Here is a 55897-nt window from a genome sequence, read left to right on the forward strand (position 1 = left end):
ACTCTCAATACTAGAGTGCCAACCGCTTGTTTAGCACTCTCCCCCTGAGAGTGCAAGCGGAGTCGACCCTCACCAGGGTGAACATCTCGCCAATGCGGCTTCACCCGTATAGGCCGAGGCGAGAAGGCGTGTGGTCGTACGGGGAGGACGCACGCCGGACGAGGGGTGAAGGGACGATCCCGGCGGCCGGCGAGCCAGGGTGCGATCCAGGCGGCGCGGGTGTGCGCCCGAAGGCCCGGGGCGGGGCGGCGGTCGCCGGAGCGTGCTCCACGGCCGGAGGCCCGGCGCCGAAGCGCCGGGCCTCCGTCAGGCTATGGGACTTAGAGCGCCCGAACCGCGTCCGCCTGCGGTCCGCGGTCGCTCTGCGTGATCTCGAACTCGACCCGCTGCCCCTGCTCGAGGCTGCGGTAGCCATCCGCGACGATGGCCGAGTAGTGCACGAACACATCCCTGCCACCGTCGACCGCGATGAAGCCGTAGCCTTTGTCCGCGTTGAACCATTTGACGGTGCCTTGCGCCATTCCAAACAACTCCCACCAGGGCAATTCCCGCAACCATTGGTCACGGTTACTGATTCGAGCCCGCGGACCACTGCGGAACCCGTCGATCGCCCGCCGACTCGGCTGCGGCGGCCATCGCCGACCCTACACACGGCTACCGTCCGTGGAACAGCCTTTACCCCAGAAGTGCGGGCGGCCGATGCTGGTCAAAAGTCGGGATCCCCGAACCGGAACTAACCGCCGATGTCCAAAAATCCGGATAAGGAAAACGCAATTCCCGCTCAGGAGCGTGGAGCAGAGCACCTCGAGTCCGACATTTCGGCGGCCCAACGCACGATCCCCGGTGCTCACCGAGTCGATGGACTCGGTGAGCACCGGGGATCGCGGGGACTCTCGCTCACGGGGTGTCACCCGTGAGCGCCGTCGCCGCCCGGGACGACGGCCGCGGGTTCCGCAGCTCAGCCGCAGGTTCGACGGATCAGCAGATCGGCCGCGAACTCCGCGGTTCAACCGCAGGTTCAGCGGCTCAGCCGCCGGCGACGGCCGGGATGATGGAGATCTGGGCGCCGTCGGGCGTGGGCGTGTCGAGGCCGTCGGCGAACCGCACGTCCTCCTCGCCCACGTACACGTTGACGAACCGCCGGATCCTGCCGTTGTCGTCGAGGATGCGGGCGGCGATGCCGGAGTAGTTGGCCTCCAGGTCGGCGACGACCTCGCGCACGGTCGATCCCGTCGCCTTCACCTCGGCCTCGCCGCCCGTGTAGCTGCGCAGGATCGTCGGGATGCGGACACTGATCGAGCTCACGCCAGACCTGCCTTTCGGAATGCCTCGAGGGTCGGGGCGATGTTCGCGGACGGCTTGGCGACCGGGGCCACCGCGTCCAGAGTCTTGAGACCGTCGCCGGAGTTGATGAACACGGTCTCGGCGTCGGGGTCGAGCACACCGGTCGACAGGAGCTTGCGCAGCGCGCCCAGCGTCACACCGCCCGCCGTCTCACCGAAGATGCCCTCGGTGCGGGCGAGCAGTCCGATGCTGTCGACGACCTCTTCGTCCGAGACGTCCTCGACGGCCCCTCCGGTGCGGCGCACGGCGTCGAGGACGTACGGCCCGTCGGCCGGGTTGCCGATCGCGAGGGACTTGGCGATGGTCGAGGGCTTGACGGGCTGCACGACGTCGTGGCCGGCCTTGAACGCGGCCGAGACGGGCGAGCAGCCGGTCGCCTGGGCGCCGAAGATCTTGTACGGCCGGTCCTCGACCAGGCCGAGCTTGATGAACTCCTGGAACGCCTTGTCGATCTTCGTGAGCTGCGAGCCGGACGCGACCGGGACCACGATCTGCTCGGGCAGCCGCCAGCCGAGCTGCTCGGCGATCTCGTACCCGATGGTCTTGGAACCCTCGGCGTAGTACGGCCGCACGTTCACGTTGACGAACGCCCAGTCCTCCTGCTCACCGGCGAGCTCGGAGGCCAGCCGGTTGACGTCGTCGTAGTTGCCGTCGACGGTGACGAACGTCCCGCCGTACACCGCCGTCGTGATGATCTTCTGGCTCTCGAGGTCGGAGGGCACGAAGACGGCGCTGCGGATGCCGGCGCGCGCCGCCGCGGCCGCGACCGCGTTGGCGAGGTTGCCGGTGGACGGGCAGGCCAGCACCTTGAAACCCAGCTCACGGGCGGCGGCGAGCGCGACCGCCACCACGCGGTCCTTGAAGGAGTGGGTGGGGTTCCCGCTGTCGTCCTTGACCCACAGCGACCGCAGGCCCAGCGACTCGGCGAGGTTGTCGGCGCGTACGAGGCGGGTGAAGCCGGGCTCGGTGTTCGGCGTGTCGATGACGTTCGTCGGAACCGGCAGCAGGCCCCGGTAACGCCAGATGTTGCGCGGCCCGGACTCGATCTGCTCCCGGGTCACGCCGGTGTGGTCGTAGGAGACCTCAAGGGGACCGAAACACAGCTCACAGGCGTAGCGAGGGCCCAGATCGTAGGACTGTCCGCATTCACGGCACGTCAATGCGGTCGCGGGGCCGAGGTTTCGGGCGGCGGTCTGCGACATGAAGCGAGGCCTTTCTCCTCATCTTTCCCGTGCCACCTTGGTCACGAGCCGGAGTTGGCACCTGTCCCGGGCGGCCTCGCTGGGGCGAGTCGGCGACGCGTCGTCGCACGCTGTGAACCGCATGTCCGGGAGGGTTGCCGGGGCTTCAACGGGCCGGTCCCTCCACCCCTCTGGATGAGCGTTATTAAGTTGTCGTCTGACGACTTGTATACGTGACTGACCGGTTCTCCGCCAAGCGCGTCTCAGGTCGCGAGACGCCGGCACGGCCGGTTCCGGCCCGCTCCCGTCCGGGGGCGCGTCGTCGCCAGGCCCTGCCCACGTGCGGATTCAGCGGGGTGACATGCCCGGCCGGTCCGGAGTGAGACCTGTGTGGAATGTCATCCCGAAGTGTCCGACCACTGGACCTTCCTCGCCCCCCGTTCACGTCCTCCGGTTACGCTCCCCACATGGATGACTCGCAGGTCCTGGTCGCGTCCAACCGCGGACCGGTCTCCTTCAAGCTCGCCGATGACGGCACGCTCTCGGTCCGGCGCGGCGGCGGCGGTCTGGTCTCGGCCATGGCCGGCCTGGACGGGGACATCCTGTGGATCTGCGCGGCGCTGTCGGACGCCGACCGCGCCGCGGTCCGCCGGGCGGAGGACGGGCGGCTGGACGAGTACGGCGCCGGCGCGGTCCGCATGCTGGACATCCCGGTCGGCACCTTCCACCGCGCGTACAACGCCGTCGCCAACTCGACGCTGTGGTTCGTCCATCACATGCTGTACGACACCCCGAACAGCCCGCACTTCGACGCGCGCTCCCGGCGGGACTGGCAGTCGTACGAGGCGTACAACGCGGCGTTCGCCGACGCGCTCGCCCGGGACGCCCGGCCCGGCGCGAAGGTGGCGATCCAGGACTACCACCTGACGCTCGCCCCGGGCATGCTGCGGGAGCGCCGCCCCGACCTGAAGATCGCGCACTTCTCGCACACGCCGTGGGCGCCACCGGAGTACTACCGCCTGATGCCCGACGACATCGGCCGCCAGGTGCTCGAAGGCGTTCTCGGCGCCGACCACGCCGGTTTCCACGCCGAGCACTGGGCCGACGCGTTCATCGACTGCTGCGCCTCCGTGCTGCAGGCGAAGGTCGACCGCGTCGCCCGTACGGTCGTCCACGCCGGGCGCGTCACCCGGGTCGGCGTGCACGGGCTCGGCGTCGACGGCGTGTCGCTGCGCGCCCGCGCCGCCGAACCCGACGTGCGGGCCCGCAGACAGGCGCTGCGCGAGCAGGTCGGCGATCGCAAGCTGATCGTGCGGATCGACCGCACCGAGCTGTCCAAGAACATCGTGCGGGGGCTCGCGGCCTACCGGGAACTGCTGGCCAAGCATCCGGAGTGGCACGGCCGGGTCGTGCACCTGGCCTTCGCCTACCCCTCGCGGCACGACCTGCCGGAGTACCGCGAGTACACCGCCGCCGTGCAGCGGATGGCGGCCGAGATCTCCGACGAGTTCGGCGACGCGGGCTGGGAGCCGCTGATCCTCCAGGTCAACGACGACTATCCGCGCTCGCTCGCGGCGTACGGCCTGGCGGACGTCCTGCTCGTGAACCCGATCCGGGACGGCATGAACCTCGTCGCCAAGGAGGGGCCGGTGCTGTCCGAGGACGGCTGTGCCCTGGTGCTGTCCCGCGAGGCGGGCGCCGCCGCCGAACTCGACGAGGACGCGTTGATGATCAACCCGTTCGACGTGTCACAGACGGCGGAGGCCCTGAACCAGGCACTGCTCATGCCGCGCGCCGAGCGCGCCGAGCGCTGCGCCCGGCTGACCGCCGCCGCGACGGCCCTGCCGCCGCAGCGCTGGTTCGCCGCGCAGCTCGACGCCCTGGACCACCGACCGTAGCCCGCACGCGCCGCCGGTCCGCCGGACAGCACGACACGCTGGACCGCCGACCGTAGTCCTCGCGTTCGCCGCGCCGGGCGGACGCCGGGACCACCGGCGTCGGCCGTCAAGAGCGCCGGTCCGCCGCGCCGGGCCCGAGCCTCGTGCTCGGCGCCGGCGCCGGAGCCCGGAGGCCCGTCACACGGTCGCGCTCGTGAGCCGGGCGGCCACCTCGGACGGCTCGTCCCGGCGCCGCAAAAGGTCCTTCGCCTCGCGCTTGCGGGCGGCGAGCCTGCGATGCGCGGCCACGCGCAGGTAGCGCGTGTAGTCCGGCAGCGGCGGCCGGCCCGCGCCGTCCGGTTCGTACCCGTGTGCCCGCAGCCGGTCGGCCGCCACCGTCTCGCACAGGGCGAGTTCGGCCGGTGTCAGCCGCTCCCGCCAGGTGCCCGACCGCGCCGTACTGACCGCGCCGTGGGTCCGCGCGTGCCAGGTCTTGCGGCCGGGGACGGCGACGGCCGCCACCTTTTCCGGCTCGCACATCGCCGGGTCGAAGTCCTCGCCGAGGAACGCGCACAGGGCGGCGAGCTCGGCCTGCGGGTCGGCGATCAGCCGCTCGTAGTACATCCGGTGGTAGGCGCCGGGACCGAGCGTCCGCGCCGCGCGTTCGCCCGCGTCGATCGACTCCATCCAGGTGGCGAGGGCGTGCTGGACGTCCAGCTTGTACCAGGCCATCTCCTTCAGCGACGCCACGCAGTCGCGCGCGTCGCGGACCAGGTGCACGATCTGCGCGTCGGGGAACATTCGCCGCAGCGCCGGGATGCGCTGGAAGTAGCCGGGCCGTTTGTCACCCCAGCGGGGTTTGCCGAACCTCGCGGCGTAGGCGCGCAGGACGATGCCCAGCGCGGAGCCGAGGGTCGGCGGTCCGGCGACGATCTCCTCGATCACGGCCCGGCCGTCCAGTCCGAGGTCCGCGAAGCGCGTCTGTTTCCGCTCGACGATCCAGCGCGCCAGGGCGCGCCGGTTCTCGGGGTCGTTCAGGTCTCCGAACCGATGGCGCTCGTCGTACGCGGCCATCACGAAGCGGTTCTCGGGCGGGATGGCGATCCGCGGATGGGCGTGCAGCATCAGCTGCAGCATCGTGGTCCCCGACCTCGGGCAGCCGACGACGAAGACGGGGCGTTCCGGCTTGGTCATGCGCCGGAACGCTAAAAAAGGTTAATGAAACGTAAGTGAGAATTAACCTAAGATCGACTTTTCGTTATTTCAGGTCGAATAAGTGGATAAGGGATAGCCGGAAAGACCCCGACGCCGCAGGGGGTACTTCCCGGAAAGTTCGGGCGAGGCCTCAGGACCGGAGCCGGCGGCTCCGGTCGTCCTCGTCGTTCAGGACTGGGCGGCCGATCCGTAGTCGTTGCCGAGCGCCTGCCGGAACTGCTTGCGGGCCTCGTGGATGCGCGACTTCACCGTGCCGAGCGGCAGGTTGAGCTGCTGGGCGATCTCGCTGTACTCCAGCTGGGACACGTCGCGCAGCACCAGGGCCTCGATCAGGTCGGGCTTGCGCCGCTCCAGGTCCTCCATCGCGTCGAGGATGTCGACGCGCGATCCGGCGATGACGCTCGTACGATGCGGGTCCGGGCGCTGCTGGGGCAGTTCCCCCGCCTGCTCGACCGAGCGGCGCTTGAGCGACCGGTACGTCGAGCGCGCGGAGTTGGCCACGACCACGTGCAGCCACGTGCTGAACCGCGACCGCCCTTCGAACCGGCCGATGTTGCGGGCGACCTGCATGAGGGCGTCCTGGCAGGCCTCCTCGGCATCCTGGCGGCAGGGCAGGAACCGGGAGCAGTGCCGCAGAACGTCCGGCTCGATCACGCGGAGCAGTTCGTTCAACGCGTTCCGGTCACCTCCCGCAGCACGCGTCGCCAGTTCCTCGGTCCGCTCGTCGTACGCCATGACCCCGCCTCGCCCTCGATATCGCCCGGCTTTGGGCATGATACGGGGGTGTCCATGCCTTCAGCCGTCGGTCGTTACCGAATCGATCGTGTCCTCGGATCCGGGGCATTCGCCTCCGTGTGGCTCGCCCACGACGAGCTGCTCGACGCCCCGGTGGCCATCAAAGTGCTGGCCGGAGGGCTCATCGACGACCTTGACGTACGCAACCGGTTCCTGGAAGAAGCCCGGATCCTGCGCCGCGCCGACTCCGAACGCCTGGTGCGGGTCCATGACATCGGCGAGCTCGAGGACCGCCGGCCGTACTTCGTCATGTCGTACGCCGACCGGGGGACGCTCGCCGACCGGATGCGGGAGCGGGAGCTCTCGGTCGCCGAGACGCTGCGGCTCGCCATCGAGATCGCCCACGGCGTCGAGGTGATCAACCGGCTCGGTGTCATCCACCGTGACCTGAAACCGTCGAACATCCTGTTCCAGTCGACGACCGACGGTGGTGAACGCCTGCTCATCGCCGACCTCGGGCTCGCCAAGGCGCTCGCGCACGCCTCCGGCGCGTTCACGATGCCGGTCGGCACGCCGGGGTACATGTCCCCGGAGCAGGCGCGGTTCGGCGGCGGCCTCGACGTCCGCGCCGACGTGTACGGTCTGGGCGCGCTGACGTATCACCTGCTCACCGGGGACCCGCCGGGCCCTGCGCCGGTGCAGTCACCGCCCAGCGCGGCGCGGCGCGGCCTGCCCCCGACCCTCGACGAGATCGTGATGCGGGCGCTCGAAGGCGACCGGGAGCGTCGCTGGCCGTCCGCGGAGGCGTTCGCGGCCGCGCTGAGCGTTCCGCTGATGTCCGTCGCCGACGACGCGACCCTGCGGGACGCTCCCGCCAGGGCGGACGAGGCGACGATGGCGGACCCCGGGTCGGGCGCGTGGCCCTCGGGCGGCCCGCAGGACGCGGGACCGGCGGACCGGACCGGTGACGAGGGCTCCGGCCGGACCCTGCGGGTCTCCCCGATCCCCGACGATCCGGCAGGGCCGGGCGGTCCGACGGAGCCGGGCGGTCCGGCAGGGCCGGGCGGTCCGGCGGGATCAGGCGGCCCCGACGACGGGCCGTCGAGCCGTACGCTCCGGGTCCCCTCGCTCGGCGACGATCCGGGCTCGGCGCCGCCGTACGACGCCCGCGACGCGACGATCCGGACACCGCCTCCCCCGGTGGGCGGCAACGAGACCGTGGTGGACCTGCGCGTCGAGCGACCGAGCGGCCGGCGCGACGCCGGAGACCACCGTCCCCCGGATCCGTCCGGATCCGGGCCGCGCCGACCCGGTGATACGGGCGGCGGCTCGTCCGGGGAACCGAACCGCAAGCGGCTGCTGATCGTGGCCGGCCTGGCCGCGGTGCTGGTCGTGGGGGGCGGCGGCGCCTTCGCCATCAGCAAACTGACCGGCTCCTCGCCGGATCCCAAGCCCGGGGACGGCCTCGTCACCGTGACCGACGTGACGGGCCGGCTGAGCATCCGCGTACCCGCGGCCTGGAAGCTGCAGACCGAGCACACCACCTGGCCGGTCACCGTCTCGGACCGCGCGAAGGCGCCCGCGCTGCGCGCGACGCCCGACTACGCCCAGTTCGTCAAGGACGACGTCCCGACGCCGGGCGTCTTCGCCGGGCTCACCCACGACCTGAACGTCACCCTGCCGCCGCGCGCCCTGGGCAACCATCGGGCCAAGTGCACGCCGGGCGCCGCACAGCCGTACAAGCACGGCACGCTGGTCGGCCAGATCAACCCGTGGCGGTGCGGCTCGATCACCATCAACGAGGTCGGCCTGAAGGACAAGAACGGACGGTACGCGATGTGGGTCCGGGTGAAGCTGGCCGGCTCGCCGGACATCACCCGGAAGATCCTGGACAGCATCCAGGCCAAGGGCTGACCGGCCGTACGATATATCGTTCGACATATCGGCGGAGAGAGGCCATGCGCAGAGGATCAACACACCGGGAGGAGCGCGCGGCGTTCGGCGACTGGGGGCCGGCGTTCGGCCCGCGCGGCCGTGGTGGGCGCGGCGGGCGCCGTACGAAGCGCGGCAACGTACGGGCCGCCATCCTCGCGCTGCTGGCCGAACGCCCGATGCACGGCTACGAGATGATCCAGGAGCTGGAGAGCCGGACCGGCGGGATCTGGCGGCCCAGCCCCGGCTCGGTGTACCCGACGCTGCAGCTCCTGGAGGACGAAGGGCTCATCTCCGGACAGGAGTCGTCCGGCAAGCGGCTGTTCGCGCTGACGGACGCCGGCCGTGCCGAGACCGCGGCCGCCGCCGGGCGGACGCCGCCGTGGGCGGAGATCACCGAGGACGCCGGCGCGGCCGCCACCCACGTCCACTCCGCGACGGGCCAGCTGATGATGGCGCTCCGGCAGGTCATGCACGCGGGCAACGAGGAGCAGCGCGAGCGCGCCCTCGACGTCATCAACGACGCCCGGCGCCGCCTGTACGGCATCCTCGCCGACGACGACTGACCCGCCGCCGGGAGGCCCGCGTCAGGCCAGCTCGGCGGCGAGGCTCTCGACCAGCCCGACCACGCCGGCCGGGCCGTCGACGATGACGTCCGCGCGCTCGGCCAGCGCGGTCACCTCGTCGGAGGAGCTGCACACCTTCACGCCGGGAGTGCCCTCCTTGCGCAGTGCGTCGATCGCGTCGTACGCCGCGAGGTCGCCGAGGTCGTCGCCGGCGAACAGCACCGCCGACGCGCCGCGCTCGGCGGCCAGCCCGCGCAGCGCCGCGCCCTTGTCCATGCCCGGCGGCCGCAGCTCGAGCACGAAGCGGCCCGGCTCGACGACGAGGCCGGTGCGCTCGGCGAGCGCCTCGAGAAGGCTTCGCAGGCGTTCGAGGGCGACCTGCGGCTCGGCGGCGCGCCGGGTGTGCACGGCCAGCGCGAGCCCCTTGTCCTCGATGGCGACGCCCTCGGGGGCGTTCGCCAGGATCCGGGGAAGCTTGGCGCGGACCTCCGCGACCCCCGGCGGCGGCTCCGGAGCCTCCAGGACGCCGTTCTCCCACCGCTCCCGGCCGTACTGGCCGAGGACGACCAGGCCCTGGAGGTCGGCGAACCCGCCGACCTCGACAGCGGTCGCGGCGGGACGGCCGGTGATGACCGCGACCGTACCGACGAGCGGCGCCAGCCGGCGCAGCGCCGGCACGACGCCCGGATGGGCCCGCGCGGCGGCGGGGTCGTCGACGATCGGCGACAGCGTCCCGTCGAAGTCGAAACCGATCAGGGCCTCCCGCGGGCGGGCGCGGATCGCGCCCAGCCCATCGGCTCCGGCATCCGTCTGCGACTCCACCGCCACGGTCATGCGGCCTCCTTCGTCGGCGGAGTGACCAGAGGCACTGTGCTCATCGGCTCACTCGCTGCGCTCCTCACGGGGCCTCCTGAGTAGGCGTCAGGTTCGGATACCGAGCCTACGCGCCGCCCGCTGGCGCTGGCGGGCGGACCGCTGACGACGCAGCCGCTTCACCAGCATCGGGTCGTGCTCCAGCGCCTCGGGGCGGTCGATCAGCCGGCCCAGGATCTGGTAGTAGCGGGTCGACGACACGTCGAACAGCTCCCGGATCGCCTGCTCCTTGGCACCGGGGTGCTTCCACCACTGTCGTTCGAAGTCGAGGATGTTGCGGTCGCGCTCGTCCAGGCGGCCGTCGTCTTCCTTGTCAGGGCCATCGCCCCGGGCGTTCGCCGGTTGCATCAGGTCCCCTCTTTACGGGTCGGGGGGCTGTCATGCTACGCGTGATCGGCGACTTGTTCGCGGTGTTCGCCGGGACGGGCCTCGACGTAGTCTGCAAGCGTGGCGCCCACCAAATGCGTATCGCTGCTGACCGACTACGGGCTGGAGGACGGGTTCGTGGCGGCCTGTCACGGGGTGATCGCGCGGATCGCCCCGGCCGCCCGCGTCATCGACATCAGCCACCTGGTCCCGCCCGCCGACGTGCGACGCGGGGCCGCCATCCTCGCCCAGACGGTGCCGTACCTCCCCGAGGGCGTGCACGTCGCGGTCGTCGATCCCGGTGTCGGCACGACGCGGCGAGCCGTGGCGGTGGCCGGCGGCGGCCGGATCTTCGTGGGGCCGGACAACGGCGTGTTGTCCTGGTGCGTCCCCGACAGCGACGCGCGCGCCTTCGAGCTGACCAACCGCACGCTGTGGCTGGAGCCCCTGTCGGCGACGTTCCACGGCCGCGACGTGTTCGCGCCGGTGGCGGCGCACCTGGCGGCGGGCCTGGACATCGCGGCCGTCGGAGAGGAGTTCGACGTCTCCGACCTCGTGACGCTGCCCCGGCCGACCCGCCGCGTCCAGGAGGGCACGGTCGACGGCGAGGTGCTGACCGTGGACCGGTTCGGCAACGTGCAGCTCTCCGTGACCGCCGATGACCTGCGCCGGATCGGCGCGGTCATCGGGGTGCCGCTGGGCATCGTGCTCGGGCGCCGGACGCTCACGGTGCCGTACCGCGAGACGTTCGGCGCCGTGCCTCCCGGGGAGCTGGTCGCCTACGTCGACTCGGCGGGCTGCCTGGCGCTCGCGGTGAACTCCGGAAACGCGGCGCAGCGCCTGGGTCTGCCACCGGGAGCGCACGTCCGCGTCGCCGCCGCGCTCGCGTCGACGTACTGAACCCAAAGGAAACGTCAAGTCCGCAGGTCCGAATGCGGCATGATCTCCGCCATGGGATTTTCGCGTTCCGACTGGCGCCTGATCGCCATCACCGTGGTGGCGACCGCGGCGGCCGGTGTCACGCACTTCGGCAAGATCGGCGGTACGGTCGTCCCGTTCGTCGTCGCGGCGATCGCCCTGGCGCTGCTGGCGAGCCTGGTCGGGCGCAGCGTCGAGAACCTGGCCGACCGGCTGGGCGCGGGGGCGACCGGCGTCGTCCAGAGCGCGCTCGGCAACCTCCCCGAGCTGTTCGTCGTCCTGTTCGCCCTGCAGAAGAAGCTGTACGACGTGGCGACGGCCACGATCGTCGGCAGCATCCTCGCCAACGTCCTGCTCGTCCTGGGACTGGCGTTCCTGCTCGGCGGGATCAAGAACGGGCCGCAGAAGTTCGGCAGTGAGGCCGCCCGCACCCTGTCCACGCTGCTGGTCCTGTCGGTCGCGGCGCTGCTGGTGCCCTCCCTCACCGCGGCGCTCGGCTCGCACGCGACCAAGGCGGCGCTGCACGAGCGCAACCTCTCGGTCGTGGTGTCCATCCTGCTGCTCTGCCTGTTCGCCGTGTCGCTGCCCAGCTCGATCAAGCGGCAGAAGGCCGACGAGGCGCACGCCCCGGCGGAGCTGCCCGTGAAGGCCGCCGCCCTGAGCGCGGAGGGGACCGCCGTCGGCGACGGCGTGGCCGGAACCGCCGAGCCGGCCGCGGCGAAGCCGGAGCCCGCCGCGGCCACGGCGAAGGAGTCCGCCCACGGGCCGACGTGGCCGCTGGCCGTCGCCCTGACCATGCTGGCCGTCACCGGAGTCGGCGCGGCGTTCGTCTCCGACTGGTTCGTGGCCGCCCTCGAGCCCGCGATGGACTCCCTGGGCATCTCCCAGGCGTTCGCCGGACTCGTCATCGTGGCGATCGCCGGGAACGCCGTCGAGAACGTCGTCGGCATCCAGCTCGCCCTCAAGAACCAGTCAGACTTCGCGCTGTCGGTCATCCTGCAGAGCCCGCTGCAGATCGCCCTGGTCGTCGCGCCCGCCCTCGTCCTGCTCTCCCCGCTGGTCGGCGCGTCCTTCACCCTCGTGCTGTCGCCGCTCCTCATCGCCGTGCTCATCATGGCCGTCGTGATCACCGTGCTGGTCGTCCTCGACGGCGAGTCGAACTGGCTCGAGGGCGCGACGCTGATGGTGCTGTACGGGATCATCGCCACGGCGTTCTGGTGGGGATGATCCCGCCAGATGCGTGCGGAGGTGACGCGCTGAATTACTGTGACGATGTGGGTACCGACATCGACCCGAGCGTCGCGGAGATCGAGCAGGCCGCGTTCCAGCTCCGCAGACTCTGGGTCAAGCCGCAGCTGCTACGGCGGCTGCGCGAGAGCTGCGAAAACGGACGCGGCATCCAGCTGTCCAACCTGATGGTCATCTACGCCGTCGCCCGGCAGGGCGAGGAGCGCGGTGACGTCACCGTCGGCGCCGTCGCCGAACTCCTCGATGTCGACCCGTCGACCGCCAGCCGGCTCGTCGGTCACGCCATCGACGCCGGCTTCGTCTCCCGCCGGGCGTCACCGGTCGACGCCCGGCGCGCCCACCTGCAGCTGACCGACGCGGGCTGCCGGATCAAGCTGATGGCCGACGAGTTCCGCCGGCACTTCATCGGCCGGCTCGTCGCCGACTGGACTCCGGACGAACGCTCGGAGTTCGCCCGGCTGCTGCGCCGCTTCAGCGACGCGGCGGCCGGTGTCTCCATCGACGAAGAGGAGGCCGGCAGGCTCCTGGAGGCGGCGACACCGGCCGCCGACCGGTCCCACGAGACCTCCCCGGAGGTCACGCGGCACCGCCCGAACGGCTCTTAGCGTCCGCCTCAGGAGCGCAGGACGGCCAGCCGCTCCCGGTACTCCTCCTCGTCGATCTCACCCCGCGCGTACCGCTCGGCGAGCACGGACTCCGCGCCGCCCGGTGACTTCGCGCGCCGCCAGAGCAGGTAGCCGCCTCCGCCGAGGACGAGCAGCCAGAACAGACCGAACGCGAGGGGGATGACGGGCCACCAGCCGTGGCCGCCTCCGTCGTGCCAGGGACCGTGCCCGGCCAGGATCATCGCTTCCATGCCCCGATCGTGCGCCCGCGTCACCCGCCGGGTCGTCCTACGGCGGGAGGCTTCCGCCGTACGCCGGGCGGAGCAGACGAGACCAGGCTCCCGGACCGGCACCGTTGAACAGGCGCGCCCAGACCGGCACCACCGAGCAGGCGAGCTCAAGCCCCGGACCGGCAACGCCGAGCAGGCGAGCTCAAGCCCCGGACCGGCAACGCCGAGCAGGCGAGGTCAAGCCCCTGCGTGGGCACCGCCGAGACCGTCCGCTGCGTTCCGGGCCGCCGGAGCAGTTCCGCGACGCCGCGTGACGGTCCGGGTCCCCAGCGCTCCGAAAACGGTACTTCGTGGGAGCGTTCCGCGCCCCTCCCGTGGCAGAATGACGCCCGCCGCCGATACCGGGGAGGGAACCGGTGCCCGTGTCCGAGCCCCGCCGCACCTTTCCTCGCCTCGTCTCCGCGCTCCTGGCCGGAGCAGCCGTCGCGGTCCTGTCCATCCCGGCCGCCCAGTCCGCCGTGCCCGGCCGGCCCCAGCGTCCGGCCGTCCGTACGGCAACGGCCGACCTGTTCCGCGGCCAACAGTGGACACTGGGCGCTCTGCACCTTCCGCGGGCCTGGAAGTACTCCCGTGGCAACGGAGTGACGGTCGCCGTGCTCGACACCGGGGTCGACGGCCACCAGCCGGACCTCACGGGACGTGTGATCGACGGCCCCGACTTCACCGGCCACGCGCGCAAACCGGGCACTCGCTACTGGGGCCGCCACGGCACCGAGATGGCCAGCCTGATCGCGGGACACGGTCACGGCACCGGCGGCAGCGCGGGCATCATGGGCGTGGCGCCGGAGGCGAAGGTCCTGTCCATCCGGGTCACCTGGGAGCTGGGCGACCCGATGCGGAACGACCACGCGCAGGTGGCGCACTCCCGTGACTCCATCGCCAAGGGCATCCGGTACGCCACCGACCACGGCGCGCAGGTCATCAGCATGTCCCTCGGCGGCGGCAAGCTGTTCTACAACGGCAACCCGCTGGAAGAGTCGGCGATCAAGTACGCCCTGGACAAGGGCGTCGTCCTCGTGGCGTCGTCCGGCAACGACGGCGCCACCGGGAACCGCCGCAACTATCCGGCCGCCTACCCCGGTGTGATCGCCGTCGGCGCGGTCGACCGGGCTTTCAAACCGGCCAAGTTCACGAACCGCCACGCGTACGTCTCGGTCGCGGCGCCCGGCGTCGAGATCGTCAGCGCCGACGTGGCGGGCCACGGCTACGTCCTGGGCACCGGGACCAGTTCGTCGGCCGCGCTCGTCGCCGGGGTCAGCGCGCTGGTGAAGGCCCGCTATCCGCACCTGTCGGCGGCCGAGGTCAAGCAGGCGCTCGAACAGGGCACGACCCACCACCCGGCCGACGGCCGGAACCCCGCGATCGGCACCGGCGTGGCCGACGCCCTGGGGTCGCTGCGCGCGGCCGCGCGCATCAACAAGGCCGAACACGGCGGCGCGACCGTCGACCAGCCGCAGTCCTCGTCCACCCGACCGGGCGCCACCGGGCATCCGGCGGGCGGCGGCCCGGATCTCATGCTCGTCGCCGTCCTCAGCGGCGGCGGCACGCTCCTCGTGCTCAGCCTGATCCTGGGCTGGCGGCAACGCCGCAGACGCCTCGCCCGCGCCGCGGCCGACGCAGAGGAGGACCCCGCCCCGCCGGTCGCCGCCTCCAGCCGTGCGGAGGACGATCCCCGGCGGCCACGCCCGCCCGCGCACGCCCCTCGGCAGGGCGGATCGTCGGGCCGCTCGCCCTGGGAGCCCAGGGCGTCCGAGACGCCCTCCCCCTGGGAACCACGGTCGACCCGGTCGCCGTCGCCGTGGGAGCCCCGCTCCCCCGAGCCTCCGTCGCCGTGGGAGTCCCGCTCCCCCGAGCCGTCGGCGGCCCGGGAGCCGCTGCCGCCGGACCTCACACCGGGACTCTCCGGTCGCCCCGACGTCTCACCGCGGCCGGGTCAGGGCGAGCCCGGCTCCGCCACCGCCCGGTGGCGGTCCCGCCAGTCGGAGCCCCCGCCCGGGACTCCGGCGTCGCCCGGGGGTCCGGCGTCGCCCGGCGGTGGGTTCCCCGACACCGGTCCGCCTCCCACGTCCGGGTCGCCCGATCCGGCGCCCTTCTCCCGTACGAGCGACCGGTCCCCCGCCGAGCCGTCGCCCTGGTCAGGGGCCGCCCCGGCGGAGCCACCCCGCACCGAGCCCTTCGCCGCCCCGGCATGGTCCCCGGCGGCGGACCGCGCGCCCTCCTCCGGCCCGGGGCTGCCACCGGCTGCGGACGGCCGACTCCCCTCCGGACCGGGAACGCCGCCGGCGACCGACAGCGTGCCCTCCGCCGGCCCGGGGGTACCGCCCGCGGCGGACGGCGGACTCCCCTCCGGCCCGGAGGTACCGTCGGCGGCCGGCGGGAGGCCCTCCTCCGGCCCACCGTCCTTCGCGCCGCCGGCCGGGCCGGCGTCTCCGGCGGAGCCCTCGGGAGCCCCAGACGAGCCGGCGCCGGCCGACCCCGTACGTCCGCCGTCCGCACCGGAACGCCGGCCGTTCTGGACGCCGCCGGGCGAGCGCGGTGACGAGACGACGTCCGGCGGCCGGTTCCCGGACGTCCGGGGCGCGGACCCGCTCAGCGACGGGCCGATCGACTCCTCCGACGTCGGCACTCCGCTCGCGGACGAGAGCTGGGACAGCATCCACCGCGGGTTCGACCGGCTGAAGGAGGACACCCGCAACTGGGGGTCACCGCTGGACGGCGGAATGTTCGGCTGGTCGAGCTCGTGGAGCTCGTCGGAGGAGACCACGGACCCGCCGCCCGCCGAACCCGACGACGAATCCGAGACCTGACGGGGGCTAACCCCACCTCCGCGACGCCTGCCGTCCCCATGGGCGGGACCGGGCGTTCCCGATAGCGTGCTGGGCAGTCCGACGGGGAGGGAGTTCACTCGTGCGTAGAGGTGGCCTGGCCCTGCCGCTGCTCGCCGTCCTCGCCCTCTCCGGGTGCGGCTTCGGGGTGCGCTTCGGCGATTACAAGCACAAATTCACCTCCGACGTCACCGTGAGCGGTCCGGTGAAGGTCGTGAACATCAACTCCGGCACCGGTCGGGTGACCGTCACGCCGGGCGGCACCCAGGTGAGGATCCACCGGATCGTCCGGTACCAGGACGGCAGACCGCACTTCGGCCAGCGGCTCGACGCCGGAACCCTGACGTTCACCAAGGACTGCTCGCGCTGCACCATCGACTACGAGCTGGCGGTCCCCGCCTCCGTCGCCGTCCGGGCCCACTCCGACAGCGGCGGGATCGACGTCCGCGGGGGCGCGACCGCCGACGCGAGCAGCGACTCGGGCTCCGTGACGGTGCGTTCGGTCAAGGGCGCGGTCCGGGCCCACAGCAACTCGGGCGCGGTCGTGGTCAAGGACGTCGGCGGTCCCCTCGACCTCATGACCGACTCCGCGTCGATCCGCGCCGTCCGGCTGGGCTCGCCGACCGTGCGGGCGAAGTCCGACTCCGGCAGCATCCGGCTCGAGTTCGCCACCGCGCCCACGGACGTACGCGCGACGACCGACTCCGCGTCACTCCGCGTCGCGGTCCCCGGCGGCCCGTACAACGTGGACGCCGAGACCGGCAGCGGCGGCAGAGACGTCTCCGGCGTTCCGCACAACCCGAACGCTCCGCGACGGCTCTACCTGCGCACCGACTCGGGCCAGTTGACCGCCGAGCAGACGACGCCCTGAGGCGGCGCCGCGCGCCCGCTTCCTGAACCGTTGATGGCCGCGAAGCATCCGTCCCAAGAAGCCTCTTTTGCCACAAGGCTTCCGATCAGGGGGTCGGAGGGTGAACCATGCTTCTTATGCGGGAAACAACGGTTCCGGCAACGTCGTACGCCGACCGCGCGATGGCGCGGGTGGCCTCGTGGCCCGGTGTACGCAGCGGACGCGCCGCCTGCGGCCTCGGTACGGCACTGAAGGTCGGCGGTCGCCAGCTCGCGCACGTGCACGCCGACGGCTGCGCGGAGTTGCGGCTGACCTGGCCGGTCATCGGCCGGCTCCGCCGCCCTCTCCTGGAGTCCGGCCGCGTGCAACTGGCCCCCGGCGGGGACTGGATCCGCGTACGGCTCGACACCGACGGCGACGTCGACCTGTTCGCCTCCCTGGCCAGCGTCGCCATCAAGGCGAACACCTCCGCAGGGCGCCGGAGAACCGCCGGGGCCTGCATGACGATGGCGCAGGCCAAGGTCAAGGAGGCCATGCGGTCCGGCCGCCCGGCCGCCGTACCGGACGACCTGCGCGAGCCCCGCCTCCGCACTCCGTAACGCGCACGAGGCGGTGCGGGCTCCACCGTGATCGTCGGCGGTTACTGCCCAAAGAGCGCAGCGTGCGCCAGTGAGAATGATCACCCATCTGCCGCAAAGGACGCCCTGTCGGCTGTCGCCTTCGGCGGGACCGACCCGCTGCCGCGCGACGACAACGCGATCGCCGCGCCGCAGGCCGCCAGGAAGCTCTGAGTCCTCGGCCCCGACAGGCCGAGACCGGTCCAACGAGCGGGTGCGGCGCATGAGCGCCGCCCCGTGACATGAGGTGGGAGGGGATCGATCCCTTCCCACCTTCTGCGTGATGCGATGGCATCATCAAAAACGTGACGGTCGATGGAGCCGGGGCGGCGGTCTTCCGTGAAGGGGCCACGGTGGTCCGGCGGGACGTGCTGCGCGGGAAAGTGTGGTCGGCGACCCCCTGCCGGGTGATCCGTGACAGCGGCGCCACGCTGATGCTCGCCTGCTGGCCGGGCGTCGAGATGCTCGCGCCGACCACCTGGATCGAATGGCTCCGCACCGGTGACCACACCGTGCGCGGACAGGCCGTCCCGAACCTGGCCGCCGGCCGCTGGGAACTCGACCGGTGGGTGTGGCGGGACACCACCCTGCTCCTGCGGTACGAAGCCGACCGGCACTTCAGCGTCAGCCGGTTCTTCGACGCCGAGGGCCGCTGCGGCGGCTGGTACGTCGACTTCATCCGCCCCGTTCAGCGGACACCCGTCGGCGTCGACACCTTCGACCTGCTGGTGGACCTGGTCGTGGCCGCGGACCTGTCGGAGCACCGCTGGAAGGACGAGGACGAATACGCCCAGGCGCGCCGCCTGGGGCTGATCGACGACGCGCTCCACCGGCGCGTCGACACCGCGCGGCAGCAGGTCGTCTCCCTCATCGAGTCCCGCCAGGGCCCCTTCGCCGACGACTGGTCGTCGTGGCAACGCGATCCGTCCTGGCCGGTACCGAGACTCCCCCAGGAGACGCCCGCCGATTGAGGACGCGGCACGCGCGGCCCGGCCGAAGGCGGCTACGGCGTCGGAGAGCGCGCCGCACCGGCGCTCAGTCGAGGGCCTCGTACTCGGGCGATGGGTCGAGCAGTTCCGGGTGCTCCCGCCAGTAGTGGGCTCCGTGGAGGGTCAGCATCGCCCAGTGCCATGCCTCGTCGTGGAAGACGAGTCCGCGGAACGGCGCGTCGCTCGCCTCGTAGGGATAGCAGTCCAGAGCCGCCGCCTCCGCCTGAGCCGGCGGCAGACCTCCGTACCGTCGCATCACCCACGCGAAGCGTCGGCGCTCGGCCTGGAGGTATTCGGCGTATTCCTCTTCGGACCAGTCGGCCACGCTCCACCATAGAACGGCGCCCGCCGAGCGGCGCCACCTGCACGAGCGTGACCAAATTGCCGCTTTCGAATGCCTTGCTCCATTTGGGGCTGCCCGTGAGGATGGCGTGATCGCGGGCTGGTGAGGAGGGCGACGGGGTGCGGGGAGCGGGGTTCGTGGTCCGGCGCGCGCTCGGCCATCGGCTCCTCGTGCTGGCGGCCTCCGCGACCGTGCTGTTCGCCGTCACGATCCTGACCTCGCTCGGCGGCTACGCCGCCACCGTGACCGGTGACGGACTGCGCGCCACGCTGGCCGGAGCGTCCTTCGACGACGCCGGCAGCCGGATCACCACCAGCGTCGCCGCGCACGACATCCCCGCCGCGCAGCGCACGGTCACCGCCGCCGTCCGCAGGACGTACGGGCACGTCCCGGCGGCCATCTCGCTCAGCGCGCGCGGCGACTCGTACGCCCTGCCCGGCCAGGAGCGGAGCCCGCACCCGGAGCTCACGACGTTCGCGACGTACGACGGGCTCGAGGATCACGCCCGGCTCGTCGCGGGCCGCTGGCCGGGCACCACCGGGATCGAGGCCGCGCTGCCCGTGCCGGCCGCGCGGGCGATGCGGCTGTCCCCCGGCCGCACCGTCACCCTGCACAGCCGGGTCGGCGGCCCGCCGGTCACGGTCACGATCACCGGGCTGTTCGAGGCGCGGCACGCGGACGACTGGTTCTGGGGCGGCGACCGGCTCGTCACGACCGGCGTCGAGCGCCTCGGCTACACCACGTTGGGCCCGCTCGTGGTGCCGCCGGCCACGTTCAGCGCGCGCTTCACCACGTCGGTGACCGCCCGCTGGCTCGTGTCCCCCACCATGCGGGACATCCGCGCGGGCGAGCTGGCGGACGTCACCGCGCGGGTCCGCGCCCTGCCCGCCGCGCTCGGCGGCTCCTACAGCGTGAAATCCGCCGCGCCGGACCTGTTGACGCGGGTCGGCCGGGCGCTGCTGGTCGCCCGGTCGACGCTGCTCATCCCGGCGTTGCAGCTGGTGGTCCTCGCCGTGTACACGCTGACGCTCGTCGCCCGGCTCCTCGCGGAGCACCGGCGGGTCGAGGTCATGCTCATGCGCGCCCGTGGCGCGTCGACGCGTCAGATCGCCGCCCTCGCCGCCACCGAGGGCCTGCTGCTCAGCCTCCCGGCGGCGGTGGCCGCGCCGTTCCTCGCGCCGCCGCTCGTACGCGCCGTCGAAGGAGGCACCGCCACCGCCCCGTCGCCCGTCCTGGCCTGGGCGATCGCGATCGCCGGCGCGCTCGCGTGCGCCACCGCCCTGAGCCTGCCGGCGCTGAGCGGCGTGCGGCGCACGTACGTCGCGACCCTCGCCGAGCGCGGCCGTGGCGAGCGGCGGGCCGCGATCCAGCGGGCCGGGGGCGACCTGGCCCTCGTGGTCCTCGCGGCACTGGCGGTCTGGCAGCTCGCGCACTACGGCGGCCCGGTGACCGCGACCGCGACGCGGGGGCTCGGCGTGGACCCGCTCATCGTCGCCGGTCCGGCGCTCGCGCTCCTCGCCGGCGGCGTCCTCATCCTGCGGCTCGTCCCGGTCGCCTCGCGCGCCGGGGAGCGGGCCACCACGCGCGGCCGCGGGCTGGCGCCCGCGGTGGCCACGCGGCAGGTCAGCCGCAGGCCGCTGCGTACCGCCGGCCCCACCCTGCTGCTGGTGATGACGGTGGCCGTGGGCGTGCTGTCGGTCACGACCGGCGTGACGTGGCGGCAGTCACAGGTCGACCAGGCGGACTTCCAGGCCGGCGCCGACCTGCGGGTCACCGCACCGACCGACGACACGTCGCCGCGCACGGCGGGTCAGGGCGGCCGGTACGCCACGCTGCCCGGCGTGACGTCGGTCAGTCCCGTCCTGCGGGCGTTCGGCGGGACCGCCAGTTCGGACGTCACGGTGCTCGCGGTCGACGGCGCCAAGGTCGGCGGCATGCTGCGGACGCCGTTGCCGGTGGACCCGGCACGGCTCGCGGCGGGCCGTACCGGCGCGGCCGTGCCCGTCCCGGGACGGCCGTCGCGGCTGTCCGTCGAGCTGCGCGCCGACGGGACGGGGATCGGCCCCGTGCGGCTCTCAATGATCGTCACCGACGCGTTCCACGTGACGTACGAGGTCGACGCCGGCAGCGTGCCCGCCGACGGGCGCTCGCACACCGAGGACGTCGACCTGTCCACCGCCGCCGGGCCCGGCGGCGTCATCGCCTACCCGATCGCGGTCCGGGGGTTCCGGTTCTCGTACGTCGGCGCGCCCGGCACCCGTCCGGGGGACCTCACGGTGACGATCCCGGCGCTGCGGCCACCGGCCGGTGCGCACTGGGCCGGGCAGGTCACGACGGTCACCGGCGTCGGCCAGAGCCTGCGTTTCGGATCCGGCGGGCTGATGAGCGTGCGCCTGCCCGCCGCGGCCGTCGCCGACTGGCAGTCGGCGCAGCTCATCGGCAGCGCCGTGCTGCGCGGCGGACCGGACGCCGCCGCGCTACCGGCGATCATCACGCGTGACCTCGCGACCCGTGCACGCGTCGGCGTCGGCGGCCGGCTCAGTCTCGACCAGGGCGGCGTCCAGCAGCCGATCACCGTCGCGGGCGTCGTCCCCGCGCTGCCGTCGGTTCCGCCGGACGCGCCCGCGGTGCTGGTCGACTGGGCCGCGCTGGGCGACCGGACCCTCGCCGCCGGCGTCACCGTTCCGACGCCGACCGAATGGTGGCTCGCGGCCCGCGACACCGCGCCGGCCGCCAAGGCGCTCGCCGGGACGACCGTCGTCGACCGGCTCGCGCTGCGGCGCCAGTTGCGCGACGCCCCGCTGGGCCACGGGTTGCGGGGCGCCCTGATCCTCGGGTTCGGCGCCGCGCTGGTGCTCGCGGCGATCGGGTTCGCGGTCCACACGGCCGTGTCGGCGCGGGAACGCGCCGGTGAGTTCGCGATCCTGCGGGCGCTCGGCGTCGACGCGCGGCAGGTCCTCGGGCTCGTCGCCGTCGAGCAGGCGTTCCTCGTCGGGCTGGGCCTGGCCGGTGGCCTGCTGCTCGGCGTCGTGCTGGCCCGTCTCGTCGTGCCGCACGTCGTGCTCACGGCGGGCGCCACGACGCCGTACCCGCCCGTGCACGTCATCCTGCGGTGGCCGACGATCGCCGCCCTGCTCGGCGCGATCGTCGTGCTGCTCGGCGCGGTGCTGCTGCTGTTCGCCCGTTCGCTGCGGCGCGCCCGTCCGCTGGAGGAGCGATGATCCGGCGGACCGCGTGGGCGCACTGGCCGGCACTGCTCGTCCTCGGGCTGCTCGTGCTCGTCACGACGTTCCTGGTCGACGCGGGCCCGCGCACGCTCGTCGCCGGGTACGACCGCGCCGCGCGGGAGACGGTGGCCGGCGCGCCGCCCGGCTCCGCCGACCTCGTCGTGTCGTCCGGGCTGCCGTCGGTCGCGCCGTCCGACGAACAGGCGCGCGGCGCGCGTCTCATCGCGAGCGCGGACGGGCTCGCGACGGCGGCGCGGCAGTGGCGCGCGACGTTCCCGAAGCCGCTGCGGGACACGATCGTGACGGCCGACCACTTCGCCGGCTCGTCGTTCCTGCCGCTCGCGCACGGCGTGAACCAGACGCTCTCCCTGGGCTTCTCCAGCAGCGCGAACGCCCACATCCGGTACGTGTCGGGGCGGCCGCCCGGCCCCAGGCTCGAGACCGCGCTGCCGGAACGCGCGGCGCGGCGGCTGGGCCTGTCGGCCGGCGACGTCGTGCGCACCGCGACCCAGCCGGCCCTCAGCGTGCGCGTCACGGGGCTGTTCGTCCCGGCGGATCCCGGCAACGGGTACTGGGCGTCGCAGTCGCACGCGAAGTTCGCGGACGCCGAGCTGAAGAAGACCCCCGACGGGAACGACGTCACCCTGGCGACCGGGCTGCTCGACCCGGCCGGCTACCGCGCGCTGTGCACCGAGACCCCGTTCGGCGTCAACACCGCCTGGACGTACACACCCGGCACCGCCCGGATCACGGGGCGGTCCGCGACGACACTGCGGAACAACGTTCACCAGGCCGCCGAGGCGATCGCGGGCGACGCCTCGCTGAGCACGCGGCTCGACTGGGTGCTGGACGACTTCACCCAGCGGCTGCGGACGACGCAGGCGCTGCTGTTCCTGTCCGTCTCGGGACTGTTCGCCGCCGCACTCGGCGTGCTGGTCCTCGCCGTCGGGCTCCTGCTCGGCCGCATGCGCACGGGCCTGCACCTGCAGGCGGCCCGCGGAGCCTCGCGGCTCCAGCGCGCCGGGCTGACGGCCGGTGTGACGAGCCTGGTGACGGTGCCTGCCGCGGCCGCCGGCCTCGCGCTGTCCGCGCTGCTCGTCGACGGCCCGGCGCAGACCACGTCGTACGCCGCGGTGGCGATCCTGGTCGGCACGGCGATCGGCGGGCCGGCGGCGGCCGGGCTCCGTCTCCCGGGGCGCCGGCTGGTCGCCGAGGGCCTGGTCGTCGTGCTCGCGGTGGCCGGGACGTACCTCGTCCGGCGGCGGGGCCTGCCCGCCTCCGGGAACATCGATCCGTTCCTGTCCGCCGTGCCCGTGCTCCTGGCCGTGGCCGCCGGGCTGGTGATCCTGCGCGCCCTGCCGTACGTCCTGCGGCCGGTCAAGCGGATGCTCGCGCGGGGGCGGTCGGCGGTCCCGTTCATCGGCGTCGCCCGAGTGTCGACGGCGGCGCTGCCGCTCATCGTCGTGCTGCTGGCCGTCGCGGTCATCGGGTTCGGCTCGACGGTCGAGGCCAGCCTGGGCCGCGCGCAGCGGCTCGCGACGTACGCGTCGGTGGGCGGTGACGCGCGGGTCGACGCGGTCACCATGAGCCGGGACGTGATCGACCGGGTGCGCCGCTCGCCGGGCGTACGGGCCGCCGTGCCCGCGCAGACCGTCCACGCGGCCCGGCTGTCCGTGGACGGTGCGCTCAGCAGCGAGCTGACCGTGATCGGCATCGACCTGCCCGCCTACCGGCGGATGATGGCCGGCACTCCCCTGCGGCCGCCCACGTGGCCGAACGGCCCGGGGATCCCGGCGCTCTTCTCCCCAACCGCGCACGCCCCGAAGACGGGGATCAGCGTGTCGACCGACTACGGCATCGCGATGCCGCTGCGCAACGCCGGCACGGTCACGAACTTCCCGGGCCAGTCCCCCGACGACCCGTTCGTCCTCGTACCGGCCGACGCGCTCGGCCGCGCCACCGGCGGCGGGAACACCGGTTCGGTGTCGATCTTCGTTCGCGGCGACCACATCGACGTGGCGGCACTACGGCGCGCCTCCGTCCAGCCGTCGCTCGGCGCCGCCGAGAAGAACGCGGTGTCGACGTACCGGGAGGAGCACGCCGCGCTCACCGAGGGGACGCTCGGCCATCTGGTCGGGCAGGGGTTCGGCGCGACGGCGGTGCTCGTGACCTGTTACGGGACGCTCGCGATCCTGGTGCTGCTCTTCGCGGGAGCACGGGGACGCGGGCGCGCCGTGTCGTACCTGCGGACGCTCGGGCTGAGCCGCCGGCAGGCGCACTGGCTGGCCGTCGTCGAGATCGCGCCGGTGCTGCTCGTCGCGTTCGCCGCGGGATGGGCGCTCGGGCTCGTCCTGCCCCGTCTCCTGGGACCCGCCATCGACCTGAGCCCGTACACGGGCGGCTCCCAGGTCCGGCACTTCGTGCCGGACCTGGCGGTCTCCGTGCTGCTCGGCGGCGGACTGCTGGTGTTCGCGGCCCTGGAGGTGCTCATCGACGCCCTGGTCGCGACGCGGCGCGGCCTCGGCGGTGTGCTGCGGATCGGAGAGGTATGAGTCTGGACGAACCCGACCTGGCGGAGCTGGAGCGCCGCGCCGGCGGCACCGGGCCGGCGTACGGAGCGGACGCCCACGTCGTCTGCGACAACCTGGTGCGGATCTACCAGACGCAGGGCGTCGAGGTGATCGCGCTGCAGGGCCTGGACCTGCTCATCGGCGAGGGCGAGATGGTGGCGCTCGTCGGCGCGTCCGGGTCGGGCAAGTCGACGCTGCTGAACATCCTCGCCGGGCTGGACGTGCCGACCGCCGGGGTCGCACGGGTGGCCGGGGTGGACCTGCTCGACATGTCGGGCCGCGACCGGCTGCGGTTCCGGCGGGAGCTGGTCGGGTTCGTGTGGCAGCAGACCGCGCGGAACCTCATCCCGTACCTGTCGGCCGTGGAGAACGTCGAGATGCCGATGCGGTTCGCCGGTCTCCGGCGGAACGCGCGGCGTTCGCGCGCCCTCGAACTGCTCGACCTGGTCGGCCTGGCCGACCGGGCCGCGGCGCGACCGGCCGAGATGTCCGGCGGCGAGCAGCAGCGCGTCGCCATCGCGGTGGCCGTCGCGAACGGGCCGAAGGTCGTCCTCGCCGACGAGCCGACCGGCGAGCTCGACACGGCGACCGGTGCGTCGGTGTTCGCCGCCCTCCGCACGGCGAACCGGTCGCTCGGCGTCACGACCGTCATCGTCACCCACGATCCGGACGTCGCCGGCAACGTCGACCGTACGGTCGGCATCCGGGACGGCCGGACGAGCAGCGAGATCCTCCGCCGCACCTCCGAGTCCGGGGACGTGGTCGTCGCGGAGTACGCCGTGCTCGACCGCGCGGGACGGCTGCAGTTGCCGCGGTCGTTCACCTCGGCGCTGGAGATGAAGGACCGGGTACGCCTGGAACTGGAGACGGACCACATCGGAGTCTGGCCTGATGATCACCGTTGAGGGGCTGAACAAGTCGTACGGCGCCAACCACGTCCTCCGGGACGTGGGCTTCACCGTCGACGCCGGAGAGCTCCTGGCCGTGCGCGGCCGCTCCGGCTCGGGCAAGACGACGCTGCTGAACCTCATCGGCGGGCTCGACGCCCCGTCCTCGGGCCGGGTCGTGATGGGCTCGTGGGAGGTGACCTCGCTCGGCCCGGCCGAGCTGCAGCGCATGCGGCGGGAGACGGTCGGGTTCGTGTTCCAGTCGTTCGGGCTGATCCCGGTGCTGTCGGCGGCGGAGAACGTCGGCGTGCCGCTGCGGCTGACGCGGACCCCGGCCCGCGCCCGCGAGGAGCGCGTACGGCTGCTGCTGGCCATGGTCGGCCTCGCCGACCATGCCCGGCAGCGCCCGTACGAACTGTCCGGCGGCCAGCAGCAACGCGTCGCCATCGCCCGCGCCCTGGCCCGGTCGCCCCAGGTCCTCATCGCGGACGAGCCGACGGGACAGCTCGACTCCGAGACGGCCCAGTCGATCATGCAGTTGATCCGTGCCGTGGTCCGCGACCAGGGCGTGACCGCCGTGGTCGCGACCCACGACCCCCTCCTGGTCCGCCAGGCCGACCGCGTCATCGAACTCCGCGACGGCGCCGTGCGCTGAGCCCACCGGCCGCGCGCGCCGGGTCGACGGCCCGCGTTCGCCACCGTGCGGCCGCAGGGCGCGACGTGGCGACCGCCCATGCGCGATCTGGCGACTCCGCCGCCGGGGAACCGCATAGTCTGCCTCGTCCGTCCGAGACCCGAATGACGTACGGCACGAGACGCACGGGTGGCGATGGCGGGGAGACGTTGGTGGCCGGTGTCGATGTGCGCGCTGGCCCTGGCGGTCGTGTCGTGCGGCGGACGGGGCGCCCCTGCCGCCTTGCCGAGCACGTCGCCGTCCACCGCTGACACGTCCCCGGCCCGCGCCCGCGAGGAACGCGGGCGGCCGCCGCCGGCCGTGGCGGGTGGCCGGGCCGTGTCACGATCCGGCCACGACCGGATCGTGGTCGCGGGACGGCGGTCGTGTTATCCACCGATAGGGGCCTCCATCGGCCGCCTCGGCGGGCTCGGCCACCGCAGCGGGCCCGGCAACGCGACCCCTCGCGGAAGGACGGGAGCACATGAGAACGGGAAATCTGCTCGCGGCGCTCGGAATCCTCGTCGGCGGTTTAGCGGCCGCTCAGAGCGTGGCCACCGCCGACGCCATCATCCCCATCGGTCCCGACCAGGGATTCCACGGCCTGGTGAACGGCGTGCACGCCAACGCGGTGATCAAGGTGCTGTGTCCCGGCCCGACCATTCCGGGCCAGACCGGGCACCCCGTCTCGGGGCAGCCGCTCGCGGTGGCCCCGGGGGCGGTCTCGACGAAGGACGGCGGATACACCGGCAGCCTGGGCACCGCCGTCACCGTCGGCCTCTCCGCGGTGTCGACCGGCGAGCCGATCGTGTTCCACGCGTACAACGTCCCCCAGGACATCCCGACGACGATCTGGCTGCCGTGCTCCGGCACCGGCACCGTCCGGTTCGTCCCCCAGCCCACGAGCGACACCGCCATCCCCGACGGCGTCACCGTCACCTTCGTCAACATCGCCGTATAACGACTGACGCGGGTCGCCCCCGGTAGGGACCGGACCCCAGGAGACCTTCACGGAGTGCGGACCGACGCTGATCGTGATGTCCAGGTGCCCTCCCAGGGCCGTCGCGGGCTTTGGCCGGGGGCAGGCGATACTGGGTCGCCATGGACCTGGTCACGTCGGCTCGGGGCGGATGCTGGCGCTCGGCGTCGTTGCTGGCGAAGGCGGCGCTGGCCGGATTGCTGCTGTTCGCGCTCGCTCATCCCGAGTGGGACCGGTTCGCCGACAAGGCGATGGGGACCCGCGCGATCGCCTACCCGCTCGCGGCGTTGCTCGTGCCGGCCGTCTGGGCGGTGTGGCGTCGTCTGCGCGGCCCGGTCCGCTATCCCTGGGACGTCGACGCGCTCCTCGTCCTCCCCTTCGTCATCGACGTCGCCGGCAATGCGGCCGATCTGTACGACACGGTCGACTGGTTCGACGACGCGTGCCACTTCGGCAACTGGTTCCTGCTCAGCGCCGCCGTAGGCGCCGCGCTGCGGCGCGGCGCGAGCCTGCCCGCGTGGGTGCTCGCCCTGTGCTGCGCCGGGATCGGCGCCATCGCGGCGATCCTCTGGGAGGTCGCCGAATACCTCTCCTTCATCATGAACACCCCCGAGACGGTCGGCATCTACCGGGACACCATCGGGGACGAGATCCTCGGCCTGTCCGGCGCGGCTCTCGCGGGAATCGCGACCGCGATCGGCGCGCGTAAGCGCCGGCCGACGGGCGGTGACGCGGACCTGGCGGCATAGCGGCCGTCTCGGCGGCGTCAGCGCACCGCACGGAGGGGATCGGCTGCGCGCTTGATGTCCGGTCTATGCTCCGCGCATGTCGATCACGGATCAGGAGTTGGCGCTGACCGCGGCGCAGGCGGGAGCCGCTGTCGTGCACGCCATGTACGGCGCGTCGCTGGCGCGCTTCGAGAAAACCGCGGGTGACTTCGCCACGGCGGCGGACGTCGAAGCGGAGAAGGCCATCCTCGACGTCATCCGCGCCGCCCGGCCCGATGATGCCATCACGGGCGAGGAGAGCGGGCGTGCGGGTCCGGAGGGCGCGGAGCGCGGGTGGCTGGTCGATCCGCTGTGCGGCACGCTGAACTACGCCGTGCGCAACATGCTGGTCGGGGTGAACGTCGCGCTGCGCGTGGGCTCCGAGGTCACGGCTGCGGCCTGCGCCGACCCGTTCGCCGGTGAGGTGTTCTGGACCGATGGCGCTCGCGCGTACGTCCGCCGCGACGGCGCGGACGAGCCGCTCGAGCCCTCATCGGACTCGCGGCTGGTGGACGTCAACCTCGATCCGCCGTTCCCCAACGAGCCGGACTTCCGGGCCGTTCGGCTGCTCGCCGACGCCGGGTTCGTCGAGCGGTTCCGGCCGCGGGTCGTCTCCACCACCCTGGCGGTGGCGTGGGTCGCCGCCGGTCGGCGGGCCGCGTACGTCACCGATGGTCATCTGCGGGACAGCGTGCACTTCGCCGCCGGGATCGCCTTGTGCCAGGCGGCCGGCTGCGTGGTGACCGGCATCCACGGTCAGCCCCTGCACACCGGCGCGGGCGGGCTCGTCGTGGCGGCCGACCAGGAGACGCACGCCGCGCTGCTGGAACTCATCGGCGCCCAGCGCCCGCTGGGCTCGCCGTCGGTGTTGCCGGGATAGAAGGCGTGCACAGGACGAAGCGCGGTCCACTACGGCGGCGAAGTGGCCGTCTCGGCGGCGCGGGCGGCTATCCGCCGTGTCCGTCGGGGATGACCGGCAGCTTCTGCGTCAGCACACTCTCGGAGGCGACGGTCGCCTTGGCGAAGACGGTCTTCTGGTGACGCAGTGCGCCGTTCTCCCGCAGCAGGTCGTCGGCTTCGGCGCGCAGCCGGGCCACCCTCGCGCTCATCCGTACGTGGACGGCCACCCCGCCCACTCCGACCCCGACCGCGAACGCGGCCAGCGCGGGAATCCACGGCGCGGCGACCGCGGCGACCGCCAGAGGCAGCACGATCAAGATCACGCGGGCCTTGTCGGCCGCCCGGTCCAACGCGGCGTTGAGACGCCTCGGGATCTTCACGCTTGCTTCCTCCCACGACCGCACCCGATCCGACAGCGAAGGTCGTTCTTCCACCAGGAGCCGGAACATAACCTCGGGGATCTGCAGGCGGCCTCGGCGCGATCCGCAGCGCCCTCGACGACGTCGAGGAACGCCGCTTCACCCCCACCGCGCTCGCCGCGCGAGCCGACCGCGTCCCGGACGCCTGACGACGCATACGCGGACCCGGGTGGCATGAATGGGGAGACGCGCGTCACACCCGGCCGGCGTGTCACATTTTCGCGGGCCGTGCCGTCAAGGAGGTGTAACAGCCACCCCGGCAAGGAGATCACGATGGAAGCCCGGCTCAACTACTACGGCAACCCGGTCGCGGCGAAGTTCGCGAAGTACATCAACTCGGCGGGCAAGGTCGTGGGGGACTCGACGCTGCCGGCCGCGACGCAGGAACTGGTGAAGATCCGCGCCAGCCAGATCAACGGCTGCGGCGTCTGCCTCGACATGCACACCAAGGACGCCGCGCACGCCGGGGAGACCTCGCTGCGCCTCAACCTGATCGCGGCCTGGAGGGAGGCCAAGGTCTTCACCGAGGCCGAGCGCGCCGCCCTGGAACTGACCGAGCAGGGCACCCGCGTCGCCGACGCCGCTGGTGGCGTCACGGACGAGGCCTGGGCGAACGCGGCCAAGCACTACGACGAGGAGCAGCTCACCGCCCTCGTGTCCCTGATCGCCCTGATCAACGCCTATAACCGCATGAACCTCATCACCCAGCAGCCCGCCGGCGACTACCAGCCCGGCCAGTGGGGATGACCGACCGTCGGCCCGGCCCGGCCTCCCCTCGCGAGGCCGGGCCGGGTCGACCTGCGACCGGTTCTTGACCTTCGAGTCGACTCGAATGTCTACCGTCGGTCCTGTGCGCATCTCTCAACTCGCCGAACGTACCGGCGTCCCGGCCACCACGCTGCGCTTCTACGAGACCGCCGGTCTGTTGCCGGCGGACCGGACCCCGGCCGGATACCGCAGCTACGGCCCGGACGCGATCGAGCGGCTGTCGTTCATCGGCGCCGCCAAGCACTTGGGCCTGCCGCTGGAAGAGATCGCCGAACTGCTGCTGGTCTGGGAGTCCGGCGCCTGTGCGGACGTGAAGGCCGACCTGCGGCCTCGGGTGGCCGCACGCCTAACGGAGGCCGAACGCCGTACCGCGGAGCTGACCGCCTTCGCCGCCTCGCTGCACCGGGCGCTGGCCCGCCTGGACGCCCTGCCCGACCGGGCCGGCCGGTGCGATCCCGAGTGCGGCCTCCTCACCCCGCCGCCGGCCGAGTCGTCCCCATGCGCGGAGCGCGACGGCGAACGGTGGCGCACCGCACCGGTGGCCTGTTCGCTCACCGGCCAGGACGTGGCCGAACGCGCCGCGCACTGGCAGCGGCTCCTGGCCGGTGCCGGGCGAGAACCCATCGACGAGGGCGTACGGCTCACGCTGCCCGCCGAGCACGCGGGCGAACTCGCCGCGCTCGCCGCCGAGGAACAGCGGTGCTGCCCGTTCTTCGACTTCCGCCTCCACCTGGACGGCCCCGTGGCGCACCTGGAGGTCCGAGCCCCCGCCGACGGCGCTACCCTGCTCACCGACCTGTTCGGCCCAGCCACCTGACCGGCCGTCGTCCTGCGGCCCGAAAGCCGGGCCGCTGCTCAGAAAGATCCGTGCCGTCATGCTCGTCGCCCGCTCGATCGCCCTGTTCCTCCTCGCCGCGCTCTTCGAGATCGGCGGTGCCTGGCTGGTCTGGCAGGGCGTACGCGAGCACCGTGGCTGGGTCTGGATCGGGGCCGGCATCGTCGCGCTGGGCGTCTACGGCTTCGTCGCCTGCGGTCAGCCCGATACGCACTTCGGCCGGATCCTGGCCGCCTACGGCGGCGTCTTCGTCGCCGGATCACTCGCCTGGGGCATGGCCTTCGACGGATTCCGCCCCGACCGCTGGGACGTGATCGGCGCGCTGATCTGCCTCGCCGGGGTGGCCGTCATCATGTACGCCCCACGCGGCCACTGACGCCCACCGGCGTACGCGGCGATCTCGCAAGCGCCGTGATCACTGGCAAATGACGTCCATAGAACGCAGCGATCGCCAGTGATCACCGAAGCCAGGCGGGCAGGCGGCGGTCTGACTCCTCCTAGGAACTCGGGGCCCTCGAGCTTCCCCCTTGCGCCGGTTTGCTTGAGCGAGCTAGTTTTTGCTTATGCGAGCAAGAACGTTCACCGAGTCGGGCAGACGCGCCCAGATCGTGCGGGCGGCGATCGAGGTGATCGCCGATGTCGGCTACGCCAAGGCGTCCTTCAGCCGGATCGCCAAGCAGGCGGGCCTGTCGAGCACCGGCATGATCAGCTACCACTTCGCCGGCAAGGACGACCTGCTCGCGGCGTGCGTCGCCGAGATCGAGGAGGTCACCGGGGCGTTCATGCAGCCGCGCATCGACGCCGCCGAGGGCCATGTCGCGCAGTTGCGCGCCTACGTCGAGGCGAACGTCGCGATGGTCGGCGAGCACCCCGCCGCCGTCCGCGCGCTGATCGACATCGTGAAGAACTCCGCCGGGCAGAGCGTCGCCGTCAACGGACGTCTCGCCGTCTTCGAGGAGCACTTCCGCGCCGGGCAGGCCGCGGGCGCCTTCCACTCCTTCGACACCCGGACCGTGGCGATCGCCCTCACCGCCGGCCTGGACGCCGTCGTCGTCACCGCGGCCGCCGCCGCACCCGGCCCCACCGAGCTCTCCCGGCTGGGCCGCGAACTCGCCGACCTGTACGTGCGGGCGACCGCAGCCGATCCCAAGGAGGGATCCGCATGATGATCGACGAGAAGGCCGCGCCCGACGCGGGCCTGCGCCGGGTGATCCGCGCCAACGTGATGACCGTCGTGTTCGAGGTGGTCGTGCCGATGGTGCTGTTCTACGGTCTGCGCGCCGCGGGTGTGAGCCAGTGGTGGGCGCTGATGGCCGGCGTCCTGGTCGCCGCGCCGTACGCGGTGTGGACCATCGCCCGCGACCGCCGGATCGACCTGCTCGCCCTGGTCACGTTGAGCATCCTGCTGCTGTCCGTCGTCCTCGGCCTGCTGTCGGACGACCCGCGCAGCCTCGCGATCCGGGAGGGGTGGACCGCAGCGCTGGGCGGCCTGTTCGGCGCGTGGATGCTGGTCTCGGTGTTCGTCGGCAGGCCCGCCCAGCTCACGCTGGGCCGCGCGATCGCCGAGATCAAGCGCGGCGCCGAGGGCGCGGCCGCGTGGGCGGCCCGCTGGGACACCGACGCCCGCTTCCGGCGCGGGCTGCGCATCGACACCGCCGTCTGGGGCGCCGTGCTGCTGGCCAACGCGGTGGTGCACGTCGTCCTCGTCTACACGCTGCCGATCGACCTCATCTCCCTGGTCACCACCGTGGCCTGGTTCGCCGCGATGGCCTGCCTGATCGCCTGGCACGTCTGGTACCTCCGCAAGGAGAACCTCGAGGCCTGACGTCGTACTCGGCTACGGACGCTGCGAGGTTCGCTCGCGGCGACGACCCGACGATGCTGGATGCCGTCGCCTTCGGCGGCAACGTCCAGGTCTCCGGCCGCTACGACCGCAAGGTCGTGACCGCCAGCGCGTTCGGCGGACGCGTCCGCTACCTGAACTAGCGATCGACGATCGCCAACCGCAGGGCCCGGCGTCACCGCCGGGCCCTGTTCGCGGCGACCCTGGCGTCTAGGCGCCAGGGGCCCGGGTGGCCGGCCCAGGTCGCCCCGTCCTACTTGGAGCCTCGTTGGTGGTGGCCGGGATGCGGCTTAAGAGGTCGCCGCTTTGGCGGGCAAACGCGGTGACATGAGATCCGCACCCAGTGCGGGCAGCGCTGATGGCGCCGACATTTCGGGCGTATGGTGCGGCACACTTTCCGGCACCCATCGAACGGCGCGTACGAGGCAGTGGTCGACACATGTCCTGCGGAGAAAAAGCCCGCTCGTGTCGCGGCGGAGACCACGGGCGCCTCGGATGCCGCTCCCCCGGCGACCGCCAGGGCAAGGACGGCGGAGATCAAGCAACGTTTGATCTTCACAGGGATTACCTCCCCTGATGATTCGACTTCCGCAGAGGCAGTACTACGCCACTTGTTCCGCCCATGCCCAGATCAGGCTCGACAAGAGACGACTTATCGGGCAAATTTCCTGCGAGTTGAGCGCATGGTTACGGAACCTGGATTCAACCGCTGAGCAGCGCCGCGGCGGCATCTCCAGGCGACGGCGCCGCTCCTGGGCCGGCCCTCCCATGTCCACGCGTGGCCGCTCGACGACCAGTGATCTTCCCGGAGCGTGTATCGCGGACGTATCGAGAATCGCATACGCCACCGCAACGGTCTCCCGTCTTCAGTGGAGGCATGGACCACAGCGCATCAACGGCCGGTTCCTCCGTCGGGAAGGGACTGTGACCATGAACTCGGATTCCGCAGGTGGTGTCGACCGGCGGCGGCTGCTCGGGTGGGGCGGGTTGGCGGCCGCCGGCGTGGTGGCCGGCGCGTCGCTGGTGGGCGCCCCGCCCGGCCACGCCGCCCCGGCCCCGACCGACGACGACCAGATCCCGCCGGACACCCTGCCCGGCGGGGCCTACGACCGGTACGTGGCGAAGCTGGCCGCCGAGGGGAAGTTCTCCGGCGTGGTGCTGTTGTCGCACCGGGGCCGGACGGTGCTGTCCCGCAGCTATGGCATGGCCGACGAGGAGAAGGGGATCGCCAACCACGAGGGCACCGCGTTCAGCCTCAGCTCGGCGGGCAAGCCGTTCCACGCGGTGGCCATCCTGCAGCTGGCGCAGCAGGGCAAGGTGAAGCTGTCGGACACGGTGGGCACCCATCTGAAGGGCTTCGCGAAGGAGATCGCCGAACAGGTGACCATCCACCACCTGTTGTCCGGCACCTCCGGGCTGGACAGCCCGGATGAGGACGTGCAACGCGTCTTCCAGAGCCGGGATGAGGTGCACGAGTACTACGAGCGGCGGGCCCGGCAGGCGAAGCCGGTGGGCGTCCCGGGCGTTCCCGACACCGCCCACGAGGAGGCGGAGGTCACCATTTCCGCGCTGATCGTGGAGGCGGTGACCGGCAAGACGTACTGGGACTACGCGCAGGAGAACATCTTCGGGCGCTGCGGCATGACCGGTTCGGCGTTCTACACCAGGCCGCAGTGGCTCACCGACAAGCACATCGCGCACCCGTACATGACGCTGGCCGACGGCAGCGTGGTGGACGCCGTCCGCAACCTGGACAAGAGCAGCCCGGATCCGAACGTACCCGGCAAGAATCCGGGCCGCGCCTTCATCGATGCCCCCGGGGACGGTGGGTTCGCCACCGCACCGGATCTGGTCCGGTTCGCGCGCGCGCTGGGCGACGGCACGGTGCTGGACCGGCCCTGGGCCGAGGTGCTCACCGCCGCCAAGATCCCCCATGGACCGGCGGTGTTCGGCGCGTACGGGATTCCGGTCTCCATCGTCAACGGCCAGTGGATGTACCAGCGCGCCGGCGGCAACCCCGGTGTCAGCGCCAACTGGGACATCTACCCATACACCGGCTGGGTCGGTGTCATCCTCGGCAACTGCGACGGCGTGCCGCTGCCGGAGATGATCGGGCAGGAGATGCAGGCCATCACCGGGGCTCCGGCCGGCGGGGGGACGGGTGGCTGAGCTACCGGAGGAGGTCTTCCCACCCACGGCATCCAAGGCGGAGGGCGTGGCTTCAACGATCGCGCCAGGTGACCCGCAGGCACCCGCGACGAACTGCACAAGTCCGAGACCGGCCCGCCCGGGGGACGCCCTCGGCTGAGACCGTTGCCGTCAAAGAGACCCCGGGCGATCTTCGCTCGGGGTCTTTAGGCTTCTCTAGTTGGGTGGTGCCAGGGTACGCAGGACGTCGAACTCGTTGCCCTCAGGGTCGGCCATCACCACCCAGCTCCGGCCAGGGCCCTGGCCCACGTCCACCTTGGCGGCGCCAAGGCCAAGCAGCCTGGCCACCTCGTGGTCGGTACTGCCGTCGATCGGGCTGACGTCCAGATGGAGCCGGTTCTTCACGGTTTTGCCCTCCGGCACCTGTATGAACACCAGGGTGGGCGGCATCTGGCGGGCCCGGACCTCCTCGACGGTCGGCTCCCAGGAACCGATCTCGACCTTGTCCTCGCTCCGGTCGATCACCTTGAAGTCCAGGACCGCGCACCAGAAGGCCGCGAGGCGCTCCGGATCGTGGCAGTCGACGACCAACTCGGTGAACCTACTTGTCACGGACTCCCCCAGACAGTGCGGACGGGGGCTCAGCCTATGAGGTTCCGCCACCCGTCCGACAAGTCCGGGATCGCCACGGCCACCAGCCCTCGGCGTCCCGCCGCACATCGTCCACGACCGTCCGTCCGCCAGTGCCCGTCCTCGTTGCCGTCAGGCGAGCCTCAGCCGGTGGACCGCTCAACCGCTCCTACCCGGGAGAACAAGAGCCTCCGGCCGGATTCGAACCGGCGACCTGCCGCTTACAAGGAATACGGACACCCCTGGTCGCACTCCAATCCGCCAAGGTAGAAGGGGTCCGACGCGCGGGCGGGGGTGTCAGTGGTGGCCGTCGTTGCTGTCACCGCTGCTGTCACGGACGCCGGTGTCCTCAAGCGACCCTTACAGAGTGCGGGCCGACGCTGATGGTGATGTCAACGTGTCCGCCCAAGGCCGTCGCATAGGCACGAAGCGTCTCGAGTTCCATGGCTTCGATCTTGCCGTTCTCGATCTGCGAGATTCGGGACTGAGACACGCCGAGGGCCCGCGCCAACTCCACCTGAGTCTTACCAACGGCCTTGCGCAGCTCCTTGAGGTGGTGGCCGGCCACATACGCGTCCAACTCGGCACGCGCCCTGGCCTGACGCTCGGGATCTGCCAGCTCAGGATGCCGTCGATGGGCCTCAGCCTTGACGTCCCGCCAGTTGCGTCCGGTGCTCATCGGCCGCCCTCCTCATCCTTCTCCGCCCGATAATCGGCGTACCTGGCCTCGGCGAGCGGAATCGCGTCCTCGTACCAGCGGGACCATCTCCCGGTCTTGTCACCCGCAACCAGGAAGATCGCTGCGCGATCCGGATCGAAGACGAACAGCATGCGTATCTCCGACCGACCGCGAGAGCCCGGCCTCAGCTCCTTCAAGTTACGCAGCTTGCTGTGCTCCAGCGTGTCGACGAGCGGCCTGCCAAGGGTCGGCCCGACAGCGGCAAGCCGGTCGATGGCCTGCTCGATCAAGGCCGCCGAGTCCGGCTCAGACTCGCAGAGCTTCAGGAACCACGTCTCGACAGGCTCTAAGAGGATGACTTCCCACGTCACCCCATCAATATAACCTGTAGCTCATTTTTTCGGCTAGGGCACGCGGTCACACGACCGTCCGCTCGCGACCCTCATCGTTGCTGTCAGAGCCGCCTTGGCCGATGAACCTCTCAACGGCTCTCACCGGGGAGGACGAGAGCCTCCGGCCGGATTCGAACCGGCGACCTGCCGCTTACAAGGCGGACGCTCTGCCAGCTGAGCTACGGAGGCGCACTGCTTTCGCAGCCTCACCACGATAGCGCGTATACGCCGCGAGTCAGACTCCGTTCCGGGCGCGTTCTCCTCGCCGTCGCACCGGCCGCGGAGCGTCTGGCACCAGTTAGTGAACCATGGTTCAATAACTGGCATGGCACGGCCGAGGAAGTTCACCGATGAGCGTCTGCTGGCCGCCGCCGGGGTGGCGATCAGCCGGCTCGGGCCGGGGTTCACGCTGGCGGACGTCGCGCGGGAGGCGGGGGTCGCCGTCGGGACGGTGGCCCAGCGTTTCGGGTCCAAGCACGGGCTCTTGGCCGCGATGACCAGGGCGGCGGTGCGCACTACCCGGGAGGGCATGAGCGCGGCCGCGGCGGCGGACGGCGATCCGGTGGCCGTGGTCGTCGAGGTGCTGGTGGCGGCGTTCGGGCCGCTGGACGATCCCGCCCGGGCGGCGAACAATCTGGCTCAGCTGGCCGTCGACCTGGCCGACGAGGAGCTGCGCGGCCTGCTGGCGGAGCTGCACGCCGCCTTGGAAGAGGGACTGATCCCTCTCCTCGACCGGGCGGTGCGGGAGGGCCGGCTGCCCGGGGCGCCGCCCGCGCCGGTGGCCGCGCGCATCCTGGCGGCGGTCACCGACGGCACGACGCTGCACTGGTCGGCGCGGCCCGCGGGCGGCCTCTGCGACCGGCTGCGCGCCGATCTGGGCGCGGTGCTGGCCGGCTGGAGCCACGGTTCAGACGCAGGAACGATCGAGGAGAGCATGTGACCGGTCCGTTGAAGGATCACGTCGCGCTGGTCACCGGGGGCACCCGGGGGGCCGGCCGCGGCATGGCGGTGGAGCTGGGCGCGGCCGGCGCGACGGTGTACGTCACCGGCCGCACGACGCGGGAGTCGCGCAGTCCGCTGGACCGCCCGGAGACGATCGAGGAGACCGCCGAGCTGGTCACCGAGGCGGGCGGCCGGGGCATCCCGGTGCGCTGCGACCACATGGTCCCCGCCGACGTACGGGCGCTGGTCCGGCGGATCGAGGAGGAGCAGGGCGGCCGCCTGGACGTCCTCGTCGACGACACGTGGGGCGGCGACCAGTGGGTCGAGTGGAAACCGCTCTGGGAGCACGATCTGGAGAACGGCCTGCGGGCGCTCCGGAACGGCCTGGAGACCCACCTGATCACGCTGCACACGGTCCTTCCCCTGCTCGTACGGCGGGGGCGCGGGCTGGTCGTCGAGATCACCGACGGGGACGACATGTTCAACGACCGCTACCGGGGGTCGATGTTCTTCGACATGGTGAAGGTGGCGATCACGCGGCTCGGCAAGATGCTGCACGACGAGCTGGCCCCGCACGGGGTCACGTCGCTGTCGCTGACCCCCGGCTTCCTGCGCTCGGAGGAGGTCCTGGAGCACTTCGGCGTCACCGAGGAGAGCTGGCGCGACGGGATCGCCAAGGACAAGTGGTTCGCGATCTCGGAGACGCCGCGCTACATCGGGCGGGCCGTCGCCGCGCTGGCCACCGACCCGGAGGTGGCGCGCTGGTCCGGCAAGGCGCTGTCGTCCGGGGTGCTGGCGAAGCACTACGGCTTCACCGATCTCGACGGCTCGCAGCCGGAGGCGAGCCGGTTCTTCGAAGAGGTCTACTTCGGCGACAAGAAGGACGCCCCGGTCGAGGACTACCGCTGATCTGCGCCCCGGTTCTCCGTCGCCATGGCGACGGAGAACCGGGGCGTTGTTTCAGGAGCGGCGACGGCGGCGACTCGAGATCTCGTACATCGCGATGCCCGCCGCTACGCCGGCGTTCAGGGACTCGGCGTTCGGTCCCATCGGGATGTTGATGAGCAGGTCGCAGGTCTCGGCGACCAGTCGTGACAGGCCCTTGCCCTCCGAGCCGACGACGAGCACGAGCGGGCCGCTCGCGGCCTCCAGGTCGCCGACGCCCACCGCCCCCCGCGCGTCGAGCCCGGCGACGAACAGACCGGCGCTCTGGTACGCCTTCAGGGTCCGTACGAGGTTGGTGGCGCGGGCCACCGGGACCGAGGCGAGGGTCCCCGCGGAGGTCTTCCACGCCCCGGCGGTCACGCCCGCCGCCCGGCGCTCGGGGACGAGCACGCCGTTCGCGCCGAACGCGGCGGCCGAGCGGACGATCGCCCCCAGGTTGCGCGGGTCGGTCACGCCGTCGAGGGCCACGACGAGCTGCGGGGTGCCGCGCTGCAGCAGGTCGTCGGGGTGCGCGTAGCGGTACTCGGGGACCTGCAGGACGATGCCCTGGTGCACGGCCCGGTCGGTCATCCGGTCGAGCTCGGTCCGGCCCGCCTCGAGCAGCGGCACGCCGGCGTCCGTGGCCAGCTTGATGGACTCGCGGACGCGGTCGTCGGAGGCGCCGGTCATGACGTACAGGGCGCTCGCCGGGATGCCCGCGCGCAACGCCTCGACGACCGGGTTACGGCCGGTGACCAGCTCCGGGCCGTCGGGCGCGGACCGTCGGCCGGTGCGCTCCGCGGGCGCGGACGAGGAGGGCGTACGGCGGGTGGTGCCGGCGGTGGTGGGTGTGCCGGTCCGCGTCGCCGACTTGGCGGCACGGGCGGTCTGCCGCTTGCCGTACCAGTGCCGGTCCTCCGCCTTCAAGGTGTGACTCGGCCCCTTCTTGCGACGCTTCGCCATGGTTGCCCTCCGCTGGTGCACAGGGCGCTGTCCCGCCCTCCGAAAAAGAGGCGATCTCTCGCCCGCCGAAAAGGCGATCTCTCGCCACTCACCAGACTCTACGCGGATCCGGGACCCGGCCTGTCCCGTAGGAGCCGCTCGATGCGCTCCAGCCGGCCTTCGATGGCGCTCAGCCGCCGCTCGATCGCCGACTCCGGGGTGGACGGGCCCTCCGCCGCCGAGCTCTCCGCCGCCGGAGGCTCGGCCACCGGACGCCGTGGGGCCTCCGTCACCGGCTCCTCGGAAGGCGGTTCGGGGCTGCGCAGAGCGGCCATGACGTCACGGCGCACGTCGGAGGTGTCGACGCCGCACCGCTGGAGGACCCGGGCGCCGGCCCCTTCGGTCTCTCTGATCAGGCCGAGGAGGATGTGCTCGCTGCGGATGTAGTCGTGGCCGAAGTACAACGCCTCGCGCAGCGACAGTTCGAGGACCTTCTTGGCGCGGGCCGTGAACGGCACGTCGGTGTCGGGCGGCGTCGTTCCCCTCCCGACGAGCTCCTCGACGTCCCCGCGGGCGGTGTCGAGGGTGAGGCCGGCCGCGTCGAGGGCGCGCACCGCGCCGTCGGTGTCGCCGCGCAGCAGGCCGAGGAGAAGGTGCTCGGTGCCGATGTGCCCGTGCTCGAAGGCGCGGGCCTCTTCCTGGGCGTGGACGACGACTCGGCGGGCGGTGTCGGTGAACCGCTCCAACACGTGCACCACCTCGGCAGGGGAGGTACGGCCCGGCCGGGGCGGCCGGTGGGACCCAATCTCCTCGAACGGTACGTCCCCACCGGAACGGCCCGGTTAACCGGATCGGACGCCGCCATGTCGCGGCGCCCGGTCCTGCGACGCGTCCGCGCCGGTCAGGAGCGCTTGAGCTCCCAGCGTGGGCCGCGCGGGGTGTCCTCGATGAGGATGCCGGCGGCGGTCAGGCCGTCGCGGATGGCGTCCGCCGCGGCGTAGTCCTTGCGGGCACGGGCCGCCTGCCGCTGCTCCAGGGCCACCGACACGAGCGCGTCGACGACGTCGCGAAGGTCGCCGGCCGTGCCCTCCCACTGCGCCGACAGCGGGTCGAGGCCGAGGGCGCCGAGCATCGCGCGCACTTCGCCGAGGGCGCGGGTCACGGTGTCCTTGTCGCCCGCGGCGAGCGCGGTGTTGCCCTCGCGCACCGCCTCGTGCACGACGGCCAGCGCCTGCGGCACGCCCAGGTCGTCGTTCATCGCGTCGGCGAACGGCGCCGGCAGGGCGCCGGGCTCGACCCGGCCCGCCAGCTCGACGGCACGCGTCACGAACCCCTCGACGCGCTGGTACGCCACCGCGGCCTCGCGCAGCGCCTCGTCGGAGTAGTCGATGATCGACCGGTAGTGCGCGGCGGCGAGGTAGTAGCGGACCTCCACCGGCCGGGCCCGGTCCAGCAGGTCGGTCAGCAGCACGACGTTGCCGACGGACTTGCTCATCTTCTCGCCGTTCACCGTGAGCAGGCCGTTGTGCAGCCAGTAGCGGGCGAACCCGTCACCGGCCGCGGTCGACTGCGCCAGCTCGTTCTCGTGGTGCGGGAAGATCAGATCGACGCCGCCGCCGTGGATGTCGAACGTCGCGCCGAGGTACTTGGTCGACATCGCCGAGCACTCGAGGTGCCAGCCGGGACGGCCGGGACCCCACGGCGTCTCCCAGCTCGGCTCGCCCGGTTTGGCGCCCTTCCACAGCGCGAAGTCGCGCGGGTCGCGCTTGGCCGCCTCGTTGGGGGTGTCGCCGGCCGGCCGCATGCTGTCGAGCCGCTGGTTGGACAGCGCGCCGTAGCGGTCGGCCCAGGAGGCCACGTCGAAGTAGACGTCGCCCTCGACCGTGTAGGCGTGGCCGGCCTCGATGAGGCGGCGCATCAGCACGATCATCTCGGGGACGTGCCCGGTCGCCCGCGGCTCGATCGTCGGGGGCAGGCAGCCGAGCGCGTCGTAGCCGCGGCCGAAGACGCGCTGGTTGGCCTCGGCCACCGCGAACCACGGCACGCCCGTCTCCGCAGACACCCGAATGATCTTGTCGTCGATGTCGGTGATGTTCCGGACGAACGTCACGTCGTACCCGGAGGCGAGCAGCCAGCGGTAGACGAGGTCGTAGATGACGCCGGAGCGCATGTGTCCGATGTGCGGAGCGGCCTGCGGGGTGGCACCACACACGTAGATCCCCGCCCGGCCCGCCTGCAGCGGGACGAATTCGCGGATGCCACGGGTACCGGTGTCGTAAAGGCGCAGGCTCACGCGTAAGAGGCTATTCGATGCCGGTCCGGTCCCGTCACTGAAATCGCGTCCCTCACCCATTCATGACCTCACCGGTCGGCCGGATTTCCCGTCCACCCGCGCCCCGTCGTCCAGGCCGCGCAGCCGCCGGGTCAGCTCGCCGAACGCCACGACGTTCGGGACCTCGGCGGCGATCGCCGTCAGCCCGGCCGGGCGGTCGGCGCGGTCGATGTGGACCATGCCGCCCTCGATCTTCACCCGGTCCACGTTCTCCCACGGCACGTACTCACCGTCTTTGGCGATGCCCTGACGGGTGACGCCGAACGGTCCCAGCCGCACCTTGCCGCCGGTCTCGACGCGGGACAGGTACTTGGGCAGCATCCGTTCGGTCACCGCGCGGGACACGGTCTCGACCAGTTCGCGGCCGCCGGGGACGCTCCCGTCGATCAGGGCCTCGGCCTCGGCCCCCGCCCGGCCGGTCAGGGTCAGCCGCCACGTGACCGTCCCGGTCGCGGCCCGGCGTACGCCGGAGACGCGCACTTCGGTGACGGCGTCCCAGGCAAGGGGCGTCGCCGCGCGCCAGGAGGACAGTACGACGCCGTTCTCGAACAGGTGGACCGTCGAGCCCCGCGCCGGCAGGACCTCGCGTACGAGGACGCGGCCGGCCGCACCGAGGTACGCGACGGTGAGCAGCAGGGCGAGCCCGGACGCCCACCCCAAGCCGTCGAACAGGAACGCGACGGTGAAGGGCAGCAGCAGAATCCCCGGCAGACCCAGCAGCACCAGCCAGGCGCGGGACCGCCGGTCGACGGGCCGGGGATCATGCCCGGCCCGGAACTCGCCGAGCCGCTCATCCTCGGCGACCCGGCGGACACGAGGCGGGAGATCAGTCGCGGTCCCCGCTTTTACCGCGAAGAGGGGGAAATTGGACATCGACCGGCCGCATACCCACGAACGACCCTTTTGAAGCCCGACCGCCGGATCCGGCCACACCCCACACTCCATCCCGGCGCGGCACACCCCGCCCCTGTCCTGGCGCGCCACACATCGCAGCCCCGTCCCGACGCGGCACACCCCGCGCCCGTCCCGGCGCGCCACACATCGCAGCCCCGTCCCGACGCGGCATACCCCGCCCGCGCCCGTCCCGGCAGACCTCGGCCCCCGCCCCTGGCCCGGCCCGGCACACCCCGACCCGGCCGCGGCACACCCACGCCTCGCCCCGGCGCGGTACATATCCCGCAGCGCCATCGGCGCGGCGCATCCCGTGCCGCGCCGGGCGACACGCGGTGCGGGATGAGAGCGGGAACACGTTGATCCGGTCAAGATAAGGGAACCCTCCGAGACGATGGTTGGCTTCCCTGCTATGAGTGACTCCCCCGCTCCGTACTCCCCGGCGCAGCGGCGGCTGCTGACGGCGGCCGGCGGCCTCGGCGTCGCGGCGCTGGCCGGCGCGACGTTCGTGCTGTCCTACGACGACCTGCGGGCGCTCGCCCTCCACGGCGGCGCGGCCCGCGACCGGGCGTTCCTGTACCCCGGCATGGTCGACGGCCTGGTCGTCGTCGTGATCCTGTCGATCCTGATCGCCCGCCGGGCGCCCTGGTGGGCGCGCGCGGTCCGCTGGCTGCTGCTCCTGGCGCTGATCGTCGGCGCCGGCGCGGCCGGGGTCGAGCGCGCGGTCCACGGCTACGGCGGCCTGTCGCACGCGTGGCTGTCCGGAGGGGTCGCGGCGGCCCCCTGGGTGATCCTCGCCGTCGCCGTCTGGCTCTGGCTGTCCATGATCAAACAGCTCGTACGGACCCGGCGGCGGGACGCCGCGGCACCTGCGGCCCCGGAGCCCTCGCCGGACACGCCCGACACGCCGGACGACGACCGGGCGTTCATCCCTGGCCTTACCGACGAGGCGTACGCCGAGACCCGGCCGCTCCCGCGGCCCGCCCCGCCCCGCGCCCTGGAGCCCGGCCCCGACGCCGTACGAGACCGGCCGCACGAGAGCGCCTCTCCAGCCGTGTCCGACGGTCCGGCAGCCGAGCCCGTACGGGGCCGGGAACGGTTGCCGGGCCTCCCGCCGGCCGAGCCCGTACGAGACCACGGACCGTTGCCGGACCTCCCGCCGGCCGAGCCCGTACGAGACCACGGACCGTTGCCGGACCTCCCACCGGCCGAGGTCCGCGACGACGACGGTCCGGAGCCGGAACGACCGCTCGAGACCGCATCGGGCCGGACGCCGGAGACCGCGCCGGACCGGACGCGTGAGGACCGGCTCTCCCCGCTCCTCCCGGTGGCCGACACCGGTGCGGAGGCGGAGCCGGCGCTCCCGCCCGAGTTGGAGCGGCAGGCGGATCGCGCGTGGCAGCCCGGCCCGGCGCTGCCCCCCGGCGTGGCGCCCAAGATCGATCACGGCACCGACCAGGATTCCCGGCCCGCGGGACACACGGAGCCGGACACTGACCTCGTACCGGATACGGACCCGGAGGTGGTGGCGCCCATGCAGAACACGCCCGTGGACCCGGAGCAGGAGGAGCCCGCGCCGCGCTGGGTGGCCCGGACCTCGCTGCCGACGGACGTGCGGCTGGTCGGGCCGCCGCAGACCAGGCAGCGGCTCGGCGACACGCAGCCCGACGGCATCAGGCTGCCCGACACCGACCCGGACGGCATCCCGATGCCTGGTGTGGCCGACGAGACGCCCGCCGGCGAGGAGGAGGACGCGTACGCCGACGACCGGGCCGAGGACCCGGACGTCGGCGCCGAGGCCGACGACGCCCGTCCGTGGAGCCCGGAGGACGGGGGTCCGTGGGCCTCCGGCTCCGGAGGGTCCGGCGGCGGGGAGGAGCCGACGCCGCCGTCGAGCAAGTTCCGCAGCTCGCCCACCCCGCCTCGCGGCTGAACCGAGCGCGCGGACGTGGTCCGCCGGACGTATCGGATCCAGAAGCACGCCTGGGAAGGTAGGGATCATGGAGACGTGGGTCGACGTGCCCGAGGGCAGCGGTTTCGGGGTGGAGAACCTGCCGTACGGCGTGTTCTCCCGGCGCGGCGAGCTGCCGCGGGTGGGGGTCGCGATCGGCGACCACGTGCTGGACCTGGCCGAGCTCGCGGCGGCGGGGCTGCTGGCCGACCGGCGCTGGTTCGCCGCCGGAACGCTGAACTCCTTCATGTCCGCCGGACGCCCCGTCTGGCAGGCGACCCGGGACCGCCTGATCACGCTGCTCACCGACTCAGGGCATCGCGGATCGGTCGAGCCGCACCTGGTCCCGCTGCGCGAGATCGAGCTGCACCTGCCGTTCGACGTCGCCGACTACGTCGACTTCTACTCGTCCCGCGACCACGCGGTGAACGTCGGCCAGATCTTCCGGCCGGGCGCGGAGTCGCTGCCGCCCAACTGGCTGCACCTGCCGATCGGCTACCACGGCCGGTCCGGCACCGTCGTGCCATCCGGGACGCCGATCGTACGGCCCTGCGGCCAGCGCCGGACTGATGACGGGCCGGTGTTCGGGCCCTCGGTCAAGCTGGACGTCGAGGCGGAGGTCGGCTTCGTCGTGGGCGTGCCCTCGGCGCTCGGCCGACCGGTGCCGACGGCCGGGTTCCGGGATCACGTGTTCGGCTTCGTCCTGGTCAACGACTGGAGCGCGCGGGACATCCAGGCGTGGGAGTACCAGCCGCTCGGGCCGTTCCTCGGCAAGTCGTTCGCGACGTCGATCTCGCCGTGGGTGGTGCCCCTCGCGGCGCTCGAGAGCGCCCGTACGACCCCGCCGGCCCAGGCGCCGGAGCCGCTGCCGTACCTGCGCTGCGACGAGCCCTGGGGGCTCGACCTGACGCTGCGGATCGAGCTCAACGGGCACGTGGTCAGCCGCCCGCCGTTCGCGACGATGTACTGGACCGCGCCGCAGCAGCTCGCGCACGCGACCGTCAACGGCGCGGCGCTGCGCACCGGTGACCTGATGGCCTCCGGGACGGTGTCCGGGCCGGATCGGAACCAGCGCGGCAGCCTCATCGAGCTCACGTGGGACGGCCGGGATCCCCTGGTGCTGCCCGACGGGCAGCGCCGGGGCTACCTGGAGGACGGCGACACCGTACGGATCCAGGCGACCGCGGCCGGGCCCGGCGGCGCGCCGATCGGGTTCGGCGAGGTAGCGGGGACCGTCATGCCGGTGCTCTGCTGACCCGTGGGGAACCGCCCGATCGCCCCTGAGGCCCGTACGCCGCAGCGGCGGTCAGCCGAGCACGAGGCGTGCCGGAGACGTTTTCGGCGAGCGCGGGCGCGCCGAAGGCGGTCAGACGAGGATGAGGGCCGTGGCGATGGCGGCCAGGCCCTCTCCGCGGCCTGTGAGGCCCAGCCCGTCCGTCGTGGTGCCGGCGATGCTGACCGGGACGCCGCCGAGCGCCTCGCTCAGTGTCTTCTCCGCCTCCGCCCGCCGCTTGCCGATCCGCGGGCGCACGCCGATGACCTGGATCGAGACGTTGCCGATCGCGTGGCCCGCCGCCGTGATGCGGCGCTCGACCTCACGCAGGAGGTCGACGCCGGAGGCTCCCGCCCAGCGCGGGTCGGAGGTGCCGAAGACGGCGCCCAGGTCGCCGAGCCCGGCGGCCGACAGGAGCGCGTCACAGGCCGCGTGCGCCGCGACGTCGCCGTCGGAGTGGCCCGCGAGGCCGTCGCCCTCGTCGGACCAGTCGAGGCCGGCAACCCGGAGCGGGCGGCCCGAAGCGAACGGGTGGACGTCGACTCCGACGCCCACCCGTGGAAACCGTGTCGCCAAGGCGCTAGTTGGCCAGGACCTCGTCGAGGAGGGCCTCCGCCTTGTCCTCGTTGGTCTTCTCGGCCAGCGCCAGCTCGCTGACCAGTATCTGCCGCGCCTTGGCCAGCATCCGCTTCTCGCCTGCCGACAGGCCGCGCTCCTTGTCACGCCGCCACAGGTCTCGGACGACCTCGGCGACCTTGTTGACGTCGCCGGATGCGAGCTTCTCGAGGTTCGCCTTGTAACGCCTCGACCAGTTCGTGGGCTCTTCGGTGTAGGGTGCGCGGAGCACCTCGAACACCTTCTCAAGCCCCTCCTGGCCCACGACGTCACGAACACCGACCAGCTCGGCGTTCTCCGCCGGAACGCGAACGGTGAGATCGCCCTTATCGACCTTCAGGACCAGGTAGGTCTTGTCCTGACCTTTGATGGCACGAGTCTCGATGGCTTCGATCCGAGCAGCCCCATGGTGGGGGTAGACGACAGTGTCGCCGACCTTGAAAGTCATGTGACAAGTACCCCTTCCGCTATGGATAAGGGTAGCACGCTGCAGGGACCTGCTGAACCGACCATCCGGACATATACGCAGGTCAGCGCGGTAATTAGGGTATTGACAAAGCACGAATTCGGTGTAACACCCGGCCATGACGATTGGATTGGGCCACACCGCTCACACGGCGACGGAAGCGGCTCATACTGGAGATGGACGAGCCGACACGGGCCCGTGATCTCTCTGTGGACGAGGCACGGGACCGGGTGGGGCCGGCAGCGGTCCGAGAAGGTAGGTGTGGCGTGGGGCTTCACGGCGACCCTGACGACTACGGGCTTCCCAAGGTCGACATCGTCGTCCCGGACGACGCGCGGGAGCTCGACCGCGACGTGCTCGCGTACCGCCGTGAGCTGCGTCAGAAACGCCGCCGCGAGCGGTGGCAGCGGATCGCCCGCCCGTTCACGCGCTACGGTCTCGCCGCCCCCTTCATCGCCAGCGCCGTCCTCGTCGCCCTCATCAGCGGCGTGCTGATGACGGTCGTGTCGCCGCGCCCCACCACGCACACGGTCCAGGTGCCGCCCACGGGGATCGTCCACCACCAGCCGGGCGACATCGGGGGCGGGCTGCCCGCCGGCAACCTCTTCGTGAACGGCCGGCGGATGCCGGCCGCCACGCTCATCAACATCGCCGGGGTCGTGCTGATCGTGCCGCGCGGCTGCAACTGCGACGCCGCCGTCACGCACATCGCCCAGCAGGCCGTGGGGCAGCGGCTCCAGACCTGGCTGATCGCGGACGGGCGCGCGGGCAAGGACGCCGACGACGTACGACGGCTCGCCGACACGGTGCCGCGCGGCGACGCCATCCCCGCCGAGGACCCCGACCGCGTGCTCTCCACCGCCTACCACGCGGCGCCGGTGGGGCTGACGGCGGTGCTCGTGGGGCCCGATAGGATCATCCGCGACGTCGTCCGCGGCGTCCAGCCGGACCGGAACCTCACTGTTCGGGACCTGCAGGCCCTGCACACCCCGAGCTGAGCGCTCCGCCCCGGCACGGACGTCCACCCGGCCCGCCGGCCCCGTCCGCGTCCACCCGAGCGGCCCGGCGTCCGGGGTGAAACCACTGAAGCCAGCCCCCCGTCAGGGCCGGTGAGGATACCGTCGCTACGCTCTAGTTCGGGCGTTCCGTACGCCTCGGAAGACCCAAGCCCTCCCAAGGAGAGAACGACGCCGTGAGCCGCAACCGTCGCCGGGCCGCCGCCATGGCCATCGCCGGTGCCTTCGCCGTCGCGCCGCTGGTGTCCGCCTGCGGTGCCGGCCAGCATCCGCAGTCGGTGCTGCCGACCCGCCTGACCGAAGGCGTCAACGCCTCCGTGGGCCACATCGACGTGCGCAACGCCTTCGTGCTCGGCCCGGAGCCCGGCCAGCGCCTTCCCGTGGGCGCCAACGCGCCGTTCTACGCCTACATTGTCGACAAGGGCACGTCGGACCGGCTCGTCGGCGTCGAGGCGCCGGGCGTGGCGCAGTCGGTCCAGATCGCGGGCGGCGGCATCGCCCTGCCGCCGAACCAGCTCATCTCGACCAACTCGCAGGCCTCCGCGCAGCCGTCCGGGGTGCCGACCCCCGGCACCTCGCCGAGCGGCACGCCGGGTGCGGCCGCGACCCCGGGGGCGAGCGGCGCGCCGACCAAGGCCCCCGCGAAGAAGACCACGGCCGGCAAGCCGGCCAAGCCGGGGGGCACGGCCACCCCGCAGAACAGCCCGAGCGGCCCGGCCACGAGCGCCACGCCGGGCGCTTCGAGCCCGACCGGCACCACCGGCGGGGCGACCCCCCTGGTGATCCTCACGGGGCTCACGACGCAGCTGAACGGTGGGGAGAACATCCGGCTCACCCTGCACTTCGCACAGGCCGGCGCGCTCACCGTGAACGTCCCCGTCGTGCCGCGGGCGGACTACTACTCGACCTACCCGCCGGCGCCGAGCGGCAGCACGGCGACCACGCCGAGCCCGGGCGTCCCGGGCTCCGCCACGACTCCGGGCGCGACCCCGGCGCCGGGCGCGAGCGGCAGCCCGACCACGGGCGCGGCCACGCCCACCAAGCACGCGAAGGCGAAGAAGGCCTCGGCGAAGCCGACCGCCTGAGCGCCGCGCAGCGCGCACGCGAAAGCCCGCCGGACTCCGCATCGGAACCGGCGGGCTTTCGTTCGGAGACGTACGCGTCGAGCTCGAGGTCACAGCCACGCCCCCCGAACTCCGCATCGGAACCGGCGGGCTTTCGTTCGGAGACGTACGCGTCGGGCGCGAGGTCGCAGCCGCGCCCGCCGGACTCCGCGTCGAGGTCGGCGGGCCTTCGCGTCCCGGACGCTCGTTACTCGTCGGGCTCGAACTTGTAGCCGAGCCCGCGCACGGTGATGATGAAGCGCGGCGTCGAGGGAGCCGGCTCGATCTTGGCCCGGAGGCGCTTGATATGCACGTCCAGGGTCTTGGTGTCGCCGACGTAGTCGGCGCCCCACACGCGGTCGATGAGCTGCATCCGGGTCAGCACCCGCCCGGCGTTGCGCAGCAGCACCTCCAGCAGCTCGAACTCCTTGAGCGGCAGCGGCACCTCGTTACCGGAGACGGTCACGACGTGACGCTCGACGTCCATCCGCACCGGCCCGGCCTCCAGGGTCGCGGGCGCGAGCTCCTCACCGTCGCCGCGGCGCCGCAGCACCGCGCGGATGCGGGCGACGAGCTCCCGGGAGGAGAACGGCTTGGTGACGTAGTCGTCCGCGCCGAGCTCGAGCCCGACGACCTTGTCGACCTCGCTGTCCTTGGCCGTCAGCATGATCACCGGGACGTTCGACTTGGTGCGCAGTTCCCGGCACACCTCGGTGCCGGGCAGGCCGGGCAGCATGAGGTCGAGCAGGACGAGGTCGGCGCCGGAGCGGTCGAAGGACTCCAGGGCGTCCGGCCCGGTCGCCGCGACGGCGACCTCGAAACCCTCCTTGCGCAGCATGTACGACAGCGCGTCGCTGAACGACTCCTCGTCTTCCACGACGAGCACTCGGGTCACTAGGGGGCCTCCCGTACGGTGTCTTGCTCAGGTGTTTCATCCGCGGGTGCGGAGGTGGAAAGCAGCGGAAGACGGATGGTGAAGGTCGAGCCGGATCCCTCCTTGCTCCAGACGTTCACATCGCCCCGGTGCCGGGTCGTGACGTGCTTGACGATCGCGAGCCCCAGGCCGGTGCCCCCGGTCTGCCGGGATCGCGCGGGGTCGACGCGGTAGAACCGCTCGAAGATGCGCTCGAGGTCGGCCTCGGGGATGCCGATGCCCTGGTCGGTCACGCTGATCTCGACGTGCTGCTCGTCGGCCAGCCGGGTGCAGACGACGACCCGCGTGCGTTCGGGGCTGTAGGCGATCGCGTTGTCGATCAGGTTGCGGACCGCGGTGATCAGCAGCTCCTCGTCGCCGTGCACCCGCAGGTCGTCGCGGCCGCCGATGGCGAGTGTGATGTCCTTGGGCTCCGCCTTGAGGCGGCACCGGTCGACGGCGTCGTGGACGACGTCGTCGAGCGTGACCGTCCGGGGCCGCTCGACGGCCTCGCCGCCCTGCAGCCGGGTGAGCGTGATCAGGTCCTGGATGACGTTGGTCAGGCGCGCGGACTCGTGCTGCATGCGCCCGGCGAAGCGGCGTACGGCCTCGGGGTCGTCGGCGGCCTCCTCGACCGTCTCCGACAGCAGGGACAGCGCGCCGACGGGCGTCTTGAGCTCGTGGCTGACGTTCGCCACGAAGTCGCGCCGGACCGCCTCGACGCGCCGGAACTCGGTCAGGTCCTCGGCGAGGACGAGCACGAGGCCGTGCGATCCCATGGGCGCGACCCGGACCGCGAACCAGCGACCCTCCCGGCGGCCGTGGACGACCTCGATCTCCTCTTCGCGGATCTCACCGTCGCGGCGTACGAGCCGGGCCATGGCGATGAGCTCGTCGACGAGCAGGCGGTCCCCGCTGACCAGGCCGAAGGCCCGGGCGGCCGAGCTGGCGCGCAGCACGCGGTCATCGCCGTCGATGACCACCGCCGAGGACGGGAGGACGCTCAGCACGGACGCCACGCCGCTCGGCAGGCCGGACACCGGCGAGGGTGCGTCGGCGGGCCGCTGGGCGCGCTCGCTGACGCGCACGGCCAGCCCTGCCACCAGGCCGGTAAGGAGCCCGGCGGCACTCGCCAGTCCGGCGACAACCTCCACATTCACATCTTGGATGGTAGGCGGCGGTCTGCCTAGCTCCGCGCGCGGAGCAGGACGCACGCAAGGACGTTCGTCAAAAGTTAACCTGCACCTACACGACCGTTCATGCCACCCCACGATGCTGCCAACTGGATATCCACGCCTGAACTAAGGATCTTTATGCGAGACGCCTACCACGAGGAGCTCGACGGGCTCTCCGACAAGCTCGTGGAGATGACGCGGCTGGTGCGGTCGGCGATGACCCGCGCCTCCACGGCCCTGCTCGACGCCGACCTGCGGCTCGCCGAAGAGGTCATCAGCTGCGACGAGCAGGTCAACAAGATCAACACGGAGATCGAGGAGACGGTCTTCGATCTGATGGCGCGGCAGCAGCCGGTCGCCCGCGACCTGCGGATGCTGATCGCCGCGCTGCGGATGAGCGGCGACATCGAGCGCATGGGCGACCTCGCCGTCCACCTCGCCAAGACGGCCCGGCGGCGCCACCCCGAGTCGGCGATCCCGCCGGAGCTGCAGGCGACCGTCCTGGAGATGGGCCAGATCGCCGAGCGCATGATCGCCAAGGCGGGCAGCGTCATCGCCTCCCACGACGTCGAGATGGGCCTGGAGCTCGACGGCGACGACGACCAGATGGACCGGCTGCACCGGAAGCTGTTCGACGCGCTGCTGTCGCCGAAGTGGCGGCACGGTGTCGAGCCGGCCGTGGACATCTCCCTGGCCGGCCGCTACTTCGAGCGGTTCGCCGACCACGCCGTGCACGTCGCGGAGAACGTCGTCTACCTGGTCACCGGCGAGCACGCGGCGGACATCGACCTCGCCGAGTAGCCCCGGCCCCGGCCCCGGAACGAACGGATCCCGGCAGCGAACTGCTGCCGGGATCTTCGGCTGTCAGGGCGAAGTCTTACTTCTTGCCCTGGTTCGCGACAGCCGCGATGGACTCCTTGGCGGCCTCCGGGTCGAGGTACTCGCCGCCCTTCTTCAGCGGCTCGAAGTCCTCGTCGAGCTCGTAGAGCAGCGGGATGCCGGTGGGGATGTTGAGCCCGGCGATGTCCTCGTCGGAGATGCCGTCGAGGTGCTTGACCAGGGCGCGCAGCGAGTTGCCGTGCGCGGCGATCAGGACCGTGCGGCCGGCCGCGAGGTCCGGAACGACCGCGTCGTACCAGTACGGCAGCAGGCGGTCGACGACATCGGCCAGGCACTCGGTGCGCGGGATGAGCTCCGAGGGCAGGAGGGCGTACCGCGGGTCGTTGATCTGGGAGAGCGGGTCGTCGTCGGCGATCGGCGGCGGCGGCGTGTCGTACGAGCGGCGCCAGGTCATGAACTGCTCGTCGCCGTACTCCTCCCGCGTCTGTGCCTTGTTCTTGCCCTGCAGGGCGCCGTAGTGCCGCTCGTTGAGCCGCCAGGAGCGGCGTACGGGGATCCAGAGCTGCTCGGCCGCGTCGAGCGCGATGTTGGCCGTGCGGATCGCCCGCTTGAGCACCGAGGTGTGCACGACGTCGAGCTTGAGGTCCGCGTCGAGCAGCAGGTCACCGCCGGTGACCGCTTCCTCTTCCCCCTTCTCGGAAAGATCGACGTCCACCCAGCCCGTGAACAGGCCCTCGGCGTTCCAGACGCTCTCGCCATGCCGGAGAAGTACCAATGTCGCCATGACAAGCGAGCCTAGTGCCTCGGCTCGACCTCACGGTTTGCGGGCGACGCCTGCCAGGAAGTAGCCCTGCGGATACCGTTCGTTGACCCGCTTGGCCTCGACCGTGTCGGGGCGCCACGCCGAGACGTTGGCGAGCCCCGGTTCGACCAGTTCCAGGTCGCCGAAGAAGCCGCGGATCCGCTCGGTGCTGCGGGTGATGATCGGCGTGGAGGAGCGCCGGTAGATCTCGGTGACGGGCGCGACGGCCTCCGGGAGCGCGTCCCCGCAGACGTGGCTCAGCACGAGGTGGCCGCCCGGCGGGAGGGCGTCGCGGAACCTCGCCACGATCTTCTCGGGGTCGTCGGCGTCCTGGAGGAAGTGGACGATCGCCACGAGGAGGATCGCGAAGGGCCGGTCGAAGTCGATGCGCTCGCGGACCTCGGGATTCTCGAGGATCTCCTCGGGGCGGCGCAGGTCGGCCTGGACGATGTGGACGTTCTTGGATCCGGCGAGGATCGCGCGGCCGTGTGCGAGCACGACCGGGTCGTTGTCGACGTAGACGACGGGGGCGTCGGGAACGACCGCGTGCGCGACCTGGTGCACGTTGTTCTGGGTGGGCAGCCCGGTACCGACGTCGAGGAACTGCCGGATGCCCGCCTCGGCGAGGTAACGCACGGCCCGGCCGAGGAAGGCGCGGTTCTGCTGGGCGGCGATCCGGATCTGCGGGGCGATCTGCAGGACCATCTCGGCGGCGGCGCGGTCGGGCGCCAGGTTGTCCTTGCCGCCGAGGAAGAAGTCGTACATCCGGGCCGCGTTCGGCGTGCTCAGATCGACGCTCTCAGGGGCCCTGTCGCGATCTGTCACTCCATACCCCTCCGGTCTGGTCTGCTGTGACCAGAGGTAGTTTAGCTACTTAAAGCCACCAATGATGCGCAAAACGCACAACTGGTGGGACCGGTTACCGGCCTGGAGGCCTGACCGATTCGTCACGAAGGGCCGAGCTTGGGGCCGGAGGCGGCCTGGTCCGCCGCGCCGTCCTCGGCGACTTCGGGCAGGATGCGGGCGAACGGCCGGAGGTTCGCGACGCTCTCCCCGCGGCTCACCCGCCACTCCCACTCGCGCCTGATCGACTCGGCGAACCCGAGTTCCAACGCGCGGTCGAAATTGTCGTCAGAGTAAGTGAGAACGCAGCCGAGAATGCGGTCGATCTCGTCCGGCGTCACCGCCGAGAGCGGCAGCCGCCCGACGATGTACACGTCGCCGACCGGGTCCAGGCTGAAGGCGACGCCGTACATCCCACCGTTCTTGCGCAGCAGCCAGCGGTAGAACTCCTCGTGGTTCTCGTCCGGCTGCCGGCAGAAGAACGCCTCGACGTGCAGACTGTGGTCGCCCGCGATCAGCCAGGTCATGGTGGCGAGCTTGTGGCGTCCGGGCAGCTTCACGAGGTACGCGCCGGGGCGCGGCCGCTCGTACTCCAGCCCCTGCTCGTCCAGGATCGACTGCAGAGCCTTGTCAGCGGTCATGCGCCCTCCTTCGTCGGAGGAGAGACCAGAGGTGCTGCGCCCATGATTCGCTCGCTTCGCTCGCTCATGCGGCCTCCTCTCGTTGGTCAGGCCGAGACGGCCATCGTCCGGGCCTCGACGGCCTCGGCGTAGACCTCCAGGAGGCGGTCGGCCGTCTCGTCCCAGCCGAACGCCCTCGCGTGGCGTACGGCGGCGTCCGACATCGCGCGCAGCCGCCCGGGCCCACCAAGGAGGCCGCGCAACACGCGAGCGTAGTCGGAAGGGTCGTGGCCGTCGATCAACACTCCGGACCGGCCGTCCCGCACGGCGAGGCGCAGCCCGCCCACCGCCGCGGCGACCACCGGCGTGCCGCACGCCTGCGACTCGACGGCGACCAGGCCGAACGACTCGCTGTGCGAGGGGACGACGGTGATGTCGGCGGCGCGGTACCAGTCGGCCAGCTCGTCCTGCGGGCAGGGCGGTTCGAACCGTACGACGTCCGCGACGCCGAGCCGGCGCGCGAGACGCCGCAACTCCTCCGGCTTGGCACGGCCGGACCCGCTCGGCCCGCCGACGATCGCGACGAGCAGGCGGTCCCGGAGACCCGGGTCGTCCTCGAGCATGCGGGCGGCGGCGCGGACGAGGACGTCGGGCGCCTTCAGCGGCTGGATCCGGCCGACGAACAGCAGGACGGCCGCGTTCTCCGGCAGCCCCAGCCGGCGCCGCGCGCCGCCGCGCGGAGTGAACCGGGACAGGTCCGCGCCCGGAGGGACGGTGGCGACCTGGCCGGGGTCCGCGTCGTACAGGGAGACGAGCTGCCGGGCCTCTTCGGCGGTGTTGGCCACGAGCCGGTCGGCGGACTCGACGACCTGCTGCTCGCCGAGCACCCGGCCGAGCGGCTCGGGTGAGTCACCGGCGGCCAGCGCGAGGTTCTTGACCTTGGCGAGGGTGTGCATGGAGTGGACGAGCGGAACGCCCCAGCGCTGCCGCGCGGCCCAGCCCGCCTGGCCGGAGAGCCAGTAGTGGGAGTGGATCAGGTCGTAGTGGCCGGGCTCGTGCGCGGCCTCGGTGCGCAGCAGGTCGGAGGTGAACGCGCACAGATGGCTGGGCAGTTCGGACTTGTCGAGCTCCTCGAGCGGCCCGGCGGCGACGTGCCGGACCGACACGCCCGGCGCCAGCTCGGCGACGGGCGGAAGGGATCGCGTGGTGGCGCGGGTGAAGACGTCCACCTCGACGCCGCGCTCGGCCATGCGCTTGGCGACCTCGACGATGTAGACGTTCATCCCGCCGGCGTCGCCGGTCCCCGGTTGCTCCAACGGCGATGTGTGAACACTGATCGTCGCTACCCGGGCGAGACCCGACACGGACACCACCTCCGATAGAGCAACTTACCGGCCACGGCACCACATTCCCCCGGCGCGGGTCTCCCCGCGAAGACGCAGGACATGCGCCTGAGAAGATGGCGATCGTGCGGAAAACAGCAGTAGTCACCGGTGCAAGCAGTGGAATCGGCGCGGCGACCGCCCGGCGGCTCGCGGCGGAGGGGTTCGACGTGGTGCTCACGGCGCGCCGTGTCGACCGCCTGGAGAAGCTGAAGGCCGAGATCGAGAGCGCCGACCCGGCCGGGCGACGGAACGCCGTCGCGGTCGTCGCCCTGGACGTGACGTCCCAGGAGTCGGTCGACGCCCTCGCCGAGTCCCTGCGGCAGTGCCACGTCCTGGTGAACAACGCCGGCGGGGCGGCCGGCCTCGACCCGGT

Annotated in this window: 56 protein-coding genes, 1 tRNA gene and 1 riboswitch (1 of these 58 cut by a window edge); of the genes, 31 read left to right on the plus strand and 26 right to left on the minus strand. The window is 72.2% G+C overall.

The window, feature by feature from the left end:
* Positions 1–320: 320 nt before the first annotated feature.
* The 3 genes from ABD978_RS18360 to thrC form a co-directional block, all read right to left on the minus strand.
* Complete coding sequence (locus ABD978_RS18360) at positions 321–521, minus strand: cold-shock protein (protein ID WP_252778085.1); 201 nt, start codon at positions 519–521, stop codon at positions 321–323.
* A 505-nt stretch (positions 522–1026) separates the two neighbouring features.
* Positions 1027–1305 (minus strand): MoaD/ThiS family protein, encoded by a 279-nt coding sequence (locus ABD978_RS18365; RefSeq protein WP_345355300.1) that lies wholly within the window; start codon positions 1303–1305, stop codon positions 1027–1029.
* On the minus strand, positions 1302–2546 hold the full coding sequence (gene thrC / locus ABD978_RS18370; RefSeq protein ID WP_345355303.1) for a threonine synthase: 1245 nt from the start codon (positions 2544–2546) through the stop codon (positions 1302–1304). The genes ABD978_RS18365 and thrC overlap by 4 nt, the downstream gene beginning before the upstream one ends.
* Before the next feature lie 15 nt (positions 2547–2561).
* Positions 2562–2727, minus strand: a riboswitch (SAM riboswitch).
* Positions 2728–2992: 265 nt separating this feature from the next.
* On the opposite strand from thrC, the gene ABD978_RS18375 reads away from it, so the two are divergent.
* Entirely contained in the window at positions 2993–4423 is a 1431-nt protein-coding gene (locus ABD978_RS18375; protein ID WP_345355306.1) for an alpha,alpha-trehalose-phosphate synthase (UDP-forming), read from the plus strand.
* 177 nt (positions 4424–4600) lie between these two features.
* On the opposite strand, the gene ABD978_RS18380 is transcribed toward ABD978_RS18375, so the two are convergent.
* Complete coding sequence (locus ABD978_RS18380) at positions 4601–5596, minus strand: sulfotransferase family protein (protein ID WP_345355309.1); 996 nt, start codon at positions 5594–5596, stop codon at positions 4601–4603.
* 189 nt (positions 5597–5785) lie between these two features.
* Positions 5786–6352, minus strand: coding sequence for an RNA polymerase sigma factor (locus tag ABD978_RS18385; protein WP_345355312.1), 567 nt, complete (start codon positions 6350–6352; stop codon positions 5786–5788).
* A gap of 54 nt (positions 6353–6406) precedes the next feature.
* Here ABD978_RS18385 and ABD978_RS18390 point away from each other — a divergent pair, with 54 nt between their 5' ends.
* Entirely contained in the window at positions 6407–8266 is a 1860-nt protein-coding gene (locus ABD978_RS18390; protein ID WP_345355944.1) for a serine/threonine-protein kinase, read from the plus strand.
* A 44-nt stretch (positions 8267–8310) separates the two neighbouring features.
* Positions 8311–8850 (plus strand): PadR family transcriptional regulator, encoded by a 540-nt coding sequence (locus tag ABD978_RS18395; protein ID WP_345355315.1) that lies wholly within the window; start codon positions 8311–8313, stop codon positions 8848–8850.
* A 21-nt stretch (positions 8851–8871) separates the two neighbouring features.
* On the opposite strand, the gene otsB is transcribed toward ABD978_RS18395, so the two are convergent.
* Both otsB and ABD978_RS18405 read right to left on the minus strand, forming a co-directional pair.
* Positions 8872–9684: a trehalose-phosphatase gene (gene otsB, locus ABD978_RS18400; protein WP_345355318.1), complete on the minus strand. Its 813-nt coding sequence runs from the start codon at positions 9682–9684 to the stop codon at positions 8872–8874.
* 87 nt (positions 9685–9771) lie between these two features.
* Positions 9772–10071, minus strand: a complete 300-nt coding sequence (locus ABD978_RS18405; protein ID WP_345355321.1) for a DUF3263 domain-containing protein — start codon at positions 10069–10071, stop codon at positions 9772–9774.
* 99 nt (positions 10072–10170) lie between these two features.
* On the opposite strand from ABD978_RS18405, the gene ABD978_RS18410 reads away from it, so the two are divergent.
* From ABD978_RS18410 to ABD978_RS18420, 3 genes are read left to right on the plus strand one after another with little or no spacing between them, the layout of a single operon-like run.
* Positions 10171–10989: an SAM hydrolase/SAM-dependent halogenase family protein gene (locus ABD978_RS18410; RefSeq protein ID WP_345355324.1), complete on the plus strand. Its 819-nt coding sequence runs from the start codon at positions 10171–10173 to the stop codon at positions 10987–10989.
* A gap of 51 nt (positions 10990–11040) precedes the next feature.
* A complete protein-coding gene (locus ABD978_RS18415; protein WP_345355327.1) occupies positions 11041–12234 on the plus strand; it encodes a calcium:cation antiporter in 1194 nt (397 codons plus the stop codon).
* A gap of 47 nt (positions 12235–12281) precedes the next feature.
* Positions 12282–12860, plus strand: coding sequence for a MarR family winged helix-turn-helix transcriptional regulator (locus tag ABD978_RS18420; RefSeq protein ID WP_345355330.1), 579 nt, complete (start codon positions 12282–12284; stop codon positions 12858–12860).
* Between the two features lie 8 nt (positions 12861–12868).
* On the opposite strand, the gene ABD978_RS18425 is transcribed toward ABD978_RS18420, so the two are convergent.
* On the minus strand, positions 12869–13111 hold the full coding sequence (locus ABD978_RS18425) for an SHOCT domain-containing protein (RefSeq protein WP_345355333.1): 243 nt from the start codon (positions 13109–13111) through the stop codon (positions 12869–12871).
* Positions 13112–13512: 401 nt separating this feature from the next.
* Between ABD978_RS18425 and ABD978_RS18430 the strand changes: the two genes are divergently transcribed.
* The 4 genes from ABD978_RS18430 (at position 13513) to ABD978_RS18445 (ending at position 18413) form a co-directional block, all read left to right on the plus strand.
* Positions 13513–15957, plus strand: a complete 2445-nt coding sequence (locus tag ABD978_RS18430; RefSeq protein WP_345355336.1) for a S8 family serine peptidase — start codon at positions 13513–13515, stop codon at positions 15955–15957.
* A gap of 100 nt (positions 15958–16057) precedes the next feature.
* Entirely contained in the window at positions 16058–16846 is a 789-nt protein-coding gene (locus tag ABD978_RS18435; RefSeq protein WP_345355339.1) for a DUF4097 family beta strand repeat-containing protein, read from the plus strand.
* Between the two features lie 116 nt (positions 16847–16962).
* On the plus strand, positions 16963–17424 hold the full coding sequence (locus ABD978_RS18440; protein WP_345355342.1) for a luciferase domain-containing protein: 462 nt from the start codon (positions 16963–16965) through the stop codon (positions 17422–17424).
* A gap of 323 nt (positions 17425–17747) precedes the next feature.
* Positions 17748–18413, plus strand: a complete 666-nt coding sequence (locus ABD978_RS18445) for a DUF402 domain-containing protein (protein ID WP_345355345.1) — start codon at positions 17748–17750, stop codon at positions 18411–18413.
* A gap of 64 nt (positions 18414–18477) precedes the next feature.
* On the opposite strand, the gene ABD978_RS18450 is transcribed toward ABD978_RS18445, so the two are convergent.
* A complete protein-coding gene (locus ABD978_RS18450) occupies positions 18478–18756 on the minus strand; it encodes a hypothetical protein (protein WP_345355348.1) in 279 nt (92 codons plus the stop codon).
* A gap of 137 nt (positions 18757–18893) precedes the next feature.
* On the opposite strand from ABD978_RS18450, the gene ABD978_RS18455 reads away from it, so the two are divergent.
* From ABD978_RS18455 to ABD978_RS18485, 7 genes are all read left to right on the plus strand, one after another.
* Positions 18894–21995 (plus strand): FtsX-like permease family protein, encoded by a 3102-nt coding sequence (locus ABD978_RS18455; protein WP_345355351.1) that lies wholly within the window; start codon positions 18894–18896, stop codon positions 21993–21995.
* Positions 21992–24553, plus strand: a complete 2562-nt coding sequence (locus ABD978_RS18460) for an FtsX-like permease family protein (protein WP_345355354.1) — start codon at positions 21992–21994, stop codon at positions 24551–24553. Before ABD978_RS18455 ends, ABD978_RS18460 begins: the two co-directional genes overlap by 4 nt.
* Entirely contained in the window at positions 24550–25476 is a 927-nt protein-coding gene (locus ABD978_RS18465; protein WP_345355357.1) for an ABC transporter ATP-binding protein, read from the plus strand. Before ABD978_RS18460 ends, ABD978_RS18465 begins: the two co-directional genes overlap by 4 nt.
* Complete coding sequence (locus ABD978_RS18470; RefSeq protein ID WP_345355360.1) at positions 25463–26113, plus strand: ABC transporter ATP-binding protein; 651 nt, start codon at positions 25463–25465, stop codon at positions 26111–26113. The genes ABD978_RS18465 and ABD978_RS18470 overlap by 14 nt, the downstream gene beginning before the upstream one ends.
* Before the next feature lie 502 nt (positions 26114–26615).
* Positions 26616–27092: a hypothetical protein gene (locus tag ABD978_RS18475; protein ID WP_345355362.1), complete on the plus strand. Its 477-nt coding sequence runs from the start codon at positions 26616–26618 to the stop codon at positions 27090–27092.
* Between the two features lie 140 nt (positions 27093–27232).
* A complete protein-coding gene (locus ABD978_RS18480; protein ID WP_345355365.1) occupies positions 27233–27859 on the plus strand; it encodes a DUF2238 domain-containing protein in 627 nt (208 codons plus the stop codon).
* 76 nt (positions 27860–27935) lie between these two features.
* The gene (locus ABD978_RS18485; RefSeq protein ID WP_345355368.1) at positions 27936–28757 is read left to right on the plus strand and encodes an inositol monophosphatase family protein; all 822 of its coding nucleotides are present in this window, start codon (positions 27936–27938) and stop codon (positions 28755–28757) included.
* 67 nt (positions 28758–28824) lie between these two features.
* On the opposite strand, the gene ABD978_RS18490 is transcribed toward ABD978_RS18485, so the two are convergent.
* On the minus strand, positions 28825–29157 hold the full coding sequence (locus ABD978_RS18490; RefSeq protein WP_345355371.1) for a hypothetical protein: 333 nt from the start codon (positions 29155–29157) through the stop codon (positions 28825–28827).
* A gap of 312 nt (positions 29158–29469) precedes the next feature.
* On the opposite strand from ABD978_RS18490, the gene ABD978_RS18495 reads away from it, so the two are divergent.
* From ABD978_RS18495 to ABD978_RS18520, 6 genes are all read left to right on the plus strand, one after another.
* Positions 29470–29943, plus strand: coding sequence for a carboxymuconolactone decarboxylase family protein (locus ABD978_RS18495; protein WP_345355374.1), 474 nt, complete (start codon positions 29470–29472; stop codon positions 29941–29943).
* Positions 29944–30046: 103 nt separating this feature from the next.
* A complete protein-coding gene (locus ABD978_RS18500; RefSeq protein ID WP_345355377.1) occupies positions 30047–30781 on the plus strand; it encodes a MerR family transcriptional regulator in 735 nt (244 codons plus the stop codon).
* A gap of 58 nt (positions 30782–30839) precedes the next feature.
* The gene (locus ABD978_RS18505) at positions 30840–31175 is read left to right on the plus strand and encodes a YnfA family protein (RefSeq protein WP_345355380.1); all 336 of its coding nucleotides are present in this window, start codon (positions 30840–30842) and stop codon (positions 31173–31175) included.
* A 187-nt stretch (positions 31176–31362) separates the two neighbouring features.
* A complete protein-coding gene (locus tag ABD978_RS18510) occupies positions 31363–31965 on the plus strand; it encodes a TetR/AcrR family transcriptional regulator (RefSeq protein ID WP_345355383.1) in 603 nt (200 codons plus the stop codon).
* Positions 31962–32624, plus strand: coding sequence for a VC0807 family protein (locus ABD978_RS18515; RefSeq protein ID WP_345355386.1), 663 nt, complete (start codon positions 31962–31964; stop codon positions 32622–32624). Before ABD978_RS18510 ends, ABD978_RS18515 begins: the two co-directional genes overlap by 4 nt.
* A 948-nt stretch (positions 32625–33572) precedes the next feature.
* The gene (locus ABD978_RS18520; protein WP_345355389.1) at positions 33573–34811 is read left to right on the plus strand and encodes a serine hydrolase domain-containing protein; all 1239 of its coding nucleotides are present in this window, start codon (positions 33573–33575) and stop codon (positions 34809–34811) included.
* Positions 34812–35006: 195 nt separating this feature from the next.
* Here ABD978_RS18520 and ABD978_RS18525 read toward each other — a convergent pair whose 3' ends face one another.
* The 4 genes from ABD978_RS18525 to ABD978_RS18540 all read right to left on the minus strand — a co-directional run bounded on the left by ABD978_RS18525 (position 35007) and on the right by ABD978_RS18540 (position 36680).
* Positions 35007–35402 carry a VOC family protein gene (locus tag ABD978_RS18525; RefSeq protein ID WP_345355392.1) on the minus strand — a complete coding sequence of 132 codons (396 nt, stop codon included), beginning with the start codon at positions 35400–35402 and terminating at the stop codon, positions 35007–35009.
* Positions 35403–35769: 367 nt separating this feature from the next.
* On the minus strand, positions 35770–36099 hold the full coding sequence (locus ABD978_RS18530) for a helix-turn-helix domain-containing protein (protein ID WP_345355395.1): 330 nt from the start codon (positions 36097–36099) through the stop codon (positions 35770–35772).
* On the minus strand, positions 36096–36470 hold the full coding sequence (locus ABD978_RS18535; RefSeq protein WP_345355398.1) for a type II toxin-antitoxin system RelE/ParE family toxin: 375 nt from the start codon (positions 36468–36470) through the stop codon (positions 36096–36098). Before ABD978_RS18535 ends, ABD978_RS18530 begins: the two co-directional genes overlap by 4 nt.
* A 137-nt stretch (positions 36471–36607) precedes the next feature.
* Positions 36608–36680: transfer RNA gene (locus tag ABD978_RS18540), tRNA-Thr, on the minus strand.
* Positions 36681–36816: 136 nt separating this feature from the next.
* Between ABD978_RS18540 and ABD978_RS18545 the strand changes: the two genes are divergently transcribed.
* A complete protein-coding gene (locus tag ABD978_RS18545) occupies positions 36817–37431 on the plus strand; it encodes a TetR family transcriptional regulator (protein WP_345355401.1) in 615 nt (204 codons plus the stop codon).
* A complete protein-coding gene (locus ABD978_RS18550; protein ID WP_345355404.1) occupies positions 37428–38342 on the plus strand; it encodes an SDR family oxidoreductase in 915 nt (304 codons plus the stop codon). Before ABD978_RS18545 ends, ABD978_RS18550 begins: the two co-directional genes overlap by 4 nt.
* Before the next feature lie 51 nt (positions 38343–38393).
* Here ABD978_RS18550 and rlmB read toward each other — a convergent pair whose 3' ends face one another.
* From rlmB to ABD978_RS18570, 4 genes are all read right to left on the minus strand, one after another.
* Positions 38394–39320, minus strand: coding sequence for a 23S rRNA (guanosine(2251)-2'-O)-methyltransferase RlmB (rlmB, locus tag ABD978_RS18555; RefSeq protein WP_345355407.1), 927 nt, complete (start codon positions 39318–39320; stop codon positions 38394–38396).
* A 98-nt stretch (positions 39321–39418) separates the two neighbouring features.
* Positions 39419–40057: a Clp protease N-terminal domain-containing protein gene (locus ABD978_RS18560; protein WP_345355410.1), complete on the minus strand. Its 639-nt coding sequence runs from the start codon at positions 40055–40057 to the stop codon at positions 39419–39421.
* Between the two features lie 143 nt (positions 40058–40200).
* Positions 40201–41592 (minus strand): cysteine--tRNA ligase, encoded by a 1392-nt coding sequence (gene cysS / locus ABD978_RS18565; protein WP_345355413.1) that lies wholly within the window; start codon positions 41590–41592, stop codon positions 40201–40203.
* A gap of 60 nt (positions 41593–41652) precedes the next feature.
* Positions 41653–42504 (minus strand): DUF6585 family protein, encoded by an 852-nt coding sequence (locus ABD978_RS18570; RefSeq protein WP_345355416.1) that lies wholly within the window; start codon positions 42502–42504, stop codon positions 41653–41655.
* Between the two features lie 430 nt (positions 42505–42934).
* Here ABD978_RS18570 and ABD978_RS18575 point away from each other — a divergent pair, with 430 nt between their 5' ends.
* Positions 42935–44455 (plus strand): DUF2637 domain-containing protein, encoded by a 1521-nt coding sequence (locus tag ABD978_RS18575; RefSeq protein ID WP_345355419.1) that lies wholly within the window; start codon positions 42935–42937, stop codon positions 44453–44455.
* A 64-nt stretch (positions 44456–44519) separates the two neighbouring features.
* Complete coding sequence (gene fahA / locus ABD978_RS18580) at positions 44520–45728, plus strand: fumarylacetoacetase (protein WP_345355947.1); 1209 nt, start codon at positions 44520–44522, stop codon at positions 45726–45728.
* Between the two features lie 111 nt (positions 45729–45839).
* Here the strand turns inward: fahA and ispF are convergent, their stop codons facing one another.
* Together ispF and ABD978_RS18590 are read right to left on the minus strand one after the other, a co-directional pair.
* The gene (gene ispF, locus ABD978_RS18585; protein ID WP_345355422.1) at positions 45840–46301 is read right to left on the minus strand and encodes a 2-C-methyl-D-erythritol 2,4-cyclodiphosphate synthase; all 462 of its coding nucleotides are present in this window, start codon (positions 46299–46301) and stop codon (positions 45840–45842) included.
* A 25-nt stretch (positions 46302–46326) separates the two neighbouring features.
* A complete protein-coding gene (locus ABD978_RS18590; protein ID WP_252778128.1) occupies positions 46327–46809 on the minus strand; it encodes a CarD family transcriptional regulator in 483 nt (160 codons plus the stop codon).
* A 284-nt stretch (positions 46810–47093) separates the two neighbouring features.
* Here ABD978_RS18590 and ABD978_RS18595 point away from each other — a divergent pair, with 284 nt between their 5' ends.
* The gene (locus ABD978_RS18595) at positions 47094–47825 is read left to right on the plus strand and encodes a hypothetical protein (RefSeq protein WP_345355426.1); all 732 of its coding nucleotides are present in this window, start codon (positions 47094–47096) and stop codon (positions 47823–47825) included.
* A 194-nt stretch (positions 47826–48019) separates the two neighbouring features.
* Positions 48020–48928 carry a hypothetical protein gene (locus ABD978_RS18600; protein WP_345355429.1) on the plus strand — a complete coding sequence of 303 codons (909 nt, stop codon included), beginning with the start codon at positions 48020–48022 and terminating at the stop codon, positions 48926–48928.
* 226 nt (positions 48929–49154) lie between these two features.
* On the opposite strand, the gene ABD978_RS18605 is transcribed toward ABD978_RS18600, so the two are convergent.
* Both ABD978_RS18605 and ABD978_RS18610 read right to left on the minus strand, forming a co-directional pair.
* Positions 49155–49832: a response regulator gene (locus tag ABD978_RS18605; RefSeq protein WP_486246809.1), complete on the minus strand. Its 678-nt coding sequence runs from the start codon at positions 49830–49832 to the stop codon at positions 49155–49157.
* Between the two features lie 8 nt (positions 49833–49840).
* On the minus strand, positions 49841–51019 hold the full coding sequence (locus ABD978_RS18610) for a sensor histidine kinase (protein ID WP_345355434.1): 1179 nt from the start codon (positions 51017–51019) through the stop codon (positions 49841–49843).
* A 153-nt stretch (positions 51020–51172) separates the two neighbouring features.
* On the opposite strand from ABD978_RS18610, the gene phoU reads away from it, so the two are divergent.
* Positions 51173–51835 carry a phosphate signaling complex protein PhoU gene (gene phoU, locus ABD978_RS18615; protein ID WP_345355437.1) on the plus strand — a complete coding sequence of 221 codons (663 nt, stop codon included), beginning with the start codon at positions 51173–51175 and terminating at the stop codon, positions 51833–51835.
* A 76-nt stretch (positions 51836–51911) separates the two neighbouring features.
* Here the strand turns inward: phoU and ABD978_RS18620 are convergent, their stop codons facing one another.
* The 4 genes from ABD978_RS18620 to mshA form a co-directional block, all read right to left on the minus strand.
* Positions 51912–52658 (minus strand): phosphoglyceromutase, encoded by a 747-nt coding sequence (locus tag ABD978_RS18620; protein ID WP_345355440.1) that lies wholly within the window; start codon positions 52656–52658, stop codon positions 51912–51914.
* A gap of 30 nt (positions 52659–52688) precedes the next feature.
* Positions 52689–53501, minus strand: coding sequence for an SAM-dependent methyltransferase (locus ABD978_RS18625; protein ID WP_345355443.1), 813 nt, complete (start codon positions 53499–53501; stop codon positions 52689–52691).
* 122 nt (positions 53502–53623) lie between these two features.
* A complete protein-coding gene (locus ABD978_RS18630; RefSeq protein ID WP_345355446.1) occupies positions 53624–54160 on the minus strand; it encodes a type III secretion system chaperone family protein in 537 nt (178 codons plus the stop codon).
* 86 nt (positions 54161–54246) lie between these two features.
* Positions 54247–55503, minus strand: a complete 1257-nt coding sequence (gene mshA, locus ABD978_RS18635; protein ID WP_425550726.1) for a D-inositol-3-phosphate glycosyltransferase — start codon at positions 55501–55503, stop codon at positions 54247–54249.
* A gap of 104 nt (positions 55504–55607) precedes the next feature.
* Between mshA and ABD978_RS18640 the strand changes: the two genes are divergently transcribed.
* Positions 55608–55897, plus strand: partial view of an SDR family NAD(P)-dependent oxidoreductase gene (locus ABD978_RS18640; RefSeq protein ID WP_345355449.1) — the 5' end (the start) only. Its footprint extends 475 nt past the window's final position; 290 of the gene's 765 nt are visible here — the first part of the coding sequence; its start codon is at positions 55608–55610; its stop codon lies off the right edge, out of view.

This window comes from Actinoallomurus liliacearum, from assembly GCF_039542035.1.
GTDB classification, from domain to species: Bacteria; Actinomycetota; Actinomycetes; order Streptosporangiales; family Streptosporangiaceae; genus Actinoallomurus; species Actinoallomurus liliacearum.

What these genes read in the sequence shown, in the direction of transcription:
- ABD978_RS18515 (WP_345355386.1), top strand. Translation starts at nt 31,962, where the DNA reads ATGATGATCGACGAGAAGGCCGCGCCCGACGCGGGCCTGCGCCGGGTG.
- ABD978_RS18460 (WP_345355354.1), top strand. Translation starts at nt 21,992, where the DNA reads ATGATCCGGCGGACCGCGTGGGCGCACTGGCCGGCACTGCTCGTCCTC.
- ABD978_RS18390 (WP_345355944.1), top strand. Translation starts at nt 6,407, where the DNA reads ATGCCTTCAGCCGTCGGTCGTTACCGAATCGATCGTGTCCTCGGATCC.
- otsB (WP_345355318.1), bottom strand. Translation starts at nt 9,684, where the DNA reads ATGACCGTGGCGGTGGAGTCGCAGACGGATGCCGGAGCCGATGGGCTG.
- rlmB (WP_345355407.1), bottom strand. Translation starts at nt 39,320, where the DNA reads ATGGCGAAGCGTCGCAAGAAGGGGCCGAGTCACACCTTGAAGGCGGAG.
- ABD978_RS18520 (WP_345355389.1), top strand. Translation starts at nt 33,573, where the DNA reads ATGAACTCGGATTCCGCAGGTGGTGTCGACCGGCGGCGGCTGCTCGGG.
- ABD978_RS18465 (WP_345355357.1), top strand. Translation starts at nt 24,550, where the DNA reads ATGAGTCTGGACGAACCCGACCTGGCGGAGCTGGAGCGCCGCGCCGGC.
- ABD978_RS18620 (WP_345355440.1), bottom strand. Translation starts at nt 52,658, where the DNA reads ATGGCGACATTGGTACTTCTCCGGCATGGCGAGAGCGTCTGGAACGCC.
- ABD978_RS18405 (WP_345355321.1), bottom strand. Translation starts at nt 10,071, where the DNA reads ATGCAACCGGCGAACGCCCGGGGCGATGGCCCTGACAAGGAAGACGAC.
- ABD978_RS18510 (WP_345355383.1), top strand. Translation starts at nt 31,363, where the DNA reads ATGCGAGCAAGAACGTTCACCGAGTCGGGCAGACGCGCCCAGATCGTG.
- phoU (WP_345355437.1), top strand. Translation starts at nt 51,173, where the DNA reads ATGCGAGACGCCTACCACGAGGAGCTCGACGGGCTCTCCGACAAGCTC.
- ABD978_RS18590 (WP_252778128.1), bottom strand. Translation starts at nt 46,809, where the DNA reads ATGACTTTCAAGGTCGGCGACACTGTCGTCTACCCCCACCATGGGGCT.
- ABD978_RS18475 (WP_345355362.1), top strand. Translation starts at nt 26,616, where the DNA reads ATGAGAACGGGAAATCTGCTCGCGGCGCTCGGAATCCTCGTCGGCGGT.
- ABD978_RS18630 (WP_345355446.1), bottom strand. Translation starts at nt 54,160, where the DNA reads ATGACCGCTGACAAGGCTCTGCAGTCGATCCTGGACGAGCAGGGGCTG.
- ABD978_RS18495 (WP_345355374.1), top strand. Translation starts at nt 29,470, where the DNA reads ATGGAAGCCCGGCTCAACTACTACGGCAACCCGGTCGCGGCGAAGTTC.
- ABD978_RS18485 (WP_345355368.1), top strand. Translation starts at nt 27,936, where the DNA reads ATGTCGATCACGGATCAGGAGTTGGCGCTGACCGCGGCGCAGGCGGGA.
- ABD978_RS18575 (WP_345355419.1), top strand. Translation starts at nt 42,935, where the DNA reads ATGAGTGACTCCCCCGCTCCGTACTCCCCGGCGCAGCGGCGGCTGCTG.
- ABD978_RS18375 (WP_345355306.1), top strand. Translation starts at nt 2,993, where the DNA reads ATGGATGACTCGCAGGTCCTGGTCGCGTCCAACCGCGGACCGGTCTCC.
- ABD978_RS18425 (WP_345355333.1), bottom strand. Translation starts at nt 13,111, where the DNA reads ATGGAAGCGATGATCCTGGCCGGGCACGGTCCCTGGCACGACGGAGGC.
- ABD978_RS18440 (WP_345355342.1), top strand. Translation starts at nt 16,963, where the DNA reads ATGCGGGAAACAACGGTTCCGGCAACGTCGTACGCCGACCGCGCGATG.
- ABD978_RS18380 (WP_345355309.1), bottom strand. Translation starts at nt 5,596, where the DNA reads ATGACCAAGCCGGAACGCCCCGTCTTCGTCGTCGGCTGCCCGAGGTCG.
- ABD978_RS18360 (WP_252778085.1), bottom strand. Translation starts at nt 521, where the DNA reads ATGGCGCAAGGCACCGTCAAATGGTTCAACGCGGACAAAGGCTACGGC.
- ABD978_RS18570 (WP_345355416.1), bottom strand. Translation starts at nt 42,504, where the DNA reads ATGTCCAATTTCCCCCTCTTCGCGGTAAAAGCGGGGACCGCGACTGAT.
- ABD978_RS18545 (WP_345355401.1), top strand. Translation starts at nt 36,817, where the DNA reads ATGGCACGGCCGAGGAAGTTCACCGATGAGCGTCTGCTGGCCGCCGCC.
- ABD978_RS18395 (WP_345355315.1), top strand. Translation starts at nt 8,311, where the DNA reads ATGCGCAGAGGATCAACACACCGGGAGGAGCGCGCGGCGTTCGGCGAC.
- ABD978_RS18385 (WP_345355312.1), bottom strand. Translation starts at nt 6,352, where the DNA reads ATGGCGTACGACGAGCGGACCGAGGAACTGGCGACGCGTGCTGCGGGA.
- ABD978_RS18470 (WP_345355360.1), top strand. Translation starts at nt 25,463, where the DNA reads ATGATCACCGTTGAGGGGCTGAACAAGTCGTACGGCGCCAACCACGTC.
- thrC (WP_345355303.1), bottom strand. Translation starts at nt 2,546, where the DNA reads ATGTCGCAGACCGCCGCCCGAAACCTCGGCCCCGCGACCGCATTGACG.
- ABD978_RS18530 (WP_345355395.1), bottom strand. Translation starts at nt 36,099, where the DNA reads ATGAGCACCGGACGCAACTGGCGGGACGTCAAGGCTGAGGCCCATCGA.
- ABD978_RS18415 (WP_345355327.1), top strand. Translation starts at nt 11,041, where the DNA reads ATGGGATTTTCGCGTTCCGACTGGCGCCTGATCGCCATCACCGTGGTG.
- ABD978_RS18505 (WP_345355380.1), top strand. Translation starts at nt 30,840, where the DNA reads ATGCTCGTCGCCCGCTCGATCGCCCTGTTCCTCCTCGCCGCGCTCTTC.
- ABD978_RS18480 (WP_345355365.1), top strand. Translation starts at nt 27,233, where the DNA reads ATGGACCTGGTCACGTCGGCTCGGGGCGGATGCTGGCGCTCGGCGTCG.